The following is a 57,671-nucleotide window of genomic DNA, read 5'->3' on the forward strand; positions in this document are numbered from 1 at the left end:
CGGAATTGGTGAAATGCACAACCCACTCTTCCTCCTTGGGCATGGTCGCGGCCAGCTCTTCGGCCAGATGGGCGGGCGTGGGGTGATAGAACATCGTGGTGCAATGGGTCAGCGTCTGCGCCTGCTCGGTTGCCGCTTTGACCACATCAGGGTGCGAATGGCCCACCGAGATGCACACATTCATACCCAGCAGGTCGATATATTTGCGATCCTCTGCATCCCAGAGGTACTGCATCGACCCGCGCTTAAAGACCATCGGCTCTTTGAAGGGGACGAATTTTGACTGCGAAGCAGCATAATATTGCGCCCTCCGCGCGGCGGTGGCCTCAATCGACCAATCGGTTTTGATCATTGCTTCATCCTTTCATTGCCAGGGTCATAGGGCGCACAGTCCAGAATACGCGCCGCGCGCCTTTGCCCAAGAATTTCCACGCTCAAACCATCTCGCGCCGCGGCATCGCGCAGATAAGCCAGCGCCAGAACCTTGCCGGTGCGGTGCCCATACGCGCCCGAGGTCACGACGCCCACACTGCGCGTGCCCTGCCACAGGCCATGGGCATAAAACGGGTCCACGTCGCCTCCCTCAATCTCAAGCAGGACCATGTCCCAGGGCGCGTTATCCTGCCGTGCCAGCATCGCATCACGGCCCACAAAGTCGCGCCCCGCAGGGCGCACCAGATATCCCAGCCCCGCCTCCAGCGGGCTGCGCTCAGTGGTAAGGTCACTGCCCCAGGCGCGATAACCCTTCTCAAGCCGCATCGCATTGGCGGCATAGGCCCCGTAGAGGCCAATGTCATAGGGCTGACCCGCTGTTTCCAAAGTTTCGAAAACCGCCACCGCTTCATCGCGTGCTACATGCAATTCCCAGCCAAGCTCACCAACATAGGAGACGCGCAGCAGCCGTACAGGCACACCCGCCAAGGCAATCTCCTGCACGGTTAACCACGGCCCAAGGCTCGCGTCCGTCAGCGCTGCTAGAATGTCCCGTGCCCTGGGCCCCATCAGACCAATGACCGCCATTTCTTCGGTGAGGTTGGTGATCTCAACATCCCACCCATCAGAACGCGCGCGGAGCAGATCGAAATCCATCTCTTCTGCCGCCGCCGCCGAGGTCAGATAGGCGCTTGTCTCACTGAGCATGGCCACGGAATACTCAGCCGCAACGCCCCCACCGGGGTCAGGACATGGGTCAGTCCAACGCGTCCGGGTTTGGGCGCGCGGTTGGCCCCAAGCTGATCCACAAAAGCCACCGCATCCGGCCCGGTGACCTCAAACTTGGAAAATACCGACAGGTCGGCCAATGCCACGCGTTCTGCGACGGCCTTGCACTCTTGTCCTACAGGGTCAAACCAGTTGGCCCGGCGGAATGTTTCCTCCGCCACAGCCCCCGGCGCATCCGCAAACCAGTTGGGCCGCTCCCAACCGTAGGCGGCCCCCATTACGGCCCTGCGCTCAACCATCAAACCATGCAGCGGAGATTTGCGAAGATCCCGCCCCGCAGGGCGTTCTTCATGCGGATAGTGCACCCCAAACTGAAGTCCGAAGCACTCCACCGCCTTGGCGATGCGGTAGTCTCGGTTCGCCCATTGCCCAAACCGACGCGGATCCACGGCCAGAGCATCCATCGGCGGCGCACCATGGGTCATCCAATGGGACAGAAACTTGCCCGCGCCGCCGCCTTCCATCACCCCCATGGAGGATCCCGTCAGCAGCCAGGCATTCTCGACCCCATGTGCGGGACCAATCAGAGGATTGGCATCCGGGCTAAAGGTGATCGGCCCGTTGATCACGGTTTTCACACCACCCTCACCCAGCGCAGGGATCCGCGCCATCGCGGCCTCGATGATATGTTCCACCCGGTCCAGATCAGGCGGCATCAGATCGGCGCCGAACTCTTCAGGCACGCCATCGGGCGACCAGACCTGCGCCTCGCGTTCATAGGGCCCCAGGATCAACCCATCCCGTTCCTGCCGCACATACCAGCTTTCTTCAGGGTCGCGGATGATCGGCAACTCTGGCAATCCTTGCGATTGTCGCTCAGCCACAGCCCCCACCGTATCGGTCACCAGATACTGGTGCAGCACCGGTACCGAGGGCACATTGACCCCCATCATCTGGCCAATCTCAAAGCCCCAGGTCCCTGCCGCGTTGACAAGATGTTCAGCTCGAAACTTGCCATTCTCGGTTTCTACAACCCAAAGCCCATCCTCCCGCCGGATCGCGCGCACCGGGCAGAAGCGCTTGATCGTGGCACCACTCTTTGTCGCCACCTGCGCCATTGCATTCGTGGCAAGACTTGGGTCCACATGCCCGTCATCAGGTTCGTAAATCCCACCAATCAGCCCATCAAGCTGTGCCAAAGGGTTAAGCTCAGCAATCCGGTCCGGCGTCAGAATTTCCAACGGATACCCCGTGAAGGCCGACAGACCAGCCACATGACGAAATTCATCCATCCGGTCGGGATTGCGTGTGATGCGCATTGCTCCAGAGGAATGAAAGCCACAGGACTGCCCGGTCTCTTCGGGCAGGATGTCACGGTACAGCCGCACAGACGTGGCGCGTAGCTCCTGAATAGTCGGATTATGGGCGAAATGCGTGCAAAGCCCTGCCGCATGCCATGTCGAGCCATGGGTAAGGTCGTTTTTCTCTAACAAGAGAACATCCCGCCAGCCGTCCTTAACCAGATGGTAGAGGAGCGAACATCCCATAACCCCGCCGCCAATGATGATCACTTGCACGTCACTCATGCCCGCATCCTTGTACCGTCTGGATCAAACGGTGAGCGTTTAAGGCGCTTAGCTGGATAGCGTTGCCCGGCCACCTCAATTTCAACCGGGCCATCGACGGCGGCCTCAATCAAGCCAAAGCAGAGGTCCAGCCCCGTGCGCGGCCCTCTCGCACCTGAACTGGTTAACCCCACAACACGCCCCTCACACCAGATGGGCTCGTCATGCAGTAAAAGCGGCTTTCCCTCGACCTGAAAGAGACACAGACGGCGTTTCACACCTTCGGCCTTTTGCATCTCCAGCGCCGCCTTGCCGATGAAGTCCTTCGACCAATCAATGGTAAACCCAAGCCCCGCCTCAAGCGGCGTAACATCGGGCCCGATATCATGCCCCCAATGTTTGAAGCCTTTTTCAATGCGACAGCCATCCAGCGCGTAGTGCCCCATGGGTTTGGCCCCAGCAACGATGAGGGCGTCGAATACCTGACCTGCTTTGCCGCTTGGGATCGAGAGTTCCCATCCCAACTCGCCCACAAAGCTGAGACGTGTGGCGAGACAGGGCGCGCCCGAGACCAAAACCTCCCGCGCGGTGCCAAACCCAAACCCCTGCCAATCAGCATCTGACACATGGGTAAGCAAGCTCCGAGACCCAGCGCCCATCACGCCAATGACAACTTCGGTTTCGGTTTGATCCGCAATCTGCACTTCCCAGCCCACCGCGCGCGCCCGCAAAAGTGCCATGTCCCGCCACCGCGTCGCAGCACCTGACACCAGCCAGAACCGATCCGCAGCACGCCGCGTGATGGTCACATCCGCCTCTATGCCACCCCCGTCGTTCAGGATGGGCGTATAGACCGCTTTGCCAACGGGCACATCCATCTGCGCCGCGGCGTGCATATTGAGAAAGCCCAAGACGTCGGGGCCTGTGATCTCAACCTTGGTGAAGGGCGACAAATCGAGCAACACCGCGCCCTCTGCCATCTCAGCCGCTTCTCGCGCTGCAATCTCCCACCATGGCTGCGCTCCGACCGAATAGGGTAAGTCACGCTCCGCCTCGGTCTGAGCGTACCAAAGCCCGCGCTCCCATCCGGCGGTCTGACCGAACACAGCGCCCTGCGCAGCCCAACGGTCATGCAACCCCGAACACCGCAGCCCTCGCCCCGCCTCGGGTTGTTTGTAGGGCCAATGAAGCGCAAAGAGATCAGCCACCGCTTCTTCCATCCGTGCCGCCATATGCGCCGCATCCGCCGCCTGTGGATCGACACGCGCCACATCAACCTCCCACGCATCCCACTCCGGCGCGCCTTCTGTCATCCACCCTGCCAAAAGCCGCCCGATGCCAGCCGATGACATCACGCCCACCGAATTCATCCCCGCCGCCACAAAGAGCCCCGCGACCTCTGGCGCAGGCCCGATTAGAGGGCGCGTGTCATGCGTAAAACTCTCGGGCCCATTCATGAAATGCTGAATACCCACCTGTTCCAGTCTCGGCATCAGGTCCAGAGCGGCCTGCATGAATGGCCCAAACTGATCCCAATCCTCTGCCAGTTCCAGAAACGGCCGGTCCCCCTCTGGCCCAAAGGCATCCCAACATTTCGCTTGGGGCTCAAACCCTCCGATCACCAGCTTGCCTGCGTCGCCCTTGACATAAATTCCGGTATCCAGATCCCGCAGCACCGGAAAGGGATCAGGCAGATTGGGCATCGGCTCAGTCACCACATACATATGCTCTACGGCCTGCAGAGGCAGCGCCAGACCAGCATGCGACGCCAACGGCTTGGACCACGCCCCGGCACAGAGCGCCACCTGGGGCGCGGCAATCACAGATCCATCGGCAAGGCGCACGCCTGTGACGCGCCTGGCCTGCGTTTCAATGCGCGTGACATGCGCGCCTTCACGGATGTCCACACCCCGTGCCTTGGCTGCGCGCGCATAGGCCATGCACAAATCCACTGGATTAACATTTCCATCCTCGGGCACAGCCAGCGCACCCACATGATCCCGCAGATCAAGACCAGGCACATCTACCGCCGCAGGGTCGGCAATCTCCGGCGAGAGCCCAACGGTTTGCCCCAGAGCGGCAATCCGGCAAAGCTCATCCATCCGCGCCGGCGCCCGCGCCAACCAATAGCCGCCCGTCCGGCGATAGCCCGTGGCCATCCCCGTCTCATCTTCCAGCGCAGGAAAGAGCGTCAGAGCCTCCATCGCCAGCCGCGTCATGTTGGGCGTTGCCCTGAGTGGGCCAACAATCCCCGCCGCATGCCAGCTGGTCCCCGAAGTGAGGCTGTTGCGCTCCAACAGCACAACATCGCGCATGCCACCCCGAGCCAGATGATAGGCCAAGCTCAGCCCATTGGCCCCACCGCCGACGATCACCACCTCAGCCAATTCACCCGCCTCCCGGCGCTAGAAAATTCAAATTTTCTAGGCAAATTTCTTGCAAGAAATTTCCCCCACCCAAACCCATCAGAAATACGCAGCCTCGCCGATCTCTTCCTTGGTCTTGGCCATATAGGCCTGCAGCTCTTCGTCTACGGACGGGTCAAGCCCGGGGTCGTCATAGGCTTCCAGATGCGCTTTCCAAAGCGCATTTGCCCTTTGGCTGGCATCCAGCTGCCCGGCGTCAGTCCATTGTTCATAAGATGTGTTGTCCGGCGTTTCCGGCCGGAAGAGCGCTGTGAGAAAGTTGGCCTGCGTGTGATCGGAGCCCAGAAAATGCTGCCCCGGCCCAGTCGCGGCAATGGCGCTCATCGCTTGGGCATTTTCGCTCAGGTCAATGCCTTCAAAAAACCGCATCAGCTTGCCACACAGGTCTGCATCCAGCATGGTTTTCTCGAAGCTGGTCACCAGCCCCCCTCCAGCCAGCCCGTGGCGTGGTTAATGAGGTTGGCCCCCGCAAACATCGACATCATCAGGCCCCAGGTCGCCTCTTGCTGGCTTTGTGCATCGGGCAGCTTGGACGCCGAAAGCGTACCCACAGTGTGAAGCGGCACACCCAACCGCCGCGCCAACTGCCCCGCCGCCAGAACCATCTGCCCCGCCTCTGGTGTGCCGAAAGTGGGCGCGCCTGATTGCATGGACATGGTCGCAGCAAACGATCCCATCAGGCAGGGTGCACCAGGGTTAATGAGTTGCACGAGCGCCAGGCCTGCCATCGCCTCGGCCAAAACCTGCGCCAAGGTTCCCGCCACGGTGCAGGGGCTCATCGCGCCGGTCAGCACCCAGGGCGTGCAGGCCACGGGTTGCCCTGCGCGGGCGTATGTCTTCAAAGCGCCCGACATATTGGCATCCATGACCAGCGGCGCGTTGGTGTTGGAGACGCAATAGAGCACAGGCTCTGCCATCATCCGATCCCCAAATACAATCCGTGCCATATCAATTGCATGGCCCGAGCGTTCCGCACCTATGAAGGCCCCCATAAAGGGCCGGTCAGACCAGCGGATATGAGCGTACAGCATATCCAGATGCCGCGTGCTGGCGGGCAGGTCGACCGGTTCACACACCACTCCACCCGAATGATGCAGCCAGGGGATTGTCTGGTGTAGCTTCACCAGCGTGACAAAATCGTCGTAACTCGCATAGCGCCGCCCCAGATCCAGATCATGCACAAAGGGCGGTCCCCAGGACGGGCAAAGCACCGTGGCACGCCCTCCCATCTGCACAGAGTTATCCGGCTTCCTAGCCTGCTGTTGAAAAGTAGCAGGTGCTGTGGCCTGAATGGTTTTGCGACAAAAGCCCGGCGCGAACCGTACACAGGTGCCAACTACATCACAGCCCGCTTCGCGAAAGATCTTGAGGACCTCAGGATCGTCATGAAACTCCATACCAGTCTCAGCCAGAATGCGTTCCGCATTCGTTTCGATCAGCGCAAGCCCCTCTTCGCTCAGCACCGGCAATGGCCCGATCGCGCGCGTCACATAGGGTGCACGCGGTTGAACCGGGCGTTCCGGCCTACGACGTTTCCGCGATGCATTGGACGATCTTGTCACATCACATCCTCCCTCACACAGCCTGCGCTCCGCGGCTCGGATCGGTCAATTGACAGATTACATCATTAGTATTTCTAATACTTTTACCAAGATGGAGCGCATCAATGTCCAAACGCATGTCCACCGACACCAACCTTCTGAAAGCCATGGAGGTTTATGTCGCCCTGGTCGAAACCGGTCAGATGACCGCCGCTGCCCATCTTGTCGGGATGACTCAATCGGCGGCATCACAGCATATCGCCAATCTCGAACGCGCCTATGGTACTACGTTGGTGGACCGCACCACGCGCCCGTTGAAGCCGACGCAAACCGGTGAACTTATGTTCCGCCATGCAGCCCGGGTGCTGAATGCTGTCGCCGATCTTTCCTCAGAAATGCGCCATCAAGGGCCACATCCGATCAGCCGGCTGCGTGTGGGCATGCTGGCCTCCATCGCGACCACTCTGACCGTGCCACTGGTCAAGCTTGCCAAGGACACGTTCGGGGTCGAAGACATGACATTGCGTGCCGGTCAAAGCGGCGACCATGAAACGCTTTTGCGCACCAAACAGGCCGATATCGTGATAAGCTCCAATCCCTTTTACGACATGGACGGGCTGGAACGACACTCTGTGCTACAAGAGGCCTTCCTACTTGTACTGCCCGGAGAATATGCCGGGCCACAGGATCGCCTGGACGACATTCTGAACACGCTTCCTCTTGTGCGCTTTGCAGATACGACAAGCGTCGGGCGCCAGACCGAACAACATCTACGGCGGCTGAAACTGAACATTCCACGCGTTATTCAGGCGGACAGATCCAGCATGGTTACCTCATGTGTAGCCCGGGGGCTTGGCTTTACGCTTCTGACACCGAGCCTCTTGATGGATGGGTTTGTCGAACAAATGCCGCTGCAGGTGCGTCCCCTTCCTGTCGCAGGTCTATCGCGGCGCATCACTGTTGTGGCGCGAGACAAAGAGCTGGGGTCGCTGCCATCCCATTTTGCCAAAACCGCACGGCGCAGCATGGTCGATGTGATCAAGGCGCATATGGGACAGGTCGGTCTTGATGCCGTGACCGCACCTGAACCAGCATGAAAAAGCCCGGGCAAATAGCCCGGGCCCTACATTTTCAGAGTAAAAGGATTTCCCTGCAAGTACTCAGTGCAGCTTGGCCTCGACCTCGGCAATCGCATCATCGATCAGCGATTTTCCTGCGGTGGCGGTCATATTCTTGGCCACGACGTCCTTGGCAACAGATACCGCAACGGAAACAGCCTGGTCACGCACGTCTTTCACAGCGCTGGCCTCAGCCGAGGCAATCTGATCCTCGGCCGCTTTCACACGGCGTACAATAGAGACTTCAAGGTCTTTCTTCGCCTGTTCCGCAGCTTCCGCGGCTTCCGCCTTGGCTTGCGTCACGATCCGGTCAGCCTGTTCCTGCACTTCTTTCTGTTTGCGCTCATAACTCGCCAAAAGGCTCTGCGCCTCTTCGCGCAGGGCGCGGGCTTCATCCAGCTCGGCCTTGATCCCCTCGGCGCGCTTGTCCAGCATACCACCGAGCAGGGATGGCACCTTGAGATAGAGCAGCACTGCGATGAACAACAGGAAGGAAATCAGCACCACGAAATTCGTGTTGCTCAGCGAAAAGAACGGGCCTTTGGCGGCCAACGCAGGGCTGGCGGCGCTCACGGCAATGAGTGTGGCAATCAGCTGTTTCATGGTGATTACCCTTTCAATTTCGCTGTCACAGAGGACGTGATCGACCGCGCATCGGCTTTCACGCCCATGGCAGAAATCAGTTCCTTGGCCGTATCCTTGGCCACGTCCTTAACACTTTCCAGCGCATTGGCGCGGATTTCGGCAATCGCCTTTTCACCTTCGGCTGCCTTTGCGGCAATCTCGGCATCCGCCTTGGCGGTGGCCACGTCGAGCTCGGCTTTGATATCGGCCTTGGTTTCGGCCACGATGTTCTGCGCCTCGGCACGGGCATCCGCCAGCGCCTTGTTATAGGCCTCTTCGGCTTCCTGCGCCTTGACCTTCAGATCTTCGGCTGCGGCCAGGTCATTCGTAATGGTCCCCTGACGCTCGGACAGAACCGCCGCAATCCGCGGCAGCGCAATGCGCGACAGGATGAAAAAGATCACGATGAGCGTAATCACCAGCCAGAAGACCTGATTGCCCATCCATTCGCCGCAGAGCTGCGGCATGCCAATGGCCCCACCACCTGCGTCTACACAGGCGCTGGCTGTACCGGCTGCATCATGCGTTTCGCTCGCCATTGTCGCGTCCTCCTTGGGAACTTCCGATTACTGAGGGTGAAAGGCCCCGCCTTTCACCCCTGCGTAAGGATTAGGTTCCGCTTGGTTTAGACAGCGAACATCAGCAGAAGGGCAACGAGGAACGAGAAGATCCCCAGCGCTTCCGAGAACGCGATACCGATGAACATGGTTGCGGTCTGGCCACCGGCTGCTGACGGGTTACGCAAAGCGCCCGACAGGAAGTTCCCAACAACGTGGCCCACACCCACAGCAGCACCGCCCATGCCTGTACAGGCCAGACCAGCACCGATGTATGCACCCATTTGTACGACGTCACCTTCCATTTGATTTCTCCTTACGATGGAATGTCAGTTGTCTCTTCATGCGGGCGAACCCGCGGTTGTTTCGGTAGGGTGGGCAATCCTGCCCACCATCAATGATGCGGATGAAGCGCGTCCTTCAGATAGACGCAGGTCAGGATCGTAAAGACGTAAGCCTGAATAAAGCTCACCAGCACCTCAAGCGCGTAAATCGCTGTGATTGCGATGATCGACAAGGGCGTGACCACAACACCGATCCAGCCAATCAGGATCATTGGCGCAAAGGCCGCGAACACTTTGATCACCGCGTGACCCGCCATCATGTTGCCCGCCAAACGAATGGAGTGGCTGACGGGGCGCACGAAGTAGGAAATCACCTCAATCAGCGCCAGAACGGGGCGCAACACCAATGGCGCCGAACTGATCCAGAAAACGCCCAGGAACCCGGCTCCGTTCTTGACAAAGCCCAGGATTGTCACCGCCAGGAACACCGCCATCGCCATCACAGCTGTGACCGCGATATGGCTTGTTGTGGTGAAAGACCCTGGAATAAGCCCAAGGAAGTTCGAGAAGACGATGAACATGAACAGCGTCATGATGTAAGGAAAGTATGGCAGAGCATCCTTGCCCGCCACGTCCTCAACCATCTTGCGAATGAACCCATACGCCAGCTCGGCAATCGACTGGATCCGCGTCGGGATCGTGGACCGCCCGGATGTGCCCAGAACCAGAAGCGCAAAGATCGCCAGAACCGTCAGCGCCATCCAGAATGTCACGTTTGTCACTGTGAACAGCCCGACAGGCCCATCCCCAAAAAGAGGTTTTACAATGAACTGATCCATCGGGTGGAATACCAGTTCTGCGCCGCCTTCTTTTGTGTCTTCCGCCATCTTGCGTCCTCTTACTCGTCGCCCTTGCGGGCCGCGTTCGTCTTTGGCGTCTCCGCCTCTTGTGCCTGCTGGATTTCCTGTGCGCTGCGCATCATCGTCTTGATGCCTGCCGCCAAACCCAGCAACGTAAACAGAATGAGAAAGATCGGCAGCGTCCCAAAGAGGTAATCCAGCCCGTATCCCATTCCAAAGCCGATCCCCAGACCAGCCACCAATTCGATCACCATCCGCCAGGCCTGCTGCGCCTGAGAGTAGTGGTTGTCCATGTGGGGCGCGGGCGCGTCTTTTTCCTTCAGCGCCTCGATCCGTCGTTCAAGCTGCTCTAGCTGCTCGCGTCGGTCTGGATCGCTCACTTTATCCCCTCCGGAACCTTGTGCATGTGCTATGCGGCAAGGGGGCATGAGTCAACCCGACCCAGTAGAAGGCTAACTACCTGATTCAAAATTATTATTTTAGTGTGCGTGACTGCGCCGCAGGGGCAACTTCCGGCGATTTCAAGCCAAAGCAATATTCAACCAACTGGTTGATATTCAAAACCACACCGGCTTCTTTCTTGTCTCAAATACCCAGATAAAACCAAACCAAACGCCTAGCGGACAATCTGGTTCACATATCCAGCCAAGTCACCTCAGCCCCCCAATTCTTCAGCAATTTCAACAGATCATCAGGCCGGATCGCCACCGTCCGATCATTGACCAGCGGATGCACATGAACCCATTCAGCGGTCTTTATCGTGGTGTCCATGAAAAGCGTCACACCTTTGTCTGCCCCAGTGACCATCGCCAAGGGGCTGACTGCGCCAGGCCGTACACCCAAATGCTCCATCAAACGATCTGCTGACCCGAACGACAAGCCAGCCGTGCCCATAGCCGCACCCAGCGTCTTGAGGTCCACCGCACGATCCTGCTCCAACACGACAAGATGATTCCGCTTCTTTCGATCCCGCAGATAGAAATTCTTGATGTTCGTACGCCCTGCGCCACCAGGTACAATATGCCCCTGCACTGTCTTGGCATCCTCCACCGTGCGCAGCGGGATGTGTTCATAGAACTCAAAGTCGATCCCTGCCGCCCGCAACTGATCGAGCAAAGCGTCCGAGGTGACAGGCAACGTGTCCTGATAGGCAGAAGAAGCGTCCATGATAAACCCCTGACAGTCCGATGATTGTCTTGCCTCACGATTACGCGGACCACAAGCAAAGGCTCTAGAGGGAATAACAGTCCTGCAAACGCAAACCACGAAGTCAACGAGCGGAACAGAGCAGCTTGGCTTCCGAATGAAACTGGACGATAGAGAAACCTCCGGTTCACGACCCGCCCTCATGCCCAAGGCTTGCCCACAATGCTGCGCATTTTCCTCCTCATCTTCGCTGCGATGAGCCTCATCGTCTTGGGCGACACGGCGGGTAAAACACTCATTGCGATGGGCGTGACCCCGATCACAGTGGCATGGACACGGTTCGGGATCGCGGCGCTTTTGCTCTGGCCGCTCTGTGCACTCACCAAGGATGACCTTCCGGCAATCCGTGACTGGCGGCTTTGGCTGCGCGCCGGGTTCATTGCCGGAGGCATCATCTGCATCCTGACTGCCTTGCGCACTGAGCCCATCGCCGATGTCTTCGGCGTCTTCTTTGTCGGGCCGATGGTTTCCTACCTGCTCTCGGCGGTGTTCCTGAAAGAAGAGATCACGGCCACGCGGACCGCCCTTTTGGGTCTGGGATTTTGCGGTGTTCTGCTGGTGGTCAAGCCGGGCTTCGGCGTCTCTCCTGGCTTACTTTGGGCGCTCTTGGCTGGTGTGTTTTACGGGGCTTATCTGACGGCGACGCGGTGGCTCGCCACGGAGATCCGACCGCGCCTTTTGCTCTTTTCGCAACTTATCATTGGCGCGATCCTTCTCGCACCGATTGGTCTGGCCCAGAGCCTGCCCGCGCTGACACTGCCCCTCTCCGTCCTGATCCTGGCCAGCGCGATGGCGTCGGCGGCGGGCAACTTCATCCTTGTGTCGGTCAACCGCACGACACCGGCCAGTGTGGTGTCGCCGCTTATCTACACCCAGCTCATCGCCGCGACGATTGCGGGTTTCATATTCTTTGATGACCTGCCCGATGCGGTGGCGCTCAGCGGGTTGGGACTGATCCTTTTCTCGGGATTGTTCTCGCTGCGCCTTGCCAAAACCTGAACGCACCGAGCGCAGGGTTCACCTGCCCGTTCTGCCCCACGCGCACCGACGCAATACCGACGCAACACCGATGCTCAAAAGCCCTTGATTTCTTGGCATTAACCATGATTCGCCCACAGTGTTGCGTTCTGCGCTTCCCAAACGCGATAAAACCCTGTAAGCCGCGCGCATCTGAAACGTGACGCTTTAGACCCCGGCGCATGAAATGATGAAAGGGGTCGGTGGCAATGGGGCCACCAATGCAACGGAGGACCCGAGAGGGCTCGGGAGTGCCTCCAGATAGGATGCTTTGATGTTCAACGAAGTGAAAAAATCAATCCAGTGGGGCGAGGAAACGCTGACACTGGAAACGGGCAAGGTTGCCCGCCAGGCCGATGGGTCTGTTATTGCAACGCTGGGTGAAACCTCGGTCATGGCCAACGTGACCTTTGCCAAGCAACCCCGTGAAGGGCAGGATTTCTTTCCTCTGACCGTTCACTACCAAGAGAAATATTATGCCGCCGGTAAAGTGCCCGGTGGCTTCTTCAAACGCGAGGCCCGCCCGACAGAGAAAGAAACTCTGACCGCGCGCCTCATTGACCGCCCGATCCGTCCGCTCTTTGTCAGCGGGTTCAAAAACGAAGTTCTGGTGATGTGCACCGTGCTCAGCCATGATCTCGTCAACGATCCTGACATTGTAGCGATGATCGCGGCCTCTGCGGCTCTGACTATTTCGGGCGCGCCATTCATGGGCCCAATCGCAGGCTGCCGTGTGGGCTATGAGGGTGGCGACTATATCCTGAACCCCGAGGTCGACGATATGCACGACCTGCGTAACAACCCCGAGCAGCGTCTCGATCTGGTTGTGGCGGGCACCAAGAACGCCGTGATGATGGTTGAGTCCGAGGCCTATGAGCTGACCGAAGAGGAAATGCTCGGCGCGGTCACATTCGCGCATGCGCAGATTCAGCCGGTGATCGACCTGATCATTTCGCTAGCCGAAGAAGCCGCGAAGGAACCATTTGACTATCAGGCGCCAGACATCTCAGAGCTTTATGCAGCCGTGAAAGCTGCTGGTGAGGCCAAGCTTGTTGAGGCCTATAAAATTCAGGACAAACAGGATCGCACAACCGCCCAGAACGAGGCGCGCGCGCATATTCTTGAAAGCCTGACGGAAGAGCAGCGCGAGGACATCAACGTTGTCCAGGCGATCAAAAAGCTCGAAGCGTCGATCCTGCGCGGCGACATTGTGAAATCCGGCAAGCGGATTGATGGCCGTGCTCTGGATCAGGTTCGCCCCATCGTGTGCGAAACCGGCCTTCTGCCGCGCACACATGGCTCAGCGCTCTTTACGCGCGGTGAGACACAAGGCCTTGTCGTGACCACGCTTGGTACGGGCGATGATGAGCAATTCATTGACGCGCTGCATGGCAACTTCAAATCCAACTTCCTGCTGCACTACAACTTCCCACCCTATTCGGTTGGCGAAGCGGGCCGTGTGGGCCCTCCAGGACGTCGTGAAATCGGTCACGGCAAGCTGGCATGGCGTGCGCTGCAGGCTGTTTTGCCTGCGGCAACGGACTTCCCTTACACCGTGCGTGTGGTTTCTGAGATCACTGAGTCCAACGGCTCCAGCTCCATGGCATCGGTCTGTGGTGGTTCGCTCAGCATGATGGACGCGGGTGTGCCGCTCAAAGCTCCAGTGGCCGGTGTGGCCATGGGCCTGGTTCTGGAAGAGGATGGTTCCTATGGCATCCTGACCGACATCCTTGGCGACGAGGATCACCTCGGCGACATGGACTTCAAGGTCGCGGGTACAGAGAACGGCATCACGTCTTTGCAGATGGACATCAAGGTCGCGGGCATCACGCCTGAGATCATGGAGAAAGCCCTGGCGCAGGCCAAAGCGGGCCGTCTGCACATCCTGGGCGAGATGGCCAAGGCTCTTACAGAGGCCGGTGACTTCTCAGTCCATGCACCGCGCATCGAGACCATGCAGATCCCAACCGACAAGATCCGTGAAGTGATCGGGTCGGGCGGCAAGGTGATCCGTGAAATCGTTGAAGTGTCCGGCGCCAAGGTCGACATCAATGACGAAGGCACAATCAAGATCGCATCGCCCAATGGCGAGGCCATTCAGAAAGCGTATGACATGATCCATGCGATCGTGGCTGAGCCAGAAGAAGGTGCCATCTACACCGGCACCGTCGTGAAGATCGTCGACTTCGGCGCCTTCGTGAACTTCTTCGGCAAGCGCGACGGCCTTGTGCATGTCAGCCAGATCGAAAACCGCCGCCTGAACCATCCTTCGGACGTTCTGAAGGAAGGTCAGGAAGTCAAAGTCAAACTTCTTGGCTTTGATGATCGCGGCAAGGTGCGCCTGTCGATGAAAGTTGTCGATCAGGAAACCGGCGAAGAAGTCAAACAAGAGAAGAAAGAAAAAGACGACGCTTGAGTGAAGCGATCTTTTTGAACAGAAAACCCCGGCCTCAGAGCCGGGGTTTTTTCTTTGTGACGTAACGTCTCTTTGAAATGTTACTCGCCGAATCTGAACTGAACTGTGTAGGGTAATAAAGTTGATGGTTTGGGGGAGGAATCATGAAGATAATTACTTTGGCCTTGGGCTTGGGATTGACGCTGTCCACATCCGCGTTCGCCACGCCCATTACAGATCCGTTCACAAGCTTTTTCAGTTTTGGCGATAGCCTGACCGATGACGGCAAACTTGGATTGCTTGCGCCGCCAAGCCTTGGCGGACGTTTTAGCAACGGCCCGACCTATGCCGAGATCATCGCCGATGACTTTGAAGCCAATGGACATGATACGGGGAATTTGGCACTTGGTGGTGCGACTGCGGGCGATACCAACCTTAGCCCGATTCCGGGCGCACCGCTCAATACGTTCGGCAGCCAGATTGGCGTTTTTGCAGACGCGCTGGGTCTTGCGGGACCCGGAGACACACCAAATCCGTTGATCACTGGTCTTGCTCCAGCGCCGACTTTCGATACGGCACCGCCAAATACTGGAAGCAATCCGCTATTGTCGGTCTTTTTCGGGGCCAATGATCTGTTTCAAGCGTTCGAGGTCGCTGGCAGTGGCGCAATCGAACCTGCAGATATCCCTTCCTTCCTCACCAATGCCGCCTTCGCTGCGGCGGACGCAGTCGAGACCGGAATTCGGACCCTCAACTCTCTGGATTCGTCATTGTTCGATGACTTTCTTGTTGTCGGATTGCCTGATCTTGGTGTGACACCTGCTTTCCTTGGCAACGCAAGCGCCACGGACGTCACCAATGCTTTCAACTTCCGCCTGACGCAAAACCTAATGTCGCTGAGCGATGATGACATCAAAGTCATCGGCTACGACCCCAATGTTGCGCTAAATGCGATTATTGACGATGCCAACTTCAACAATGGGGATGTTTTTGGCATCACAAACGTGAGCACACCATGCACAGCCAGTTTCTCTGCGGCCTTGCTCGTGCCACCTTCACAGGTTTCCCAAATTCCAAGCTGTCTTGACGATGGCATTGACCCAAACACATTGCTCTTTGGAGATAGCGTGCATCCCAACGCCGTCGCTCAGGCTCTTTTGGCGTCCGAGCTTCGTGGTCAGATCGACATTGCTCCGGTTCCGCTGCCTGCGTCTTTGCCGCTTCTTCTATTTGGAATTGCCGGCATCGGATTCGTTGCTCGCCGTCGGCGCGCCTAAGAAACTCCTCTAATTCGAAAGAAAACCCCGGCCCGACTCGCCGGGGTTTTTGCTGCAAAGGAAGTAACGCTACGTCACAAACGCAATACAGGGCCAAAAGGTAAGGTTTTCCTTACGGGACAAAACACGCGGTTTTTCCCATGTACGCGCAACACGGTGATTTCTTATAAAACGCACACCCAGATCGAAATCCAGCTTCGCTGTCACTCACGGACTATGGCGAGCAGGGTGGGAGGCCCCGGGCACACACACCGGGGTCTCTCGTTTTTCCAATCACCCGCATCAGTTCAAACCGGCAATGCCGTGGTCTGCAGAACCGTGCGCAGTGCAAAGCTTGACTGCATTTTGGCGACACCAGGCAGACGTGTGAGATACTGTCGGTGGATGCGTGCGAAATCTTCGGTGTCTTCTGTCACAAGCTTGAGGATGTAATCCGCCGTCCCCGCCGTTAGATGACATTCAAGCACATCGGGTATCCGCGCCACAGCCTGTTCAAAAGCCTCCAGGATTTCTTCGGCTTGTGTGGTCAGCGTGATCTCAACAAAGACGGTTGTCGGCACACCCATCTTGCGCCGGTTCAACAGTGCCACGTAGCCTTTAATGTACCCATCCGTCTCAAGTCGCTGGACGCGCCTGTGACAGGCAGAGGCCGAAAGGCTAACAGCTTCGGCAAGCTCGGCATTAGAGATTCGACCTTGTTTCTGTAGCACCGACAGAAGACGACGATCCATCGCATCTAGAGACATTTTGGAAAGAACCTTTCAATATATGAATTAATTATCGAAGGATGTTCGGAAAAGATGACATAGGGCGCGTATAATTTCAATCACCTTGCGCATAAAACGCGCGATTGTGGGGCCAATGGAGAAGGAGACCCCGCAATGAAAATCGGATGCCCAACCGAGATTAAACCTCAGGAATTCCGCGTCGGAATGACACCGAACGCGGCACAAGAAGCTGTCGCACACGGACATGACGTCGTGATCCAGGCTGGTGCCGGTAAGGGCGCTGGCTTTGAGGATGCCGACTACACGGCGGCCGGTGCCGAGATCGTCGACACCGCCGAGGAAATTTTTGCCACCGCCGACATGATCGTGAAGGTCAAAGAGCCGCAAGCCGTAGAGCGCAAGATGCTGCGCGAAGGTCAGCTTCTGTTCACTTACCTGCATCTCGCACCCGATCCGGATCAAACACATGATCTGCTGGAAAGTGGCTGTACGGCTATTGCCTATGAAACCGTAACAGATGATCGCGGCGGCCTTCCGCTTCTGGCGCCGATGTCCGAAGTCGCCGGGCGTCTGGCCCCGCAAGTCGGCGCCTGGACCCTGCAAAAGGCCAATGGCGGACGCGGTGTTCTGATGGGTGGTGTGCCCGGTGTGGGACCTGCCCGCGTGCTCGTGATCGGCGGTGGTGTGGTTGGCACACACGCAGCTAAAATCGCGGCTGGCATGGGGGCGGACGTCACCGTTCTGGATCGTTCGCTGCCTCGCTTGCGCTACCTGGATGACGTCTTTGGCAATCAGTTCCGCACCGGCTATTCCTCTGCCGGTCTGCTGGCCGAGCATTTGGGTCAGGCCGATATGGTCATTGGCGCGGTTCTAATCCCCGGCGCGGAAGCGCCCAAGCTGGTGCGCCGCGCACAATTCGCCGATATGAAACCCGGCTCCGTGCTGGTGGATGTGGCGATTGACCAGGGTGGATGCTTTGAGACATCCAAAGCCACCACACATGCCGATCCGATCTACGATGTGGACGGCATCATGCATTACTGCGTGGCCAACATGCCAGGAGCCGTGGCACGCACGTCAACCATTGCTCTGGGCAATGCGACCATGCCCTTCATGCTGGCCCTGGCGGACAAAGGCTGGAAACAGGCCTGCGCTGATGATGAGCACCTGCTGAACGGCCTGAACGTGCATGCAGGTCAGCTGACATACTATGCCGTTGGCAAGGCGCTCGGCATCGATGTGGTGTCGCCGCAACTGGTGGTGAAAGGATGAATTGTGCACCCCGGACCATCACGGATGGTTCGGGGGTATGATAGTGTTTGGGTAGTGCTTGTCGCATGGCCGCTTGGAGCCCAAAGCAGAAGGGATCCAAGAGCGGCGCGATGGCCAGACCGCGGGATGGCGACCCTCTGCAAATTCTGGGCACTTTATGTAAACCAAGTCTGCATGTCCTAGGATCGACGCGCTTACGTTAGCCGATCTCCAGCCCGATGGGGCGGTGTCGTCCATTGGGCTCGAACCAATGGCGCCTCAATGAACGACCGATCGCGCGGCGGACCTGCGGCCCTTGATTCCGCGCGAGGGTGCTCAACGCCGGCTTCCTCCGCAAGGCAGACCAGCATCGCCCCTCTTAACGGCTTTCACCGCTCAATATTCGCGCCACCCTCTTCGGTGCGTTTCGCTATAAAGGCGTCTATGGCATCTATTCGGGCCGGGTCCATCGGGGGCGACTCATGGGCTTCGACCTTATCAAAGAAAATCTGATTGGCGCGCTGCGTGGCGTCCACTGATCCACGGTCGCGGTAGTTCTCAAAATTGGACCAATCCGACAACAGCGGGGAATAGAACGCCGTCTCGAACCGGTCCAACGTATGCTGCGTGCCAAAGAAATGGCCGCCATGGCCGACATCGGCGATGGCCTCAAGTCCGAGCGTCGCCTCTGTCACTTCCAGAGGTTTAAACAGTTCTGCAAACATTTGCAGGACTTCGACATCAATGATGAATTTCTCAGCCGATATGGTCAGTCCACCTTCCAGCCAACCAGCCCCATGCAGAACCAGGTTCGCGCCCCCCATCAACGCCCCCCAGAGCGACATCTGGCTTTCATACGCGGCCTGTGCATCCGGCGCATTCGACGCGGTGGGCGCAGAGGACCGCAGCGGCAGGTTGTACCGCCGCGCCAGTTGCCCAGACGCAAAAGCCGCTTTGACGTATTCCGGCGTACCAAACGCGGGCGCGCCGGTTCGCATGTCCACGTTAGAGGTAAAGCTGCCGTAACACACCGGCGCACCGGGCCGGACAATCTGAGACAAGCAAAGCCCGGCCAGCGCCTCGGCATTCTGCATGACCAGTGCACCGGGAATGGTCACGGGGGCCATGGCACCGGCCAGCGTGAATGGTGTGAGGATCATCATCTGACCGCCATGTGCCGCGTCAATTATACCCCGGCACATCAGCTCATCCAGCTGAAGTGGGGAATTCGAATTGGCCACCGAATAGCTGACAGGGGTGTTCACAAAGTCTTCCCGACTTAGCCCATGCGCCAGGCGCAGGATTTCATAGCTGTCGGCAATCGCCTCACGACCTCGAAAATAGACAAACGGGATTTTCTCGGTCAGCGCGGCGATGGACCGGGTCATATGCAAATGACGCAGACCCATTGCGAGGTCCTGTGGCTCAACCACCGGCCCGATGAAATGGATCACATCAAACGCCTGCGCCACTTTGCAGAAGTTGTCATAGTCTTGAAGCGTGCCGGGCCTGCGCCCCCTTGAAGATCGGAACAGTTGGGCGACCCTGCGGACGTCGTTATACCCACCTGCCGTCCACCAATCGTCACGGTACGCGCAGGATTGTGACTATGAAGAGTTACCTCAGGTGGCGCATGCGCCATCAATTCCATCAAGACATCAGGATCAAAGTGAATGACGTGATCTTCGCCCTCGCGCATTCCAGCTTTCACATAAAACGCCCGCGCCTCATCGTTCAGCACCTTGATCCCAGTGTCACGCAACACCTTGAGTGACGCGTTGTGGATGGCTTCGATTTCATCCGCGCTGAACTGTTCAATGGGTGCATAGGGGTTCTTCCACTGCCGCCAGGCGGCATCAAAAGCCCGTTCTGCCGCATTTGCCCGTTTTGCCGCGCGTGCGCGACGCCCGCCACTTCGTCGCGTGTTCATGAGTCTGGTTCCTCTCGGGCGAGAATGTTGCGGTATGCGGTAACGGTGTCAGGCTGGATATCGCGGCCTGTAAAGCTTCGAAAGTACGCCTCAAGATAGCCAAGGCGCTCCTCATGGGTTTCGTCCTGCGCGACATCCAGAGCATAGTATGTGATCTGCGTAAAACAGATCACACGCGCACGGATGAACGCCTCGGGTTGTGGATACCCGAAACGCTCAAAAAACGCCGACACCGCCTGAACGCGGGCGGCGTCCTCTGCCTTCACCTTTTCCCGCAGGGCGTCATCGTATCGTGCCCAGTCGCGTATCGCCTGATCAAGATCCGGGTCAAAACGGCGGTGATCCGTCCAAACGGCAAAAAGGGCCAGAATGCCATCATCCAAGGTTTCGGCATCGGCCACCGTTTCGACCATCACATTGGTGTTGCGGGTGCGCCAACGGTGGATGAGCGCGTCAAGAAGCGCCTCACGACTTTCGAAATGCCAATAGAAACTGCCCCGCGTGACGCCAAGGGCGCGGGCCAAAACCGTAATCTGGACAGCTTCGACGCCACTGTCGATCAACATAGTCTGCGCCGCTTCGATCCAGTCGTCACGGGTTAGTCTGGAGTTTCGATCAGTTGAGTCGCTATCGAGCATACGTGATTTCCATACAGGGTTGCATGGATAGATACAGCCCTGTATGGTTTGCGTCAATCGAAAGGATCCTGCGATGCCCGAAAAAGCCCCGGCCAAAGTCACAAGGTTTGCCGATCTGTCCTTCACGCCACGCTTTGAATATGGCGAGATGGCACAAGTGACCGAGGTGACGTCGAACACAATGGGCACGCGGCTGGGCTCGGGGTTTGGGCGCTTCACCAACGCGAAAATCCCCTGGACTGTGCAATATGATGAGGTTCTTCTTGTACTGGAAGGGTCGCTGACCGTGCGCACCAAAGAAGGCGATCTGACCGCTGGGCCGAAGGACACCATATGGCTGCCGACTGGCACAGAGCTCACCTATGCCGCAGAGAGCGCATTGGTGTTTTATGCGATTGAACCCTCAAACTGGGCTGAGGAAAGCTAAGCTTATGAAGATCAACCGCTTACCACAGGATGACAAGACCAATGGGTGGAGCGCGATCTTGCCGGATCGTCAGGCACATGATGCGCTCAAAGGCGATATCAAGGCTGATTGGGTTGTGCTGGGCGCAGGATATGCCGGGCTGGCGGCAGCACGGCGTTTGGCCGAGAACTGTCCGGATGAGAAGATCGTGGTTATAGAAGCTGGCGAGGCGGGTGAAAACGCGTCGGGGCGCAACTCGGGATTTGCGATTGACCTTCCCCACAACGTCGGCTCCTCGCTGGACGAGCTGGACGGCAGCCACCGCTTTATGCGGCTGGCGCGTATGGCGATCGACCACCTCGAAGACGTCGTCACGACACACGGGGTGGACTGCGACTGGTCCCGTGCCGGTAAGTACCACACTGCGGTCAGCCCTAAAGGCACCAGGGATGTCTTGGAGCCATTCAAGGCAGAGCTTGAGGCGCTGGGCGAGCCATATGAGTGGATCGAAGGGGATGATCTGCGCACGCGTCTCGGCAGTCCGCATTTCACCGCCGCTGTCTACACCCCAGGATGTGTTTTGATGAATCCAGCGGGCCTGACGCGGGGATTGGCGGACACGTTGCCGTCCAATGTAACGGTGCATGAAAACTCGCCTGTGATTGAGGCGGAATTTCAAAACGGCGTTACACTAAAGACGCCACAAGGCTCGGTGCGCGCGCCCAAGATGATCATGGCCGCGAATGGGTTCAGTGAGCAGTTCGGCTTTCACAAGCAGAAGTTCCTGCATCTCGTCGCCCATGCCAGCCTCAGCCGACCGTTAACCGAAGAAGAGCGCGCGATCTACGGGGTGGGCGAGGCCTGGGGCCTGACTCCGGTCAACGCCTTTGCCGGGATCACCATGCGCTACACTGCGGATCACCGCATCCTGATCCGGCATGGATTGAGCTATCGCCCCAGTCAACGTTTGAAACCCGGCGAACATGAACAGGTCAAGCGCACGCACAAGCGGCTCTTTGACCAGCGTTTCCCCGGACTTGGGGCCGTTGAGATGGAGCATACATGGTCAGGTTTCGTGTGCCTGTCACGCAATGGCGCGCCTGCTTTTGGGCAAATCGGGCCGAATATCTGGTCCGCGGTGTGCCAAAATGCGGTCGGCGTGACGAAAGGGACCTTTGGCGGCATTCTGGCGGCGGATTTGGCCACCGGACGGGACAACCCACTTATCGCAGATATGCAGACGCTGGGCGAACCCGACCCGCTTCCGCCCCGTCCTTTCTTGGACCTTGGTGTACGCGCGCGATTCCAGTGGGAGCTGTTTGCCAACCGGCACGAGGCATAGACCGCTAGCCGCCAATCTGTGTGTGCAGTTCAAAGCCCGGCGCATATCTCAGCGTCACATAGGTGACAGGGTCATCGTGATCCCAGGTGGTCCGCTCCACTGTGAAAACAGGCGCTCCGGGAGCGAGGCGCAGCGTGTCAGCACCTTCTTCAGACGCAGCTTGCGCACTTAGACTGACGTCAATTTTCGTGTAGGGCACTGTGTGCAAAAGCCATTCATTTGCGCTCAGCGTATCAAAAGACTGCTCAGCCGCGTGTGGGACGGTTTTCAAATTGATCCAACGGTCCTCAAGTACAAAAGGCGCATCATCTGCAAGATGCACGGCACGCACATGAAGTGCCGTGGTGTTGCCGCCCAATTTTTGCGCGCAGACCAGATCAGGCATCATGATGGATTGCTCCAGTAAGCGATAGCCGTAGACGTGCCCGCGCTCTTCGATGTCCTGCCGCAGAACAGGGATATCCAGCACCGCACGTCCCACAGGATACATAGCAACACGCGTGCCTGCCTTGCGCCTGCGCTCCAGAATTCCGGCGTCGGCCAAGGCCTGAAGGGCGCGGTTGACGGTGGCACGGGCGCACCCAAATTCAGCCGCGAGATCCACCTCTCCGGGAATGATATGTCCCGGAGGCCATTCTCTTGCATGAACGCGGCGCAAGACTTCGGCCTGTATACCTTGCCACCCGGTGGGTTGTGGGGTGGTCATATCAAATCCCGAAGCTCAGCCGTCGCAGCGGCGTAAGCTCTCACAATACGATCTCGGTTGATGTGCCGCCCTGCCTGCACAACATGCCGACCTGCACTCCAGACGCCATCCACCATGGCGTTTGAACCTGCAAAGATGAAACTGTCGAGCGCTGTGTCGTCATCCAGTCCAACGAGATCGACGTGCTCCATATCCAAGGCGAGCAGGTCCGCCCAAGCGCCGTTTTCTATACGTCCGGTCTGGCGCCCTGCGGCCTTCGCACCGCCCTGGAAAATGGCGTCAAACATCGCCCGACCCGTCGAGTGCGCGCCTGTCGCAAGCGCGGCTCGGGACCGGTCGCGTAAACGTTGAGAGTACTCCAGCTGACGCAGTTCCTCGCAAAGCGATATTCGGATGTTCGAATCCGATCCAACCGCCATCTGTCCACCCGCCTGAACCCAGCGCACTCCATCGAATATCCCGTCCCCAAGACTGGCTTCGGTGATCGGACAAAGGCCAGCCACAGCACCGGTCTTGGCCATTCGTGTGGTTTCATCGGGCTGCATTTGCGTGCAATGGATAAGGCACCAGCGCTCCGAGAGGTCAGCATTGTCCAAGAGCCATTCCACCGGACGCGCGCCATAGGCGGCCTCTACCTCTTCCACTTCCGCAACCTGCTCGGCGAGGTGCATATGAACCGGTCCGGCTGGAAAAAGGTCGGCGGCACGCAATACGTCTTCCCGCGAAACGGCGCGCAAGCTGTGCGGCGCGACCCCCAGCGCGGTGTCTGCTGGCAGGGTTTTGACTATCGCATGGCAGTCCTCCACCAGACGCGCATAGCGATCAGCATCATTTCCAAAACGAACCTGCCCGGGTCCAAGCGGACGGCCATCGCAGCCCCCAAACTGATAGTGCACCGGTAAAAGCGTCAACCCGGTACCGGTTGCCTCCGCTGCGGCGGCAATACGTTCCGCCATTTCGCTCAAGCGTGCATAAGGCGTGCCATCGGGTGCGTGGTGCAGATAATGAAACTCAACATTCGTGGCATAGCCCGCCTCCAGCATTTCCATCTGCACCAGGGCGGCTATGGCCTCGACATGGTCCGGCGTCAGGCGATCGAGAAACCGATACATCAATCGTCGCCAGGTCCAGAAGCTATCAGTTCCATCTGGACCACGCCGCTCAGTCAATCCGGCCATGGCACGCTGAAACGCATGGGAATGGGCATTGACTGGCGCAGGAAGCAAAAGGCCCATGCGCTGGCCCTGCGGCTCAGATGAGGGCGTAACCGACTCAATACGTCCCTCGGCATCAATGTGAATGGACACATCTTTCGCCCATCCATCCGGCAAAAGCGCCTGCTGAGCCCAGACAATTGTCATACTTGCATCCTTCATTATTATGTCTATACATAATAACAACGCCAAGTTCAGATCAAGAAAGAAATGCTGTCATGCTGCTGCGCAATGCGACATTGGCGGGCACCGCCGCAAACACGCCCTACGGGTTGATGACCCAAGCCGCGATCTGGGTGGAAGAGGGCGTGATCAGGTGGGTTGGCCCTGACGCAGACATGCCGCGAGAGGCGGCAAATATACCCTCAGAGGATACTGAAGGCCGACTGATCACACCCGGTCTGATCGACTGCCACACGCATGTTGTTTTTGGCGGGCACCGAGCGGGTGAGTTCGAGATGCGCCTCAACGGGGCGACCTATGAAGAGGTGGCAAAGGCCGGGGGCGGCATCGTCTCGACTGTCACGGCCACGCGGACTGCATCGGAAGAGACACTCTTGGTCGATGCCCTGAAACGTGTCGACACTTTGATTGCCGAAGGCGTGTGCGCGATTGAGATCAAGTCCGGTTATGGGCTTGATGTTGAGACCGAACTTAAAATGCTGCGTGTTGCGCGACAGATTGGTCAGCAGCGTCCGGTCCGGGTGAAGACCACGTTCCTGGGCGCACATGCTGTGCCGCCCGAGTACAAGGGCAGGTCTGTGAACTACATTTCAGAGATGTGTCTTCCCGCGCTTGAGCAAGCGCACCAGCAAGGTCTTGTCGATGCGGTTGACGGGTTTTGTGAAGGCATCGCTTTCACAGCGGAAGAGCTGAAGCCGGTGTTTGAACGTGCGAAGGCCCTCGATTTGCCCGTCAAACTTCATGCCGAGCAACTGTCCAACATCGGCGGCACGCAACTCGCAGCGAAATATGGAGCACTCTCTTCCGATCACGTGGAATATGCGACCGAGGAAGACGCCAAAGCTATGGCTGGGTCCGGCAGTGTCGCTGTTCTCTTGCCCGGAGCCTTCTACACATTGAAGGAAACACAAAAGCCCCCTGTCGAGGCGTTCCGCAAGCATGACGTGCCGATGGCGTTGGCCACCGATTGCAACCCGGGCTCTTCCCCCATGACCTCTCTGCTTTTGACCATGAACATGGGCTGCACATTCTTCGGCCTGACGCCGGAAGAAGCGTTTCTTGGGGTCACATCGCATGCCGCCCAAGCGCTCGGACTGACCGACTGCGGCGCATTGCGGCCCGGTCTGCGCGCAGATCTCGCGGTCTGGGATATCGAGCACCCTGCCGAGCTTGCCTATCGGATTGGTTTCAATCCCTTGGTCCAGCGCATTTTTGGAGGGAACGCATGATACAAGTGCTTCACCCCGGAGCCGTGAGCTTAGCCCAACTGGAAAGCATTTGGCGTGAAGGTCTCGACGCACGCCTCGATACGTCATGCCGTGAACCTGTGGATGCTGCGGCAGCGGTAGTGCGCAAGGCAGCCGAAGGCGAAGAGGCGGTCTACGGTGTGAACACCGGTTTTGGCAAACTGGCCAGCGTGAAGATTCCCACAGACCAAACTGCGCAGCTTCAGCGCAACCTGATCCTGTCGCATTGCTGTGGTGTTGGAGAGGCGCTTGATGTCGATACGACGCGGCTGATGATGGTGCTCAAGCTGATCTCGCTGGGGCGTGGGGCATCCGGCGTGCGATGGGACATCATCCAACTGATCGAAGACATGCTGGCGCAAAAAGTGACGCCTGTTGTGCCGGTGAAAGGCTCTGTCGGCGCCTCCGGTGATCTGGCGCCACTCGCCCATATGGCGGCAGTCATGATTGGTGAAGGTGAGGCCGTATATCAGGGCAACGTCATGTCAGGGAACGCCGCGCTGCAAGCCGCAGGTCTGTCGCCTGTGATCCTTGGCCCAAAGGAAGGTCTGGCGCTGATCAACGGCACGCAATTCTCGACCGCCTGTGCCTTGGTCGGGCTGTGGAATGCCTGGACAAATCTGCAATCCGCCGTAGTCACCGGGGCGCTGTCGACGGATGCCATTATGGGCTCAACCGCACCCTTGGTGGCCGACATTCACACCCTGCGAGGCCATGCCGGGCAGATCGAGGTGGCGCAGGCACAACGCGCCTTGATGGACGGCTCGGAAATCCGCGAAAGCCATCGCGAAGGCGACATGCGGGTGCAAGACCCATATTGTATCCGCTGCCAACCACAAGTGACCGGCGCCGCCATGGACCTGCTGCGTTTTGCCGGGCGCACGCTGGAGGTCGAGGCCAACGCCGTGACCGACAACCCGCTGGTGCTGGTTGCGGAAAACCGCATCGTCTCAGGCGGGAACTTCCACGCGGAACCCGTGGGGTTTGCTGCCGACCAGATCGCCGTTGCCATCGCCGAAATCGGGGCCATCGCCCAGCGCCGCGTGGCCTTGATGGTGGACCCGACACTGAGTTTTGATCTGCCACCTTTCCTGACACCCGAACCTGGATTGAATTCCGGCCTGATGATTGCCGAGGTCACCACGGCAGCGTTGATGAGCGAGAACAAGCATCTCGCCAATCCCTGCACCACCGACAGCACGCCAACATCCGCAAATCAGGAGGACCATGTGAGCATGGCCGCCCACGCCGCGCGACGTTTGGGAACGATGAACGACAACCTTTCAATGATCCTCGGGGTTGAGGCGCTCTGTGGCGCCCAAGGCATTGCATTTCGCGCGCCTTTGACCACAAGTGTGCCTTTGCAGCATGCAATACGCCGCCTGCGAGAAACCGTTCCCGCGTTGGAAGCTGACCGCTATCTCGCCCCCGACCTGCAATCCGCCGCCGAATTGATCCAAAACGGGACCTTGGTCAAAGCGGCGGGTCTCTCTCTGCCCTTGGAGTGCGCATCATGACCGATCCCCGCCACAATACCCGAGACATCTTTCCGCCCACAGGCGACCAGATCACGGCCAAATCCTGGACCACCGAGGCACCCATGCGGATGCTGATGAATAACCTGCATCCTGATGTGGCTGAAAACCCGCATGAGTTGGTTGTCTATGGCGGCATTGGCCGTGCGGCGCGCACCTGGGAGGATTTTGACCGGATCGTTGAAGGCCTGAAGGACTTGGAAGAGGACGAGACTCTCCTGGTTCAATCGGGCAAACCGGTGGGTATTTTTAAAACGCACTCTGACGCACCCCGTGTCCTCATCGCCAATTCCAATCTCGTGCCGCATTGGGCCAATTGGGATCATTTCAGCGAACTCGATCGCAAGGGTCTCATGATGTACGGCCAGATGACCGCCGGGTCCTGGATCTACATCGGAACCCAAGGCATCGTGCAAGGAACCTATGAAACCTTCGCCGAGGCCGGTCGTCAGCACTATGACGGGAACCTGACAGGTCGCTGGATTCTGACCGGAGGTTTGGGTGGCATGGGTGGTGCGCAGCCTCTGGCGGCGGTCTTTGCCGGAGCGTGCTGTCTGGCCGTGGAATGCGACGAAACCCGTGTCGATTTCCGTATACGCACCAAATATCTTGATTCCAAAGCCCATACGCTTGATGAGGCACTCGCGATGATCAACCGCTGGACCAAAGCGGGAGAGGCCAAATCTGTGGGGCTCATTGGCAACGCGGCCGATATCTTCCCCGAGCTTGTTCGACGCGGGATCCACCCCGATATCGTCACAGACCAGACAAGTGCCCACGACCCAGTGCATGGATATCTGCCCCAGGGATGGTCCGTGGCCGAGTGGCGCGCCAAACAGGAAAGCGATCCCAAAGCAGTTGAAAAGGCCGCACGCGCCTCGATGAAAACCCATGTAAAGGCAATGGTGGATTTCTGGAACGCAGGCGTGCCCACGCTGGACTATGGCAACAACATCCGGCAGGTGGCGCTTGAGGAAGGGCTGGAAAATGCCTTTGCCTTCCCCGGGTTTGTCCCCGCCTACATCCGACCACTCTTTTGCAAAGGCATAGGTCCGTTCCGTTGGTGCGCGCTCTCGGGTGACCCGGAGGACATCTACAAAGCCGATGCCAAGATGAAGGAACTGTTTCCCGAGAACGCTCACCTGCATCAATGGCTCGACATGGCGCAAGATCGGATTGCCTTTCAGGGCTTGCCCGCGCGGATCTGCTGGATTGGCTTGGGTGACCGACACAAAGCCGGGCTTGCCTTCAACGAGATGGTTCGAACCGGCGAGTTGAAAGCACCTATCGTCATTGGCCGCGACCATCTTGATTCAGGTTCCGTTGCCTCCCCAAACCGCGAAACCGAAGCCATGAAAGACGGCTCAGATGCTGTGAGCGACTGGCCCTTGCTAAACGCTTTGCTCAACACGGCCAGCGGCGCGACATGGGTATCGCTGCATCACGGCGGTGGGGTTGGCATGGGATTCAGTCAGCATTCCGGCATGGTCATTTGCTGTGATGGGTCAAAGGACGCGGACCGCCGTTTGGCACGGGTGTTGTGGAACGACCCTGCAACAGGCGTGATGCGCCATGCGGATGCGGGGTATGATACTGCACTAGAATGCGCACAGGAGCACGGCTTGCGCTTGCCGGGTATTCTCTGAAAGGGTAGAGCGCTCAAAGGGCGGCTTACTGCCGGCAGGTCTGCTGTGAGCCCGACTTGACCAATTGATTTTCACTAACTGGGGTCGCTTGCATCCTCCAAATCACAAAAAAATGGCGAGAGGTTCTCGTCAATCAAAGTCTGAACTCTTCCTTTTTTCATAACCAGTGCTTGAAACTGATTTTCCCGCCCGTTTTTGTCTTCGTCGTCGTGAAAGTGAAGAATTCCATATGACCCAGGTGCAATCTTCGATACCAGTTGCACGAGTTCAGTAACCTCCGTCCAGCGACTGTCTCGATGATTGAAGTTTCCGTTTATCAAAAGGCTATAGCATCCGTTCTGCTGCATTAACTTTGCAGCCAGATTGAAATTGCTCAACTTGCTGATCGCCTTCTCAATTTGAAAAATTGCAGAAGACAGCACTTCATCGGATTCATCTTCTTCGCGAAACGCTTCTCGGATTGTAAACCAACCATGCAGTTCTACCATGCCGAACTCAGCTCACGGGCTGCCCTCAATTCATTTTCCCAATGCTAGTCACTTATTGGGGCTGGAGGAAGGTCTGTTTCGTCCCCAGCTGCTCGTTGCTAGCACAAAAAAGGCCCGCGCAATGGGCGGGCCTTCTGTCTAGATGAGGTTGCGATTACTTCTTCAACGCATCGCGGATTTCCATCAGGACATCCAGCTCGCTTGGGCCGGGGTCTTCCTCTTCCGCTGGTTCTTCTTTGACGGCGGCGTCTTTCACCTTGTTCACGTAACGCACCAGCATGAACACCACGAACGCGATGATCAGGAAGTTGATGATGGCCATGATGAACGCACCGTAAGCGAACACAGCAGCACCGCCTTCTCGGGCCGCTTCCAGCGACGCGCCTTCTGCCACATCACCCGACAGAACAGCGTAGTTATTGGTAAAGTCGATCCCGCCCATGAACAGACCGATGATCGGGTTGATCAGGTCGCCGACGAGCGATGTCACGATCGCTGTGAACGCCGCACCAATGATGATACCAACGGCCATGTCCATGACATTGCCCTTGGCGATGAAGTCTCTGAATTCCGAAAGCATTCTTGTGTCCTCTCTGTATACCCACGGCACGTAACCCTGGCCGCTTGCGGCAAGTATCTAGCACAAGATACGCTGCTGTATTGAGGAAAGACGGGGGAAAGCTGCCACACAGCTCCCCGCGTGGCGTCTGCGCATCACTCATTGCGAACTTGATGTTTGCCGCATTGTCCATACAAACATGCAATTCCCCAAAATCATTGACTTTTCCACGGCATTATCAAACGCTCAGTCACGAACCAAAATTGGAAAAAACATGGTGGACCGCGAAAGTGAATTGATCGCTGGTATCGACGTAGGCGGTACGTTCACAGATCTCGTGCAGCTTGATCAAACAACCGGTCAGGTACGGTTGGCGAAGGTTCCCACGACATCTGACAATCAAGCACTGGGAGTGATGACCGCACTGAACGCGGCGGAGTGTGATCTGGCGTCCCTCAGTCTCATCATCCACGGCACCACGACCACCACCAATGCGGTGCTTGAGCGCAAACTCAGCCGTACCGGGCTGATCACGACCCGCGGCTTTCGCGATGTACTTGAACTTGGCCGCCGCACGCGACCACAGGCCTATGGAATGACAGGGCATTTCACCCCGATTATTCCGCGTGATCTTCGGCTGGAAGTGCCCGAACGTGTGGACGCGACAGGTCAGGTCCTTGTTCCACTTGACGAAGAGGCCGTTAGACAGGCAGGTGAAGCACTTTTGCAGGCAGGCTGCGAGTCTGTGGTTGTGCATTTCCTGCATGCCTATGCCAATCCCGACCATGAAACCCGCGCTGCCGAAGTCTTGGCCGAGGTTTGGCCAAACCCACATATCACCATGGGGCATTCAATCTTACAGGAATCGCGCGAGTATGAGCGTGGCGTGACGGCCGCGGTTAATGCCAGTGTGCAGCCTATTCTTGAACGCTACCTCGGGCGGTTGACGCAAGACGCCGCAGATGCGGGATATCCCGGCGAGATACTGGTGATGAATGGCAATGGCGGCATGGCCTCGGCCCGCACGGTGGCCAAGGAGGCCGCCAAGACAGTCATGTCTGGCCCGGCCTCTGGCGTCATGGCGGCGGCCTATACGGCGCGCCTCACCGGTCACGAAAACCTCATCACCTATGACATGGGGGGCACATCCACTGACGTGGCCCTGGTGCGGTCTTCAGAACCCGCAGTTTCGAACGAGATTGAGATCGAATACGCGATGCCCATCCACGTGCCGATGGTCGATGTCCGCACCGTGGGTGCAGGCGGCGGATCAATAGCGCGTGTCACCTCTTCTGGCCTCTTGGAGATCGGCCCGGAAAGTGCGGGCGCTGATCCTGGGCCGATTTGCTATGGCAAGGGCGGCAAAGAGCCCACGATTTCAGACGCAAACCTCATTCTTGGACGCCTCAACCCGCACAGCGTTGTGAAATCCGGTGGAACGGCAACGGATATTGTAGCGCGTATATTTGCGGAGAAGCTGGCTGAGCCATTAGGCCTCGATGTCACCGACGCAGCACTGGCCGTGATACAAATGGCCAACACCAAGATGGCCGGGGCCATTCGCATGGTGTCACTGTCTTTAGGTGCCGATCCGCGCGATTTTGCACTTTTCGCATTTGGCGGCGCCGGCCCGCTTCATGCCAGCGCCCTTGCCAGAGAACTTGGAATCCCAAAAGTATTGGTGCCAGCGCGACCGGGGATCACCAATGCAATTGGCTGCGTCACCGCAGATTTGCGTCATGATTTTGTGCAGACAATCAACCGGCCAGTGGATGCTCTTGGAGACACTGAACTTGCCTCGGTTTTTGCCGGTCAAGTGCGGGAGGGAGACGCGCTAATTGGCAAGGAGCGCCTACCTGTCAAAGCCATCCGCCACTTGTATAGTGTGGACATGCAATTCGTGGGTCAAACCCATCTTTTGCGGGTGCCCTTGGAGTCCCCCGATATAAGCCCTCACGCGCTTCATGATCTCTTTGCGCAGGCCTATTTCAACCGCTTCCGTGTCGAGCTGGAGGAAATCCGTGCACAGGTGGTGAATGTAAATTGCTCAGTCATAGCAGAGCGCCCGCCGCTTGATCTATCGAAGCTCATTGACCCCGAAGGGCGTAAGCCTTGCTTGATTGAGGCACAAACAGGCACGCGACGTATTTGTTTTCATGGCACCTGGCATGACACGCCGGTCTATTGGCGCGATCATCTGCCTCTCGACTTTTCCTGCGAAGGTCCGGCCGTGATCGAACAGATGGACACGACCGTTCTGATTGAGCCTCAGGATCACGCAAAAGGCGACGCCCAGGGCAATATCGAGATTGAGATTGGGGTTCAGATGACCGTTGATCCAATCACGTTATCGGTCATTCAAGCCGGATTGCAACAGGTCTGCGATGAAATGGACCTCGCCTTTTCCCGCGCGGCCTTCTCGCCCGTTATTGCCGAGGCCAATGACCGCTCCGATGGGATTTATGACGCCAAGGACGGCTCCCTCATCGCGCAGGGCGCAGGCGGTCTGCCGGTCTTTGTCGGGACGATGCAGTATTCAACGCGCACGCTTATCGAAATGACCGCGGATGGACGTGCAGGCGCACCTGAACCGGGTGATATCTATATTGTCAACGACCCCTATCTGGGCGGTACGCATCTTATGGATGTCCGGTTCGCGCGGCCCTTCTACCGCGGTGACGTGCTCTTTTGCTGGCTATCAAACACCGGGCATTGGCCAGATACGGGCGGTGCTGTGCCCGGTGGGTTTTCCGCCTCTGCGACCGCTGTGGAGCAGGAAGGCTTGCGCCTGCCTCCCGTGAAGCTCTTCAAACGGGGAGAGATGGATGCGGAGATTTACGCCATTATCTGTTCAAACATCCGCGTTGCCGAACAACGCATTGGCGACGTCAAGGCACAAGCCGCGGCACTCGACCTTGGCGCAGAGCGCCTGGGCGCTTTGATGGATCGGTACGGCGATGATGTCGTGGCCGAGGCCATTGCCGAACTGCGGCACCGCGCCGCCAGCCAGATGCGCGCCTCGATCAGGGCCATTCCCAAAGGCACGCATCATTCCGTGGCCTGGGTCGATAGTGACGGCGTGGTCAATGAGCCGTTGGAAATCAGGCTCGCAGTCACCCGTGACACGGATGAACTCACATTCGACTTCTCCGGCTCGTCACCGCCTTGTCTTGGGCCCATGAACTCCGTACGCGCCACCACGCTCAGCTCGGTCTACCTTGCCATGCGGCATATCTTTCCCGAAGTGCCGATCAGCGCAGGCGCGTTTGAGCCTCTTCACGTCACCGGAATCGAAGGCACGTTTCTTGATGCGCAATATCCACGCCCCGTCTCGGGCTGTGCCGCCGAGGTGAGCCAGCGCATCGCCGAGGCCGTCTTTGCCGCTCTGGTTGAGGCGCTACCGGACCGCGTCACTGCCGCACCTGCGGGCACAAGTGGTAACTTTGCACTCGGCGGACACGACCCGGATCGCAACAGAGACTTCGTGATGTATCAGCTATCCGGCGGCGGTTACGGCGGCTGGTCCGGTGGGGATGGGATCAGCAACGGCTGTTCCACCATTGGCATTTCCAAGGCCCCACCGGTTGAAATCATGGAACAGGCTTTTCCCGTGCTTTATCACCATTACGCCCTGCACGAAGGATCAGGTGGCGCGGGTTTGCAGCGCGGGGGGTTTGGGCTCGACTACGAACTTGAGTTGCGGCGGGGACAGGCCAAGGCCAGCTTTGTGATGGACCACGGCCGTTATGGGCCACAGGGCGCTTTGGGTGGCCAAGACGGTGCGCCGAACACCGTCACAGTCTGGCGCAATGGAGAGGCCTACACGCCGGAACACTTGTCAAAAGAACAGGACATTCCGCTCACTGCCGGAGATCGCGTGCGCGTGCAGACACCCGGTGGCGGTGGCTATGGGGACCCCTTTGAGAGAGATCCAGACCTCGTCGCGGAGGATGTGCGTCTAGGGCGTTACAGCGCTGCGCAAGCCGAAGAGTTTTTTGGCGTCGTGATGCGCAACGGGCGACCCGATCTGGCCGCCACGGCTCATCTTCGTCTGCAAAAACCCTGACACATCAGCCGCGTGCGCCCTGCCCGCGGGCATAGACATCTTCGTAGCGCACAATGTCATCTTCACCCAAATAGCTGCCGGTCTGCACCTCGATCATCGTCACCGGAACTTTGCCGGGATTTTCCAGCCGGTGTTTTTCACCAAGAGGCACGTAGACTGATTGGTTTTCCGCCACGAGCTTGACGTTTTCACCGATGGTGACCTGTGCCGTTCCTTCAACAACGATCCAGTGTTCGGCACGGTGGACATGGCTTTGTAGCGAGAGCCGCCCGCCGGGTTTCACCACGATGCGCTTCACCTGAAACCGGCCAGCCAGAGCAAGCGTTTCGAAATAGCCCCAGGGTCGGTGATCGCGGGCAAATTCCTCGGCTTGCGACACACCCTTTGTCTTCAATTCTTTGACGACGCGGCCCACATCCTGCGCGCGATCCTTATCCGCCACCAGAACCGCATCCGGCATCGCCACAACCATGATGTTTTCCAACCCGATACCGACAAGCTCAAGCCCTTCACTTTCTGAACGCAGCAGCACGTCTTTACAGTCAATCGCCGTCGCAGGGCCACACAAGGCGACACCGTTCTCATCTTGATCGCTTTCGTCCAGCACGGCTTTCCAGCTGCCAAGATCAGACCAATGCGATGAATAAGGTACGACAGAGAGGTTCCCGGCCTTTTCCATCACTGCATAGTCCACCGACAGGTCTTCGCATTTCTCCCACGGTTCGGCGGCAAGGCGTAGAAACCCAAGATCAGCTTCGGCATCTTCAATTGCTGCTTTCACCAACGCGAGCATGTCAGGCGCATGAGCTTCATAGGCGGCCAGAATGACCTTGGCGGAAAACAGGAATATCCCTGCGTTCCAAAGAAACGTTCCGCTTTTGACCATGCCTTCGGCGGTCGCAAGATCGGGCTTTTCCACAAACCGACGCAGGTCGATGGGATCACCGGATCCGTCCGGTTTGTTTTCAAGCTCCAGATAACCATAACCCGTCTCGGGATAGCCCGGCGTGATGCCAAAGGTCACGATCTGACCGGCCTCTGCCGCAACACGCCCGGCCTCAACTGCTGCGCCGAACGCTTTGGCATCTGCAATGACGTGATCCGAGGGGACCACCAAAACAAGCGCATCTTCATCGTCCTGCATCGCATAAAGCGCCGCGGCCAGAACCGCAGGCGCGGTGTTCCGCGGCGCTGGCTCAATCAGAACAGCACCAGGATCAATGCCCACCGACATCAACTGCTCCGTCACGATGAATCGAAAATCGGAATTGGTCAGCACCAAAGGCGCATCCATTCCAGCGTCCTTCAAACGGCGTGCGCAAGCCTGAAAAAGGCTTTCGCCACCCACGATATCGGAAAACTGTTTTGGAAAGCTTTTACGCGACAGCGGCCAGAGACGTGTGCCCGTCCCGCCGCAAAGTACTGCGGGTTTAATGCGACCCATGGACACCATAATCCTTCTACGTCTAACAATGCGCTCGGTATATCACGCTCCGATTCCGTGACAACCACCACAGATTTTGACTATAAATTGCGTCATGACTATGAAGATTTGCGCCTTACTTCAGGCAGTTTGTGGGCGTATTGCACCATTTAAGAGGTTTGAATGTTAACAGTTACCGAAACCGCCTTAGCGGGCGTACTACTGCTAGAGCCGCGCCGGTTTGGTGATCACCGAGGGTTTTTTTGCGAAAGCTGGAATAAGTCGCGCATGGCCGAGCACGGAATTGATACCGAGTTTGTTCAGGACAACCACTCGCTTTCGAAAGAGGCAGGAACCGTACGAGGGCTACATTTTCAGTCGCCCCCTCACGCGCAGGCCAAGCTGGTGCGCTGCGGACGCGGTGCTCTTTTTGACGTGGCCGTGGATATTCGCAAGGGAAGCCCGACATACGGTAAATGGGTGGGCTACGAGCTGAGCTTCGAAAACGGCAAACAGCTTCTTATCCCCGAAGGTTTCCTGCATGGGTTTGCTGCCCTGACACCCGAAACCGAAATCATTTACAAGTGCTCGGACTATTATGCGCCGGAATGTGATGGCGCCGTGCGGTTTGACGACCCTGATATCGGTATCGACTGGGGACTTGATAGAGACCCTATTCTATCCGAAAAAGATGCCGCTGCGCCCCTCTTGCGCGATTTTGACACGCCCTTTTCTTACGTGGACTGAAGATCATGAAAATCCTTGTCACCGGTGGCGCCGGTTTTATCGGATCAGCGGTTGTACGTCTTGCCGTGGCGCGTGGGCATGAGGTGGTCAACCTCGACGCGCTGACCTATGCCGCTTGCCTCGACAATGTGGCCGATGCCGCTCTAAGCAACCTCTACAGTTTCGAGCATGCCGATATCCGTGACCGTGCCGCACTTGACCGTATTTTTTCGACCCACCAACCAGATGCCGTGATGCACTTGGCCGCCGAAAGTCACGTGGACCGTTCCATTGACGGTCCACGTGATTTCATCGAAACCAACATCACCGGCACCTACAACATGTTAGAGGCCGCGCGCGCATATTGGGTGCAAGCGGGTAAACCCGATACCTTCCGGTTTCATCATATTTCGACAGACGAAGTATATGGCTCATTGCCAGATAACCCATCCGCGCAGTTCACGGAATCCACACCCTATGACCCGCGCAGCCCCTATTCCGCGTCCAAGGCCGCGTCCGACCATCTGGTCCGTGCCTGGCAGGAAACCTATGGTCTGCCGGTTGTTCTGACCAACTGCTCAAACAACTACGGCCCCTACCACTTCCCGGAAAAGCTGATCCCGGTCACGATCCTTAATGCGCTTGGCGGTAAGCCGCTCCCGATCTATGGCGATGGCTCAAACATCCGGGACTGGCTCTATGTTGAAGACCACGCTGATGCGCTTTTGTTGGTGCTGGAGAAAGGTAAACTTGGTCGGTCCTATAACATCGGCGGAGAGAACGAGCGCACCAACCTGGAATTGGTTAAAACGCTCTGCAGTATCCTTGATGACTTGCGCCCGCGCAGCGATGGCAAACTCTACGCAGACCAGATTGAATTCGTGACCGACCGGCCGGGGCACGATGCCCGCTATGCCATCGACCCTAGCCGCATCCGTGACGAGCTGGGTTGGCGGCCTTCTGTGACGGTCGAGGAAGGCCTTAGAAAAACTGTGAAATGGTATCTCGACAACGAAGCCTGGTGGCAGGCTCTCCTCAACCGTGATGGCGTTGGAAAACGACTCGGCACCGGCTGAATCAATAAGGACCAAACAGAAATGACCCTTCTCGTTTTCGGCAAAACCGGACAGGTCTCAACCGAACTGGGGCAGCTGTCGGAAGCCATCTGCCTTGGCAGGGCAGAGGCTGATCTGAGTGACCCCGCAGCCTGCGCTAAGGCCATCAAAGCGGCCAACCCACGCGTCGTAATCAATGCCGCGGCTTACACCGCGGTGGACCGGGCCGAAGAGGAAGAAGACCTCGCCACGATTATCAATGGCGACACGCCTGGTGCAATGGCAGCGGCCTGCGCCGAATTGGGTGTTCCTTTCGTGCATATCTCAACCGACTACGTGTTCGACGGTCAGGGCGAGGCACCTTTTTTGCCACATGCCGAAACCAACCCATTGGGCGCTTATGGGCGCAGCAAACTCAAAGGTGAGGCGCTTGTCCGCGCAAGCGGAGCAACTCACGCCATCTTGCGCACGTCCTGGGTCTTCTCAGCGCACGGCAACAATTTCGTCAAAACCATGCTGCGTGTCTCCGAGACGCGGAATGAGCTAAAGGTCGTTGATGACCAGATCGGCGGACCGACCTCTGCACGGTCAATTGCAAGGGCCTGTTTGAGCTTTGCAGATCAGCTTGGCAAAGCGCCTGACAAGTCCGGCACCTACCATTTCTCCGGTGCACCCGACATAAGCTGGCATGGTTTCGCCACCGAAATATTTTCTCAAGTCGGCAAGCCAATGACCATCCATGCCATCTCGACCTCGGAATATCCAACACCAGCTGCACGACCTGGTAACTCCCGTATGGACTGCAACAGCACGCAGCAGAATTTCGGAATCGCTCAGCCCGAATGGCAAGCCGACCTTGCCGAGGTGCTGGAAGAATTGGACGCTTTAGGCTAAGCAATCGCCGGGGGCGGCAAAGGAACAGGCAATGACAACTCGCAAGGGCATTATCCTCGCCGGCGGATCCGGAACCCGGCTCTATCCGATCACTATTGGTGTGTCGAAACAGATCCTGCCAATCTATGACAAACCGATGATCTACTATCCGCTGAGCGTTCTAATGCTCGCCGGGATCCGCGACATCGCGGTGATCACCACGCCGCAGGATCAGGACCAGTTCAAGCGCACGCTTGATGATGGCAGCCAATGGGGTCTGAACCTGACTTATATCGAACAGCCTTCACCAGACGGTCTGGCACAAGCCTACTTACTGGCTGATGATTTCCTAGGTGGTGCCCCTTCAGCAATGGTTCTGGGGGACAACATCTTCTTTGGACACGGGCTGACCAAGCTCTTGCAGGAAGCCGACCAAGTCACAAAAGGTGGCACGGTCTTTGGCTATAATGTAGCTGATCCAGAGCGCTATGGTGTGGTGGGATTTGATGCTGATGGCCATGTCACGCAAATCATCGAAAAACCCACTAAGCCACCGTCGAACTATGCGGTTACAGGGCTCTATTTCCTTGATGGCAATGCACCAGAGCGCGCACGCAAGGTCAAACCATCAGACCGCGGCGAGCTGGAAATTACCACGCTATTGGAAAGCTATCTGCAAGACGGGCTACTGGATGTGAAACGCATGGGGCGTGGTTATGCCTGGCTCGATACAGGCACGCATGGATCTCTTCTTGACGCGGGAAATTTCGTAAGAACCCTGGAAGAGCGACAGGGGTTGCAAACCGGCTCTCCCGACGAAATCGCCTTTGAACAAGGTTGGATCAGCGCTTCTGAACTGCGCGACCGGGCGGAGAAATTCCAAAAAAATGATTATGGTCAGTATCTTCTGGGACGCCTCGGTGAGAGCTAGACATGTCTAGAACCAACGCCCAATCGCGAGAACTCGCAGATCGACGCTCTCGCCGCTGCCAAAGCTGGCTCCGGCCAATGTGTTAACGTTGAGTGTGACATTCGTTGAGCCGAGACCCGAAACGGTCAACCCGGTCACCCCTGCCACCGTGACGGAAGGCGCGGTCAAGGCAAGGCTGTCGCTATCAAGCGTACCCTGCACATTCGGCATACTGCCGCTGGCAAAGATCATTGGATAGCTCCACGCGGCCGAACACAGCCCGGCGCTGATATAGGCGAGAGTGGCGTTGAATTGGCACATCTGCGTGCCATCCGCGAACCGGATGTAATCGCCATTGGCCGTGCTGCCGCGTTCGATCACGGCACCGGTGGGAATGCCTGCATTTTCAGAAACCACACCAAGGACGTTGCCCGGACCATACCCGTAGTCAGTGCGCATCAAGCGTCCGGGGGTTACATCAGCCGGGCCGCTCTGAACAGCCTCACCACTGGCAAACCCAGAGGCGGGATCAAAGCTAAGCGCGGTGTTCCAAACCGCACCATCAGCGCTCACCTTGATCGCAAATGCATCGTCTCCCGCGGTTCCCATTTCGGCGCGCCCGGACCAACCGGTTTGGAACAAAAGGCTGGCGGTGTCGGTCGCTACGGATTTGTTGATTTTGAGCTGGTGCCCCGCCCCTGCATGGCTGAGCAAACTGGCTTCGGCGGCGACAGCCAAACGGTTGGTACTATCTGAATTCGTACCAATCCCAACACCGCTGAGATTTTGCAGTGAGGTGGCCTCCCCTGCCCAAGCGGTGCCGTCCCAAATGACGGTTTGCAAGTCGCTCAGAACATAGACCCTCCAGCCGGGACGCGCTGTCAGAAACTGCCAGGCTGTGCCGTCGAAATAGGCCAAGGCATGATCCTGGCCTGACCAGGTTCCAACCGCAGCACTTGGTACGATATGGCATTCTCCGGCAACGGGATCGGCAGGCGGAGATGTGCTATCGCGGGTGAGCACGACGGCCTGCACCAGGGCATCAAGCCGCATCAGCGCTTCGTTATGGGTGACGTGTTTTTGAGCCTGGGATGGTTGGATCAGCGGCAGAGACAAAGCCGGAGTTTGTTCGGACATGGCGCACCTGTGAGGACAAGATGGGCAAAGGCTGATGCTAGAGATTAAAAAAGTCGTAAGCTTTGCGTGCGTTGCTTTGTTGTCAAACTTTCTAAAATGAAAACAAATAGTTAGATAGCTCATCCATATCAGAATAGTTGAGCAGTGTCAGGCGATCGCCATCTCCGAAGTCGAGAAAAAGGGAACCATTTCCCACTGTTGCATAGTTTGTGACGATCTCCTGCGCGGTCAAACCATCCACCGCCGGTACAAATGCGCGCTCAATCGCGATCTTATCAGCGTGGGCAAGATTGAAGTCTTCGACGACGTCTGCTCCGCCATTGAACACAAAGGTATCGCTGTGCGTTCCTCCACGCATCACGTCATTGCCTGCCCCACCGTCAAGCCTGTCTGAATGTGCCCCTCCGTTCAGATAATCGTCTCCCGCCCGACCATAGAGCCGGTCCGCACCTTCGCGCCCGAAAAGCCGGTTAACCCCGGCATCGCCAAACAGGTCATCGCCAAAGACCGACCCGGCCAGATCTTCGATGTCGACAAATATGTCTCCTGTGGCTTCACCTGTGTTCACAGACGGATTCATCAGATCAACTGTAACTGCGGTGAGGCTTTCTGAGTATTGCGCCCGATCTCGGTTTGGCCCACCATCCAACACATCGCCATCCACCCCGCCGAAAAGAACATCATCGCCGATACCCCCCATAAGCGTGTCCTCCCCGCGCCGGCCATAAAGATAGTCAACATTCCGCATCCCTTGCAGAAGATTGTCATCCAAAGTGCCACGCAAGTTGTCTTGTCCTTGACTGCCAATAACGTTCTCGATGCTGACGTAACTGTCCCCGGCTGCAATATTTGTGTTTACCGAAGCAAACATCAGATCCACGCGTAACGACCCCAACGAGCCTGTGTAATCTGCGGTGTCTATCCCATCACCACCGTTCAAGATATCTGCACCCGCGCCTCCATTGAGGGTATCATTCCCGCCGCCACCTGAAAGGATGTCTGCTCCTCCAAGGCCGGATAGTGCATCGCCAGCAAGGTTGCCGTTGTAGACATCATCCCCCTCCGTGCCCTGCCAGATTTCAGACTCAACCCAAAGCCCGACATCAACATGCCCCAAACCAAGCAAATCAGTATCGCTCAGCATGTCCTCGGTGATCGTCGTGAAGGCGGAAGAGATGACATCCAGACGTTCGTCGCCAAAGGTGATCCGGATACCATTGCTGAGCTCCTGAAACTGAAGAGACGACTTTGAGTAAATGCGCCCCCAGCTGGTAAGATCGATCCGATCGAGCCCCACTTCGAAACCATTTATTCGATCCCGGACGCCGTCGGCACTCAGGATAAAAATATCCTCTCCCGCACCTCCTGTAAGGGTATCAAATCCACCGCCATCATAAAGGATATCGCGGCCGATACTGCCATTGAGGTGATCCGCGCTGTCAGACCCGACCAGAATGTCGTTCTGAGATGAACCTGTAAGGGTGCCGCCAGTTGATGGAGCGTGGGACACCAAACCGGGATCAACATTCACCGTCCAGGCATCAATCGCACTGGCCGCTTCGGATGTGGTGTAGAGGTGCAGGATTCCATCTTCATAAAGCGCTGTCAGGGATGTCAGGTCATCAATTGGCGCATCTTGAGTGCCCTCTCGACTTTCGAGATGGACCAACCGACCACCTGGCAAAAGGGTAAAGAGGCTGACGCCGTCATCCTGTCCGCTTGCGAGGACAAAGACCTGCGTTCCGGCGCTTACGATCTCAAGCTCGCTAGTCCCAGCAAAGCGACTGTTGAGATCGTCAATCACCTGATCGCGCGCCTCGATCATCCCCGTGGCCGAGATGTTCAATACTGATATCGAGCTCGTCCCTGAAGCCGCGACAATGGCGTATGTCTCACCTTGGAATTCTATGACTTCAATCGCCGAAGGCGCTGCCACGCCAAAGCCATTCTGCGACCCGATTGTGTCGCGAAGAACGAGGCCGTTCAGAGAGTCTTTTGCATAGCTGTTGATCGTGCTGCTGGCACTCGAAACGGACAGTATGAACAGGTTGCTGCCAATCTGCGCTTGCGCCAACAGAAGATTGTCGAACCCTGATGGGCTTTGGGCTGTCGGGAGATTTTGCCACAAGGTGATACCAGCGCCTGTGCGTTGCCAAATGTCAATTTCACCTCGCTCCCGCGTCGTTGTGTAAATCAGGTCTTGGGGTCCGGAGATATCGTGAACCAGAGACAGAATGGCACCTTGCCCGAGGCCACCGTTGAGTACCGGATCAAGTCCGCCGCTTTGATTTACTGTATACGCTGTGAACCCTTGATCATTTGAACCAAATGACCAAAGCACGTCCTGCCCATCAAGCGACCCGCTTTGAAGCGCGCGTTGTGTAGACAAACCCGGCCCACCGGCAACATCCGTGGTTTGCATTTGTGACGTTGTATCCGAGACTTGCCAGCTGAAAATTTCGTCCGCATCCGCAGAGGACGCACTCAGCCATTGCTGGCCGTTGTGCAGAATGATCTGCGCATCCGAGAAACCCGCCACGGCCTGATCGGATGACGGGAACACCCGCCGCTCATGATTGATGTACAAAACCGAAACCTCACCCGAACCATATGCATCCAACAGAATGCTTCAAAAGCTGTGCATTTAAGCGCTCGGATCACGGCGGATTCTTGACGAATAGAGCGAATTTTAATTTGGCTTTGGCAATGTTGGCCGTGGGTTTTCGTTAGAAAAATCAATTCTTGAGGCCATAATTTGTCGCGATCTAATCCACATATCACAATTGCGCTTTGCACGTACAATGGTGCGGCATATCTCCAAGAACAGCTGCAGTCATTCTTGAACCAAACTCACAAGAATTGGTCCCTCTGGATCAGTGATGATGGCTCAACCGACGACACCTGGAAAATTCTGCAAGAGTTTCAAGCTCGGCATGGCTGTGCACACGACATCCGCCTGCTGCACGGACCCGGAAATGGAGTATGCCAGAATTTTCTGTCGCTTTTGTGCCACCCTGATTTTCCGGATAGCTATGTGGCATTTGCTGATCAGGATGACATTTGGCTTAAGGGTAAGCTTAGTCGTGCTCTGAGAGTCATGCGTGATGATCAGCAAGAGCCCGTTCTTTATGGTGCGCAGAGCTTTCATGTCTCACAGGATCTGCAGCCGCTTGGAAGGTCCAAGATGCCAAAACAAAAACCATCCTTCGAAAACGCCATCGTGCAAAATGTGATGAGCGGTCACAGCATGGTCTTATCTCCGGGTGCGCGGCGTCTTCTGCGCAGTTTTGGATGCCCGCGTGAAGTGCCGTTCCATGACTGGTGGATCTACCAAGTTGTGAGTGCTGCTGGTGGCCGCGTGGTGTTGGATACACGCCCGGTTCTCCTCTACCGTCAGCATGAAACGAACGTGCTAGGTGCCTCTCGGGGTCTGGCAGCTTTTGTCATGCGTCTGAAGGCTATCGGGACGCAGACCTATAAAGCCTGGGTTTCCAAGAATTTGGACGCCCTTTGGCACTGTCGTTGCCATCTTACGCACGATGCTCGGGAGAAAATCAGACAATACAGAGAGGCGCATGTATCGCGCGGCGCAGGCCGTGCCGCCTTGCTGCGAGGATTGGGCATTAAACGCCAGGCAGCGCTTGGGACGGCCGGGCTTTACCTGGCGGGTGCCATGGGTTGGGTGTGACAGCTATGTTTCACACCTGCGCTGCCATGTTGGATTGATGATGCGCAATCGCATCTTCCACATCATCATAGTAGTATAGCTGACCGTTTTCGAGCACAGCACCAGCATCACACAACGCGCGCAGTTGCCCCACACCGTGAGAAACCATAATTGCACCTGCTGTTTTCATTCGTTCGGCGAAAACGATGGCACTCTTTTCGCGAAACGCCGTATCGCCAACGGACGTGACCTCATCAACTAGGTAAGTCTCAAAAGGCACACCCATGGACACACCAAAGGCCAGGCGGGACTTCATGCCCGCCGAATATGTGCGGAAGGGCTGATTGAAATGTGCGCCCAACTCGGCAAATTCCTCGACGAATGCAACCAGTTCTTCAGTGTCCACACCATAGATCCTTGCCACAAACCGCGCGTTCTGCGCCCCGGTCAAATCTCCATGGAACGACCCGGCAAACCCGACCGGCCATGACACACCACCTTTGGTGATGACACGCCCGCTGGAAGGGTCCATTGTTCCAGCGATCATTTTGAGCAAGGATGTTTTTCCGGCTCCATTCCGTCCAAGCAGTGCGACCGCGCGCCTTGGTGGGAAAACAGCGTTGACGTGATCCGCAATGACTTTCTTCCCGTAGCGAAAGCGGAACACTTTGGTCAGATCTTGCAAAACAATCATCGCCGGTCTTTGAGAGAGAATGCGACCAGAACGCTGATCGACCAGATCAGCACAAGAAAAAGCGATGTTAGCCCAAGCAACATGATCCGGCGCGGGTAAAGCGCTTGTTCGGCCAAAGTGGGCTCGATATGCGCCGCCAGATACCGGCTCTTGCGCCCGGCCTCAGCCTGAGCCGCATCAAACGCGCTTAGCGCAGAGATATAAGTCTGCTCTGCAAATTCCCGGTCCACCACCAATCGCTCATATTCGCCAAAAACTGTGGCCAAAGCGTCTGTTTCTCGGATGTCTCCTCCGGATATTCCCAGCTTGGACTTCTCACTTTCAATACGCCCCTTGATCACATCAACCTTGCGCCGCGCCTGATCTAAGCGCGGGTCATTGTCCCGCGTCGTCTCAGACAGAAGGTCCAACGAAATCAGCGCCTCGGCCAGTTGCGTCTGAAGATTTCCCAAAAGCCCCGCTTGTGTTTCCATATCTACACTCGGATCGACAATCTGATGCTCATTGCGAAACCGCGTTACGGCTTCGCGTGCCGATTTCAATCTTTCGACAGACGTCACAAGTTCGTCGCGCGCATAACGCACGGAATCTTCACGCGCGATCGCACTGAGACGGTTGATCATCTCAGTACTTTCTTCAAATATCGCCTGCGCAATCGCCTGGGCATCCAGCGGTGCAAAGGCGAGCACTTTGATTTCCAAAAGTTTCGAAGAGCTATCGTAGGACACGCGGACCATGCGTTGCCAATGGTCCACCAAATCTTCAATTTTTCCATCGGGATCAAAGGCGAAGACCGGATCATACTGAGGTTTCGACCAAATCGCCCTTAGATCAAGATTTGAGTCGATAGACGTCACAATTTTCTGACCGCTTAGAAACTGGAAGAGAATGTCCGTGTCCGAAGAGCTTGACCCGGACAGATCTGTGATGCCGCCAAATAGCTCAACGGCTGAGTTAACCTCTTCGCGACGCACCGAAAATCCGACGGTCGACGCAAATTGATCCTCGGCCACCTCCCAAAGGTAATAGGCCACCGCGGCCATGGGCAGGAGGACAAAGACCACAAAGCTGAGCAAGACCATTTTATGCCGGCGCCTGGGTCTGGCAGGCTTCGCCAAGGGTGGCACAACCGGCATCACAGCCCGCTGTTGCGGGGCCGTAGCGACAAGGTGTGTGGGGTTTATTTTCGCAAGCGTCACAACACTTCCTCAAGACATTCCGAGGATAGTGCTAGGCACGAAACCTAAAGTAATCGTTGAATTTGCGAAAAACTGCTCCAGATGGCGCCAACTGACACTGCATTTCCAAGCAAACGCCGACTGGCCAGCGCACGGTCAGTAACTGCACTTGTACTAAGAGAAATGGCCACGACCTATGGGCGCTCGCCCGGGGGTACCTCTGGGCGGTGCTTGAGCCAGTAGCCGGCATCGCGCTTTTGACGTTGATTTTCTCCACCGGGTTTCAATCCCCATCTTTGGGGGTCAACTTCCCAATTTTCTATGCAACCGGACTTATTCCGTTCCTGCTCTTTAGCGATGTATCGGGCAAAGTCGCCTTGTCCTTGCACTTTTCCAGACCGCTTCTGGCGTATCCGGCGATCACGTTTATCGACGCGCTTCTGGCGCGGTTCCTGGTCAATTTATTTGCGCAGCTCTTCGTGGCCTTTGCTGTCCTTTTGGGCATTATGGTTCTGTTCGACACACGTCTTGTACCTGATATTGCCATTGTTGCGGAGGCCATGGGCTATGCTGCCTTGCTTGCTTTTGGCGTCGGGACAATCAATGCATTTGCTTTTTGCCGTTTCCCGATGTGGCAAAGGGCCTGGTCGGTTCTGACCCGGCCCTTGTTCATTATTTCGGGTATCTTTTTTACGTTTGAAACCATTCCAAGCCCCTACGACAACTACTTGTGGTTCAACCCCCTTATCCATCTGGTAGGATTGGTGCGACAAGGGTTCTATGCCGGATACGAGGCCGAGTATGTGTCTCGGACGTACCTTGTGCTCTTACCCCTTTGTCTGATGGCGTTCGGGTTGATTTTCCTAAGGCGTTTCCATCGCGACATTATCAACGACGGTTGACGATGCGCTCGGAAATGCACTTTCCATAAGCGCCTGATCGAGCGTGGCGAACGCCTCGATCCGCGCAATACTCTGGTCCTTTTCAAATCGTGCACACAGTTTGGGCCAGCGATCCTCGTTCTTCGGATGACCCCCGGTATTGAAGTAGTTGCCAGCGACATGGATTGAGACGCCGTAACGGGACGCGATCTCTTCTTCGAGCTGTTCCAATCGATCAATTGAATAGACGGCGGACAAGGACCGCAATCCTCGCAGCGCACGCGTCAGTTGGTCTTTGGATGAAAGGGGTCGCATAGCACCCCATCCGTCCATGCGCCGGGTCGCAAAGTAAGAGCAATAGAAATTGTCGTACATGCTGCGCACGAACTGATGCCACTCATCTGTACCGCCAAAAAAGTAGTCATCGGCAGTGAGACTGAGCGCCATGCGTTTGCCGGTATTCTCAGGTAAACTCAGGTCATGCCCGGCGGTCTGCTGCGCCATTTTGCGCATGTAGAGATAAAAGGAGGCAATGCGCTCTTTGGGGTCGCGCAGAACGGTGAACACAAATCTGTCCTTTGGCAAAAGCTCCAACTCAGTCCAATCAATGTGACCTGAGTAAAGCCGATACCCATCGGGCATCTGCCGCCCCTTGACGGCCTGAGTGGTGACACGCACAGGAGAGGTAAATTTCGCCCCGCCAACCGCACGTACCAGTTCATTGTGCACGGTCTGTCCTGCAGTCTTTGGCACATGAAGAAAGACAATCGGACTCATGGCAACTCTTCGCAAAGATCAACACAACTTGGAGCGAAAGGGGCAACATCGGCCATCGCATCAAGGCCTCTAAGAAAGCAAGGCACATCAGCGATATCAAGATGTGACAATTGCCAGGGTGCAAACCGCCACCAACGGCTGTTTTGAAGTGCCTCTATCATGTCTTTGGGAATGCGAAACTTCTTGGGCACGGCCGGGTTACCAGCAACAACGGCGTAGGGCGGCACGTCTTTTGCGACACTGGCACCGGCGGCGACGATCGCACCGTTGCCGATAGTGACACCCGCCGCAATCATCGCCCCATGTCCGATCCAGACATCATGCCCGATCACTGTTTTACGGATCTTGGTCGGCGGTTGAGAATTCTTGAACGTGTAGCTTTCGTAATCCTTCGCCCCCGAAAACCCGTCTCCAACCTCAAACAATCGATCCTTGAGATAAAAGGCCGGGCTGGTTGAGGCCCAGCTCAAAGGGTGGTTTTGCCGCCCGATCTGAACGTTTTCTCCAAAGGAACAGTATCTGCCGATCTCGGCAGCGGCACAGTAGCCCGATACTTGATAGGAAAACGCACCAAGAGACAAGGACAGCTCATACTGCGTCCACTTGAGGCTGGCCGGGGCCTCGATCCAGGTTTGTTTTGGCAGGTGAATCACACGTCCCGAAGGGCGCGGCAGCACCTCAACGCCTTTTGCGGCGAGCGCGCTTATGCGGACTGCGATTGTGGACATTGGACGGTCTTGTGAGGAGACAATAAGGTTGAAAGGATAAGTGCAGGATTGGTTGCCTCGTGATCAAGCGGAAGGCAACCGCCCTGACCAGACTGAACAGAAGCTCGCCTGATCGCATCGGCCTGAGCGCCAAGATCAAAGCTCCAAACCGGCAGACCCGTCGCCAAAGCCTCGTGGGTCGTGTAGGAAAACGTCTCGGGCCAGATCGACGGAATGAACCAGCAGCTAACCCCATAGCGTTTGGCGAGAGCAGGCACGTCACGCACTTCGTATGGGCCATGAACATGCGCCGTGCCCGCCAAGGGATAGGCCGGATCCATGTATCCGATAAGGACAAGACGTGCCTCGCGACTTTGATCAAGCGCATGGCTCAGCTCTTGCAAAACCTTTGCGCCTTTTTGGACCCCGATGGCCCCAAGCACGCCAATCACCGGCTTTCCATCAGTGTCAACACCGGGAACCATGCGACGCTGTTTCAAAGCCACGGCATGCGGCGTGACCATGATCTTGGCGCTGGAGTCCGGAAACACCTCTGCAACAATCTTGCGACTACTGTCGGAAAAGACGATGAGCCGATCTGCATGCAGCAGCGCCTTACCCCAGGTCCTGCGCCAGTCCGCCAAAGACACAACCCGCCCATCGGGACAACAATAGGTATGCGCGCTGTCCCGGATGTCATGCGTCAGCGCATAGCGCCCATCACTGTCAAGCAGCGTGTAAGACGGGCTGAGCGGGAGATAGTCGTGAAAGAGGATGTCCAGCTCTGACGCTGAGCCTGCGGCCAGATCAATCAAAAGATCTGGCAGCTCAGTGAGGTCCTCCGCTCCGACGCCGCAGGAATAAACCACCCTGCGCCGTGGTAAAAGGCCGACCAGCCTACGCAAAAACCGGGTTGAGGTTGTCACCCCGCGCGTCATGCCATGAGCCGTATGTAGCTCCACCTGCCATGCACCTTTGGCCCCAGCCCGCAAAACAAGCGCAACACCACCCTGCTGCAGATCCTGGTCCACTCGGCGCTTGAGATAAAACTCCGCTCCACCCCCCAAGGTGTGACCAAGATACACAGGAACAGGGCCCTCGCACTGCTCTGCCACCCAGGCCAAAGCCAAGGCCAGCCGCGGTGCCGCCAATGGATCATGTTCGATGAAATCCTGCACCGATTGATCGTAGTAGGGATATCGACGGGACACGATCTGGTTGTGGGCCGCTACAAGTTTCGCCTTCTTGCTGGAGCCAAACGATGTTCCGCTGCGATGCTCCACAAAGACACCGCCATGCCCCAGATGACGCCAGCCTTTCTTTGCGACCTTTTGACACCAATCAACCTCCTCACCGTATCCCGGAGCAAACACCTGGTCGAAGGAAGGCACAGCACGCAGCGCATCCTTATGCATCGCCATGCAGAAGCCCACACCGGTCGGCGCATCAGCGAGCGCCGCATCGGGGACAAACCGTCTCGCAACTGCGTCAACACGATCTATCACCCCTTCCTTAAGAGGGGCGCCACAGCAAATGACCGGTGCATTGAAAATCTCTGCGTCGTTGGACATTGGAGTTACACTGGCAACCCTGAGATGCTCGATCAGAGGGCGCACAAGTCGGCTGGCCCAATCCTTTGGCACAAAGGCGTCTGAATTGAGTAAAATCACATGATGACCCAGCTTGAGCGCATGTTTGAAAGCCCGGTTGACCGAGCCGATAAAGCCCAAGTTGGTGTCGTTTTCGAGCAAATGTATGTGGCTTTGGACTGCGGGCGCGCACCCTTTATACCAGTTACGCAGATAGGGCCGGACCTTGGGGTCAGTCGAACAATCCTCAATTAAGATAAGCTCGAAGGGCAAGTCAGTGTGACACAGCACACGGGTCAAAACCTCGGGTAAAAGATCAAGAGCATTGAAGACTGGTACAATAATCGTGACCTGTTCCTTGCCGAGGTCCGCTGTCGGTGTGTCACCCGCGCTTGCATCGGCCGCAAAAAGAAATGGTGTCATATAGCTATTGGGGGTTTCATGTCCCAATCCGAGTTGTTTCTTAACGTCAGCCCGGTCTTCGGGATTTTGGCGCAAACGCCAACGCAAATAGGCCGGCACAGATCGCACACAAGCGATCAGGAAGGGCATGAACAATCCCCGTCGCATCCGAGCCAGAGTTTGATCGGTAAACCCTTCCAGTTTCACACTGAGTTCTTGCGTATCTGTCGAACAAACCAAAAAGCACGCCTGACTGTCGAAAGGCAGATCCAGCAAGAAGCCAGGCGTCGGGCCAACAGCGTCCCCATAGGCTTGCACGACATCCGGTCGGTGAATGTCCGGCGCTTTGGCGCAGAGCTCAGCGCCACATACTAAAGACACATGGCTGGCATCAACCCAGCCTTCAACTTCGATCCTCCCTCTTCGCAAGGCGATCCGATCGACATGCCCTACGGTTTGGCCACGCGGATTGACCAGCGCGTGCCCTTGCCTTTGCAAAGACCCGTGTTCGTGTGAGTAGCGTATAAAAGCCTGGCGCAAACTACGCAGCATGGGATCCCCGGATGCAGGTTTCTGACAGCCACGTTCGGCCCACAAAGCGGAAAAGGCGCGAGATACAAAAGACGCAGCAGTCAGATCGACTGCACTGAAACTAAGCGCAGAAATCCTTCCAAAAGATTAAAAATCGAAATGGATTTTATGGGTCAGGCCGTGGCGTCTTTTACAGCACCCACGACATTGTCGAGCACGGCTTTGAGCATCGCTTCGTCGGTACATTCACCCATCACGCGGATCAAAGGCTCGGTGCCGGATTTGCGGATCAGAAGACGCCCATTTGATCCCAGCTTTTTTCTCCATCGGCAATTGCCTGCTGCACCTGATCCGTCTCAAGTGGTGTTTGCCCATCGCTAAACCGCACATTGATCAGCGATTGCGGGACTGGGGAAAAAACGCGTGCCAGCTCACTGGCTGTGTTGTCGGTTTCAACCATGCTGGCCAGAAACTGTAACGCTCCGATAAGACCGTCACCCGTGGTCGCATAGTCGGTCATAACGATATGGCCGGACTGTTCCCCGCCAAGATTGTGCCCATCGGCGCGCATGGTCTCAACAACATAACGGTCTCCAACCGCGGTGCGCTTAAGCTCGATGCCCTGGTCTGCAAGATGTCGTTCCAACCCCAGGTTGGACATAACGGTCGCCACCAGTGCATTGCCCTGCAGCCGCCCTTCGCGCGCCCAGCGCGTGGCGATCAGACCCATGATCTGATCCCCGTCTGCGACCTGGCCCTTTTCATCCACGAGAACAAGGCGGTCTGCGTCGCCGTCTAAGCAAATACCCAGATGTGCGCCACTTTCTAAAACCTTCTTTGCTGCCATTTCCGGATGCGTAGATCCACATGCCGCGTTGATGTTGCTTCCATTAGGATCCACGCCGATAGGGATTACTTCGGCCCCAAGTTCCCACAAGACGGCGGGCGCGGTGCGATAAGCTGCACCATTTGCGCAGTCTACCACGATCTTGAGACCATCCAACCGGCGTCCGGCCGGGAAAGTCGTCTTTGCGTATTCCACATACCGCCCGCGCGCGTCTTCAAAGCGCGTCGCCCGGCCAATATTCTCAGGAGCCGCCAATTTAACGCCGTCAGTCATCAGCTTTTCAATTCCGGCCTCGGCTTGATCCGAAAGCTTGAATCCATCAGGCCCAAAGAGCTTGATGCCGTTGTCTTCGGCTGGGTTGTGACTGGCGGAAATCATGACGCCCACATCCGCGCGCAAGCTGTGTGTGAGATACCCAACTGCGGGTGTCGGCACAGGGCCAAGCAGAAACACATTCATACCGGTAGAGGCAAATCCAGCCGTCAGCGCATATTCGATCATGTATCCAGAGAGGCGTGTGTCTTTGCCGATCACAACCCGGTGGTCCTGCGCATCTCGTCGGAAATAGCGACCAGCCGCCGTGCCAAGCTTCAAAGCAAGCTCAGCGGTCATGGGCCACGTATTGGCCCGTCCGCGAACCCCGTCTGTACCAAACAAATCTTTGCTCATCTGCTCACCTTCACGCTTGTTCAGTCTCGCGCAGTTTTATGTTTCTTAACGGCCGAATATCGGCATGTCCAATCTATCCCGCATCAGCCAAAAGCCTTTTGGAGTCCATTGAATGGCCTCAATTTTTTCCGTCTCGTTGACTAAAACACCCTTGCGGCTCATAAGATGAACTGCAATTTGCTGTGCGGGAAGACTTTATGAAGATTGCAATGATTGGAACAGGTTACGTTGGATTGGTCTCGGGAATCTGTCTGTCAGATTTTGGCCATGACGTCGTTTGTGTTGATAAAGATTCTTCGAAAGTCGAACGACTCCAGCGCGGCGAAGTGCCGATTTACGAACCAGGTCTCGATCAGCTCATGGAGAAAAATGTCTCAGCAGGACGGCTCTCCTTCACCATAGACCTGACAGAAGCGTTAGACGATGCCGAAGCCGTTTTCATTGCCGTCGGCACCCCCACCCGGCGGGGTGATGGCCATGCAGACCTTAGTTTCGTTATGGCGGCTGCTGAAGAAATCGCAAAAACCGCAAAGAATTACATTGTCATTGTCACCAAATCCACCGTCCCGGTAGGCACCAATCGGCAGGTCAAGCAGACAGTGCGCAAAGCAAACCCTGATCTGGAATTTGATGTCGCCTCGAACCCGGAATTCCTTCGGGAGGGGGCCGCGATTGAAGATTTTATGAAGCCGGATCGAGTGGTCGTAGGTGTGCAAACTGAACGCGCGGCGGAAGTGATGCAGGAAATCTACCGTCCGCTTTACCTGCGGGAGTTTCCGATCCTGACAACGGATCTGGAATCGGCGGAAATGATAAAATACGCCGCGAATGCATTCCTTGCGACCAAAATCACCTTTATCAACGAAATCGCCGCGCTCTGTGAACGTACCGGGGCTGATGTGAAACAGGTCAGCCGCGGCATGGGTCTTGACGGTCGGATCGGCAATAAGTTCCTTCATGCCGGACCGGGCTATGGCGGAAGCTGTTTTCCGAAAGACACCCGTGCTTTGGCACGGACCGGGCAAGAGCATGGTTTGCCGCTTCAAATTACCGAGGCGGTTATCGCAGTGAACGAAGAGATCAAGCGTCGTATGATCGATAAACTCGTTGATATGTGCGACGGATCCTTCAACGGCAAAACCGTGGCAGTCCTCGGCGCGACGTTCAAACCGAACACGGACGACATGCGAGAAGCCCCCTCCCTGACCATTGTTCCTGCGTTGGTCGGTGGCGGAGCCAAGGTACGTGTGTGTGACCCGCAAGGTCAGCGCGAAGGGGAAGAGCGTCTTCCGGGTGTGCAATGGGTGGATGATCCATATAAATGCGTCTCCAAAGCGCATCTTGTGGTGCTGTTGACGGAATGGAACGAGTTCCGCGCGCTGGATCTCAAACGCATTGCCCGCAAGATGGAAACACCGCGTTTGGCCGACCTTCGCAATATCTATTCTGTCAAGGATGCGAAACGCGCAGGGTTTGATGCCTATGAAAGCGTCGGGCGCGTCGGGTTCTTGCGCCAGACGGCAAAAGAGACCGCTGCGGAATAGACCATTTTCACTTTGAAGGTTTTGTCTTACCACTCTGTCTCTACTATTGTTAGAGCACATGGAGACAGAACGTGAAGACGGCACTTGTCACAGGCGCGGCACGTGGGATTGGGCTGGCGACCACAAAAGAGTTTCTGAGCAAGGGCTGGCATGTGGTCATGGTGGATCGAGATGAAGAGGCGCTGACGTCTGAAGCTTCGCAGCTGCAGGATGTCACCGAAATACTTTGCGATGTTTCGGTTCCTGGTCAGGTGGCTGACATTGCCAAAAAGTTTGACCATCTCAATGCGCTGGTCAACAATGCAGGGGTGGCTGATTTCGGGCCTATTGAGGAAACCGACCTGTCCCGATGGCGCACGGTTATGGAGACCAACCTCGATGGTGTCTTCATGATGACCCAAGCTTTGACACCTGCTCTAGCAGCGGCCAAAGGTGCAATTGTGAACATCGCGTCTATCTCTGGTTTGCGCGCATCAACGCTGCGGGTCGCCTATGGAACCTCCAAAGCCGGCGTCATGGCTCTAACCCAGCAGCAAGCTGTGGAGTTGGGCGAAAAAGGCATTCGGGCGAATTGTGTCTGTCCCGGGCCTGTGCGCACCAAGCTTGCCATGGCGGTGCACACACAGGACATCATTGACGCCTATCATGATGCGATTCCGCTTAACCGCTACGGGAGCGAAGATGAGATCGCCAATGTGATCACCTTCCTCTGCTCTGAAGAGGCCAGTTTTGTGACCGGTCAGATCATATCTGTGGATGGCGGTTTTGAGGCGACGGGTATAGGCCTGCCAGCGCTTCGCACATAGACTCCGGCAAAGAAAAAGGTGGCTCCGATTTCTCGCAGCCACCCTGTCGGGCGAACCCCCCAATACTTAAAAAGGCTTACTTCAAAATTCAGAGTTCCGACAGCACTCAGATACAGGCAAAATCGTTAAACACCTGCCTTGAAACAGTGATGGACTTGGTCACCGGCTTTGACACCGGCTGTTCAACCGACTTTTGGCTGAGCTTTGATCCATCTTTTTCAGATGTGGCAGAAATAGATTTGGTCATCGGTCTTCTCCACTTGTTAACGTGGCAAACCGGACAGTTAGCACCGACCGGCGCCCACACTCTTAAATCTGCTGGGATACCGGCCCTCAGATCGGCTGAAAACGCGCCGCCTGATGCGATTGGGACAGGATCCCGGCATTAGAAGTCTGCCAAAAATGTTAATATTGGTCTATCCCGTGGTTGGAAAAAGTTTGTCTCCAATTTGGAAGAAATATGTCCAGAATGTGGCGAAAATGCACAAAACCCACAATTTGTGCGACTCCTGTGCCAGGATTCAACAATATAGAGTAGCGCACCCTAGAGGTCACCAAGTGATCTGTTTGCCTTCTGAGACGACAAAAAGCTCGTGCCCATCCCCTCTTTTCCAGGCAAATCCGCCTTCTGTTTCCAAAACCGTGTATGCCGTCCAGCCGGTTTGCTCCCACCAACTCTCATATTGCTCAGTCTCAGAATTCACCCGCCAGCGTCCAACATCAGGGCGGCGATTTTCTTCAAGATAGACGGTCTGACCATCTTCACCAAAGTACTGCGTGTAGGTCGAACCGGACCAAGTGCCTTCAATCGTGTTGCCTCGCAGCAGCAGGTCGATTTCCGAAGCACTCAGCACTTTGGCGCTGTCCTCAGCCAGCGCACCAGCGGCCAAACACACAGTAACAGACAAAGCTGCAGTCGGTTTTGTGAGTGATATGACCATCACAATAAGCTCGTTGGCTGGATCAAGCAGGCCCGGAAATCATTGACATTGGTCAGGGTTGGTCCCGGAACAACCTGATCACCGATTTTTGCGAAGAACCCATGCGCATCATTCGTGTCCAAAGCGGCCTGCGGATCGATTTGTTTGTCTTTCGCTTTGGTAAGCGTCGCTGGGCTGATGATCGCCCCTGCCACCTCGGCGGCACCGTCAACACCATCCGTGTCACAGGCAATCGCATCGATGCCGTCCACGCCTTCTAACGCCACCGCCATCGCCAATGCGTATTCTGCATTTGGCCCGCCAATGCCGTTGCCTCGTTTGGTGACGGTAAGCTCACCGCCCGACAAAAGCAGGGTTGGCGCACTGCCGGCTTTCATGTCCTTCTGAATATCCAAAGCCAATGCAGCATGAGCGACCGCAACCTCTCGTGCCTCACCTTCCAGCGCATCACCCAAGAGACGGACATCACACCCCTCTGCGCGCGCGATCTCTGCCGCCGCTTCGAGGGATTGTGAGGGAGCCGCATAGATCACATTGGTGACACGGCTGAGGCGCACATCGTCAGGCGCCAGGGGCGCACCGCCAGACTCCAGAAATCTGGCAATCGAGTCAGAGGGCGTAACACCCCATTGTTTCAACAGGGCAATTGCACGTGCCGCATCGCCAGGGTCTCCGACGGTGGGGCCACTGGCAATATCACCTGGATTGTCACCGGGCACGTCCGAAATCATCAATGCCAGCATTTGCGCCGGATATGCCGCCGCAGCCAGCTTGCCGCCTTTGACCGCCGAAATCTGTTTTCGGATACCATTGATGTCGCCAATCGGCGCGCCAGATGCCAAAAGATCGTCTGTTAACGCCTGCTTTTCAGCCAAGGTGATCCCATCGACCGGGGCCGTCAAAAGCGCTGAGCCACCTCCCGAGATCAAGGCCAGAACCGTGTCGCCTTCACCGCACCCGTCTAACAGATCCAGCATCCGTTTCGTCGCCGCCTCTCCTGCGGCATCGGGCACGGGATGCGCTGCCTCGACGATCTCTATGCCTTTGCAGGGCCGGGCATATCCATACCGTGTGATGACCAATCCTTCGCAGGGCCCATACGCGGCCTCAACGGCTTCGGCCATACGCGCACTGGCTTTGCCCGCGCCGATAACAATCAGGCGGCCCTTTGGCTTGGGCGGCAGGTGCGCCGCCAGACTTTGCATGGGGTCGGCCACTTCAACGGCGCGATCAAAAAGGGCGCGTAGGAACAGCGCAGGGTCTTGCATGGGGCACTCCGGACAATGTCGCGGCACACTATTGCGATTTATGTTAGCGCTGCAACTCTATCGCTGCACGCTGGCAAACTTGACAAAGGACAGACCACGCGCGACAGACGCGGCCATGGTGATGACCTTACTTCAGGTGGGATTGGGCGGGGCCATCGGCTCTATGCTGCGCTTTGGCGTTGGGATGGCTGTTGTGCGCTCAACAGGTGCCAGCTTTCCATTGGCCATCCTGCCGGTGAACGTGATTGGGTCCTTCCTCATGGGCCTTGTTGTGGTCTACACATTTCAACGCGACCTGACAGCTCTGAACCCGTTTCTGATGACAGGTATCCTCGGCGGTTTCACAACCTTTTCGGCCTTTTCCCTAGAGGCTTTTACACTCTATGAGCGCGGTGAGATTGGCCAGGCGGCAATCTATGTCGCGTTGTCAGTGGTGCTGTCGATCCTTGGGCTTGCCATGGGTGTTTGGCTGGCAAGGTCACTTTGGGCATGACTAAGGTTCAAACCCTAACCGTTGCCGAAGGGAAGGTGATCAGCGACTGGATCGCTGGTTTCGGCGGCGTTTTCCGCATGTCTCGCAAGGGCGGATTGAAAAGATGTGCCGCAAAGGGGAGCTGCGCGTTGATGGTGGGCGCGCCAAGGCCAACACGCGGATTGAAGAAGGTCAGCAGGTGCGCGTGCCGCCCTTACCAGACCCCGCACAGGCCACACCTGCGCGGCCAAAAGTATCAGACCGCGACGCGGAGATGATTCGCAATACTGTGATTTACAGGGACGACCACATTCTGGCGTTGAACAAACCTCCGGGACTACCCGTACAGGGTGGAAGCAAGCTGACACGCCACGTGGATGAAATGTCAGATGCCCTTCGCTTTGAACTGGATGAGACCCCGAGACTTGTTCACCGGCTCGACAAGGATACATCCGGCGTTTTGCTTATGGCCCGAAGCCGTGCCGTCGCCGCCCGTCTGACGGCAGCATTCCGGGATCGCGACACGCGCAAGATTTACTGGGCGGTGGTGGCCGGGGTGCCAGCCCCGCGCATGGGCACCATCCGTTTCGGGTTGGTCAAAGCG

General features: G+C 56.9%; 46 protein-coding genes and 5 pseudogenes (2 of these 51 only partly in view). 21 read left to right on the top strand and 30 right to left on the bottom strand.

The genetic code is table 11. From position 1 onward, the window contains the following. The 5 genes and pseudogenes from RZS32_RS06360 to RZS32_RS06385 form a co-directional block, all read right to left on the bottom strand. Positions 1-352, bottom strand: the 5' portion of a protein-coding gene (locus RZS32_RS06360; RefSeq protein WP_317056179.1) for an aspartate aminotransferase family protein. The gene continues 956 nt to the left of window position 1, outside the view; only the first 352 of its 1,308 coding nucleotides appear in the window; it begins with the start codon at positions 350-352; the stop codon falls past the left edge of the window. After that, positions 349-759, bottom strand: a complete 411-nt coding sequence (locus RZS32_RS18980; protein ID WP_422395959.1) for a glycine cleavage T C-terminal barrel domain-containing protein — start codon at positions 757-759, stop codon at positions 349-351. Before RZS32_RS18980 ends, RZS32_RS06360 begins: the two co-directional genes overlap by 4 nt. Continuing rightward, a pseudogene (locus tag RZS32_RS06370) lies at positions 739-2,747 on the bottom strand (GcvT family protein); the annotation flags it as partial. The pseudogene RZS32_RS06370 and the gene RZS32_RS18980, both read right to left, overlap by 21 nt. Beyond that, complete coding sequence (locus RZS32_RS06375; RefSeq protein ID WP_317057851.1) at positions 2,744-5,104, bottom strand: GcvT family protein; 2,361 nt, start codon at positions 5,102-5,104, stop codon at positions 2,744-2,746. The gene RZS32_RS06375 and the pseudogene RZS32_RS06370, both read right to left, overlap by 4 nt. An 87-nt stretch (positions 5,105-5,191) precedes the next feature. Then, a pseudogene (locus RZS32_RS06385) lies at positions 5,192-6,714 on the bottom strand (trimethylamine methyltransferase family protein). A 104-nt stretch (positions 6,715-6,818) separates the two neighbouring features. On the opposite strand from RZS32_RS06385, the gene RZS32_RS06390 reads away from it, so the two are divergent. Continuing rightward, complete coding sequence (locus RZS32_RS06390) at positions 6,819-7,790, top strand: LysR family transcriptional regulator (protein WP_317056183.1); 972 nt, start codon at positions 6,819-6,821, stop codon at positions 7,788-7,790. A gap of 63 nt (positions 7,791-7,853) precedes the next feature. Here the strand turns inward: RZS32_RS06390 and RZS32_RS06395 are convergent, their stop codons facing one another. The 6 genes from RZS32_RS06395 to RZS32_RS06420 all read right to left on the bottom strand — a co-directional run bounded on the left by RZS32_RS06395 (position 7,854) and on the right by RZS32_RS06420 (position 11,303). Next, positions 7,854-8,414 (bottom strand): F0F1 ATP synthase subunit B, encoded by a 561-nt coding sequence (locus RZS32_RS06395; RefSeq protein ID WP_317056184.1) that lies wholly within the window; start codon positions 8,412-8,414, stop codon positions 7,854-7,856. Between the two features lie 5 nt (positions 8,415-8,419). Then, a complete protein-coding gene (locus RZS32_RS06400; RefSeq protein WP_317056185.1) occupies positions 8,420-8,974 on the bottom strand; it encodes a F0F1 ATP synthase subunit B' in 555 nt (184 codons plus the stop codon). 86 nt (positions 8,975-9,060) lie between these two features. Then, complete coding sequence (locus RZS32_RS06405; protein ID WP_085799500.1) at positions 9,061-9,297, bottom strand: F0F1 ATP synthase subunit C; 237 nt, start codon at positions 9,295-9,297, stop codon at positions 9,061-9,063. Between the two features lie 89 nt (positions 9,298-9,386). After that, entirely contained in the window at positions 9,387-10,163 is a 777-nt protein-coding gene (locus RZS32_RS06410) for a F0F1 ATP synthase subunit A (protein ID WP_317056186.1), read from the bottom strand. Between the two features lie 11 nt (positions 10,164-10,174). Next, on the bottom strand, positions 10,175-10,516 hold the full coding sequence (locus RZS32_RS06415) for an AtpZ/AtpI family protein (RefSeq protein WP_317056187.1): 342 nt from the start codon (positions 10,514-10,516) through the stop codon (positions 10,175-10,177). Between the two features lie 253 nt (positions 10,517-10,769). Continuing rightward, positions 10,770-11,303: a prolyl-tRNA synthetase associated domain-containing protein gene (locus tag RZS32_RS06420; protein WP_317056188.1), complete on the bottom strand. Its 534-nt coding sequence runs from the start codon at positions 11,301-11,303 to the stop codon at positions 10,770-10,772. A gap of 201 nt (positions 11,304-11,504) precedes the next feature. Here RZS32_RS06420 and RZS32_RS06425 point away from each other — a divergent pair, with 201 nt between their 5' ends. From RZS32_RS06425 to RZS32_RS06435, 3 genes are all read left to right on the top strand, one after another. Beyond that, on the top strand, positions 11,505-12,341 hold the full coding sequence (locus RZS32_RS06425; RefSeq protein ID WP_317056189.1) for a DMT family transporter: 837 nt from the start codon (positions 11,505-11,507) through the stop codon (positions 12,339-12,341). Between the two features lie 292 nt (positions 12,342-12,633). Continuing rightward, the gene (pnp, locus tag RZS32_RS06430; protein WP_317056190.1) at positions 12,634-14,775 is read left to right on the top strand and encodes a polyribonucleotide nucleotidyltransferase; all 2,142 of its coding nucleotides are present in this window, start codon (positions 12,634-12,636) and stop codon (positions 14,773-14,775) included. 143 nt (positions 14,776-14,918) lie between these two features. Next, the gene (locus tag RZS32_RS06435; protein ID WP_317056191.1) at positions 14,919-16,031 is read left to right on the top strand and encodes an SGNH/GDSL hydrolase family protein; all 1,113 of its coding nucleotides are present in this window, start codon (positions 14,919-14,921) and stop codon (positions 16,029-16,031) included. A gap of 287 nt (positions 16,032-16,318) precedes the next feature. On the opposite strand, the gene RZS32_RS06440 is transcribed toward RZS32_RS06435, so the two are convergent. Beyond that, positions 16,319-16,777 carry an Lrp/AsnC family transcriptional regulator gene (locus RZS32_RS06440; protein ID WP_317056192.1) on the bottom strand — a complete coding sequence of 153 codons (459 nt, stop codon included), beginning with the start codon at positions 16,775-16,777 and terminating at the stop codon, positions 16,319-16,321. Positions 16,778-16,912: 135 nt separating this feature from the next. Here RZS32_RS06440 and ald point away from each other — a divergent pair, with 135 nt between their 5' ends. Beyond that, a complete protein-coding gene (gene ald, locus RZS32_RS06445) occupies positions 16,913-18,031 on the top strand; it encodes an alanine dehydrogenase (RefSeq protein WP_317056193.1) in 1,119 nt (372 codons plus the stop codon). A 368-nt stretch (positions 18,032-18,399) separates the two neighbouring features. Here the strand turns inward: ald and RZS32_RS06450 are convergent. Further along, positions 18,400-19,940: pseudogene (locus tag RZS32_RS06450) on the bottom strand (trimethylamine methyltransferase family protein). Beyond that, complete coding sequence (locus RZS32_RS06460; protein ID WP_317056195.1) at positions 19,937-20,578, bottom strand: TetR/AcrR family transcriptional regulator; 642 nt, start codon at positions 20,576-20,578, stop codon at positions 19,937-19,939. Before RZS32_RS06460 ends, RZS32_RS06450 begins: the two are co-directional and overlap by 4 nt. 73 nt (positions 20,579-20,651) lie before the next feature. On the opposite strand from RZS32_RS06460, the gene RZS32_RS06465 reads away from it, so the two are divergent. Continuing rightward, positions 20,652-21,005, top strand: coding sequence for an ethanolamine utilization protein EutQ (locus RZS32_RS06465; protein ID WP_317056196.1), 354 nt, complete (start codon positions 20,652-20,654; stop codon positions 21,003-21,005). Positions 21,006-21,009: 4 nt separating this feature from the next. Next, a complete protein-coding gene (locus tag RZS32_RS06470) occupies positions 21,010-22,326 on the top strand; it encodes an NAD(P)/FAD-dependent oxidoreductase (protein ID WP_317056197.1) in 1,317 nt (438 codons plus the stop codon). Positions 22,327-22,330: 4 nt separating this feature from the next. Here the strand turns inward: RZS32_RS06470 and RZS32_RS06475 are convergent, their stop codons facing one another. Next, positions 22,331-23,032, bottom strand: a complete 702-nt coding sequence (locus RZS32_RS06475; RefSeq protein ID WP_317056198.1) for a UTRA domain-containing protein — start codon at positions 23,030-23,032, stop codon at positions 22,331-22,333. Beyond that, on the bottom strand, positions 23,029-24,393 hold the full coding sequence (locus RZS32_RS06480) for a formimidoylglutamate deiminase (protein WP_317056199.1): 1,365 nt from the start codon (positions 24,391-24,393) through the stop codon (positions 23,029-23,031). The genes RZS32_RS06475 and RZS32_RS06480 overlap by 4 nt, the downstream gene beginning before the upstream one ends. A 71-nt stretch (positions 24,394-24,464) precedes the next feature. Here RZS32_RS06480 and hutI point away from each other — a divergent pair, with 71 nt between their 5' ends. From hutI to hutU, 3 genes are read left to right on the top strand one after another with little or no spacing between them, the layout of a single operon-like run. After that, a complete protein-coding gene (gene hutI, locus RZS32_RS06485) occupies positions 24,465-25,658 on the top strand; it encodes an imidazolonepropionase (protein ID WP_317056200.1) in 1,194 nt (397 codons plus the stop codon). Then, positions 25,655-27,193, top strand: a complete 1,539-nt coding sequence (gene hutH / locus RZS32_RS06490; RefSeq protein WP_317056201.1) for a histidine ammonia-lyase — start codon at positions 25,655-25,657, stop codon at positions 27,191-27,193. The genes hutI and hutH overlap by 4 nt, the downstream gene beginning before the upstream one ends. After that, a complete protein-coding gene (gene hutU, locus RZS32_RS06495) occupies positions 27,190-28,857 on the top strand; it encodes a urocanate hydratase (RefSeq protein ID WP_317056202.1) in 1,668 nt (555 codons plus the stop codon). The genes hutH and hutU overlap by 4 nt, the downstream gene beginning before the upstream one ends. A 74-nt stretch (positions 28,858-28,931) precedes the next feature. Here hutU and RZS32_RS06500 read toward each other — a convergent pair whose 3' ends face one another. Both RZS32_RS06500 and mscL read right to left on the bottom strand, forming a co-directional pair. Beyond that, on the bottom strand, positions 28,932-29,345 hold the full coding sequence (locus tag RZS32_RS06500; RefSeq protein WP_317056203.1) for an Imm7 family immunity protein: 414 nt from the start codon (positions 29,343-29,345) through the stop codon (positions 28,932-28,934). A gap of 154 nt (positions 29,346-29,499) precedes the next feature. Then, the gene (gene mscL, locus RZS32_RS06505; RefSeq protein ID WP_317056204.1) at positions 29,500-29,925 is read right to left on the bottom strand and encodes a large conductance mechanosensitive channel protein MscL; all 426 of its coding nucleotides are present in this window, start codon (positions 29,923-29,925) and stop codon (positions 29,500-29,502) included. Between the two features lie 253 nt (positions 29,926-30,178). Between mscL and RZS32_RS06510 the strand changes: the two genes are divergently transcribed. Then, complete coding sequence (locus RZS32_RS06510) at positions 30,179-33,970, top strand: hydantoinase B/oxoprolinase family protein (protein ID WP_339106850.1); 3,792 nt, start codon at positions 30,179-30,181, stop codon at positions 33,968-33,970. A gap of 4 nt (positions 33,971-33,974) precedes the next feature. Here RZS32_RS06510 and RZS32_RS06515 read toward each other — a convergent pair whose 3' ends face one another. Continuing rightward, positions 33,975-35,414 carry a mannose-1-phosphate guanylyltransferase/mannose-6-phosphate isomerase gene (locus RZS32_RS06515; RefSeq protein ID WP_317056207.1) on the bottom strand — a complete coding sequence of 480 codons (1,440 nt, stop codon included), beginning with the start codon at positions 35,412-35,414 and terminating at the stop codon, positions 33,975-33,977. 162 nt (positions 35,415-35,576) lie between these two features. Between RZS32_RS06515 and rfbC the strand changes: the two genes are divergently transcribed. The 4 genes from rfbC to rfbA are packed head-to-tail and all read left to right on the top strand — an operon-like array spanning position 35,577 to position 38,978. Further along, positions 35,577-36,140 (top strand): dTDP-4-dehydrorhamnose 3,5-epimerase, encoded by a 564-nt coding sequence (gene rfbC, locus RZS32_RS06520; protein WP_317056208.1) that lies wholly within the window; start codon positions 35,577-35,579, stop codon positions 36,138-36,140. A 5-nt stretch (positions 36,141-36,145) separates the two neighbouring features. Next, positions 36,146-37,195 (top strand): dTDP-glucose 4,6-dehydratase, encoded by a 1,050-nt coding sequence (rfbB, locus tag RZS32_RS06525; RefSeq protein ID WP_317056209.1) that lies wholly within the window; start codon positions 36,146-36,148, stop codon positions 37,193-37,195. A gap of 21 nt (positions 37,196-37,216) precedes the next feature. Further along, positions 37,217-38,068, top strand: a complete 852-nt coding sequence (gene rfbD, locus RZS32_RS06530; RefSeq protein ID WP_317056210.1) for a dTDP-4-dehydrorhamnose reductase — start codon at positions 37,217-37,219, stop codon at positions 38,066-38,068. Positions 38,069-38,099: 31 nt separating this feature from the next. Next, the gene (gene rfbA, locus RZS32_RS06535) at positions 38,100-38,978 is read left to right on the top strand and encodes a glucose-1-phosphate thymidylyltransferase RfbA (RefSeq protein WP_317056211.1); all 879 of its coding nucleotides are present in this window, start codon (positions 38,100-38,102) and stop codon (positions 38,976-38,978) included. 6 nt (positions 38,979-38,984) lie between these two features. Here rfbA and RZS32_RS06540 read toward each other — a convergent pair whose 3' ends face one another. Then, complete coding sequence (locus RZS32_RS06540) at positions 38,985-40,094, bottom strand: DUF2793 domain-containing protein (RefSeq protein WP_317056212.1); 1,110 nt, start codon at positions 40,092-40,094, stop codon at positions 38,985-38,987. A 91-nt stretch (positions 40,095-40,185) separates the two neighbouring features. Continuing rightward, complete coding sequence (locus tag RZS32_RS06545) at positions 40,186-42,714, bottom strand: calcium-binding protein (RefSeq protein ID WP_317056213.1); 2,529 nt, start codon at positions 42,712-42,714, stop codon at positions 40,186-40,188. Positions 42,715-42,849: 135 nt separating this feature from the next. On the opposite strand from RZS32_RS06545, the gene RZS32_RS06550 reads away from it, so the two are divergent. Next, entirely contained in the window at positions 42,850-43,782 is a 933-nt protein-coding gene (locus RZS32_RS06550) for a glycosyltransferase family 2 protein (protein WP_317056214.1), read from the top strand. 10 nt (positions 43,783-43,792) lie between these two features. Here RZS32_RS06550 and RZS32_RS06555 read toward each other — a convergent pair whose 3' ends face one another. Next, positions 43,793-44,455, bottom strand: coding sequence for an ABC transporter ATP-binding protein (locus tag RZS32_RS06555; RefSeq protein ID WP_317056215.1), 663 nt, complete (start codon positions 44,453-44,455; stop codon positions 43,793-43,795). Continuing rightward, entirely contained in the window at positions 44,452-45,537 is a 1,086-nt protein-coding gene (locus RZS32_RS06560; protein WP_317056216.1) for a hypothetical protein, read from the bottom strand. Before RZS32_RS06560 ends, RZS32_RS06555 begins: the two co-directional genes overlap by 4 nt. Before the next feature lie 218 nt (positions 45,538-45,755). On the opposite strand from RZS32_RS06560, the gene RZS32_RS06565 reads away from it, so the two are divergent. After that, the gene (locus tag RZS32_RS06565) at positions 45,756-46,535 is read left to right on the top strand and encodes an ABC transporter permease (RefSeq protein ID WP_336623558.1); all 780 of its coding nucleotides are present in this window, start codon (positions 45,756-45,758) and stop codon (positions 46,533-46,535) included. Here RZS32_RS06565 and RZS32_RS06570 read toward each other — a convergent pair. The 4 genes and pseudogenes from RZS32_RS06570 to glmM all read right to left on the bottom strand — a co-directional run bounded on the left by RZS32_RS06570 (position 46,497) and on the right by glmM (position 52,036). Then, positions 46,497-47,291: a sulfotransferase family 2 domain-containing protein gene (locus RZS32_RS06570; RefSeq protein WP_317056218.1), complete on the bottom strand. Its 795-nt coding sequence runs from the start codon at positions 47,289-47,291 to the stop codon at positions 46,497-46,499. The genes RZS32_RS06565 and RZS32_RS06570 overlap by 39 nt on opposite strands. Beyond that, entirely contained in the window at positions 47,288-48,019 is a 732-nt protein-coding gene (locus RZS32_RS06575) for a CatB-related O-acetyltransferase (RefSeq protein ID WP_317056219.1), read from the bottom strand. Before RZS32_RS06575 ends, RZS32_RS06570 begins: the two co-directional genes overlap by 4 nt. Continuing rightward, complete coding sequence (locus RZS32_RS06580; protein WP_317056220.1) at positions 47,995-50,541, bottom strand: glycosyltransferase; 2,547 nt, start codon at positions 50,539-50,541, stop codon at positions 47,995-47,997. Before RZS32_RS06580 ends, RZS32_RS06575 begins: the two co-directional genes overlap by 25 nt. A gap of 152 nt (positions 50,542-50,693) precedes the next feature. Continuing rightward, a pseudogene (gene glmM / locus RZS32_RS06585) lies at positions 50,694-52,036 on the bottom strand (phosphoglucosamine mutase). A 197-nt stretch (positions 52,037-52,233) separates the two neighbouring features. On the opposite strand from glmM, the gene RZS32_RS06590 reads away from it, so the two are divergent. Together RZS32_RS06590 and RZS32_RS06595 are read left to right on the top strand one after the other, a co-directional pair. Then, positions 52,234-53,580: a UDP-glucose dehydrogenase family protein gene (locus RZS32_RS06590; protein ID WP_317056221.1), complete on the top strand. Its 1,347-nt coding sequence runs from the start codon at positions 52,234-52,236 to the stop codon at positions 53,578-53,580. 71 nt (positions 53,581-53,651) lie between these two features. Next, entirely contained in the window at positions 53,652-54,386 is a 735-nt protein-coding gene (locus RZS32_RS06595) for an SDR family NAD(P)-dependent oxidoreductase (protein WP_317056222.1), read from the top strand. A gap of 106 nt (positions 54,387-54,492) precedes the next feature. On the opposite strand, the gene RZS32_RS06600 is transcribed toward RZS32_RS06595, so the two are convergent. The 3 genes from RZS32_RS06600 to RZS32_RS06610 all read right to left on the bottom strand — a co-directional run bounded on the left by RZS32_RS06600 (position 54,493) and on the right by RZS32_RS06610 (position 56,595). Then, positions 54,493-54,633 carry a hypothetical protein gene (locus RZS32_RS06600; protein ID WP_317056223.1) on the bottom strand — a complete coding sequence of 47 codons (141 nt, stop codon included), beginning with the start codon at positions 54,631-54,633 and terminating at the stop codon, positions 54,493-54,495. A 304-nt stretch (positions 54,634-54,937) separates the two neighbouring features. Further along, on the bottom strand, positions 54,938-55,327 hold the full coding sequence (locus RZS32_RS06605; protein ID WP_317056224.1) for a hypothetical protein: 390 nt from the start codon (positions 55,325-55,327) through the stop codon (positions 54,938-54,940). Continuing rightward, a complete protein-coding gene (locus RZS32_RS06610) occupies positions 55,327-56,595 on the bottom strand; it encodes a glycerate kinase type-2 family protein (RefSeq protein WP_317056225.1) in 1,269 nt (422 codons plus the stop codon). The genes RZS32_RS06605 and RZS32_RS06610 overlap by 1 nt, the downstream gene beginning before the upstream one ends. A gap of 115 nt (positions 56,596-56,710) precedes the next feature. Between RZS32_RS06610 and crcB the strand changes: the two genes are divergently transcribed. Together crcB and RZS32_RS06620 are read left to right on the top strand one after the other, a co-directional pair. Next, complete coding sequence (crcB, locus tag RZS32_RS06615) at positions 56,711-57,088, top strand: fluoride efflux transporter CrcB (protein ID WP_317057852.1); 378 nt, start codon at positions 56,711-56,713, stop codon at positions 57,086-57,088. Further along, a pseudogene (locus tag RZS32_RS06620) lies at positions 57,085-57,671 on the top strand (RluA family pseudouridine synthase) (it continues 453 nt past the right edge of the window). The gene crcB and the pseudogene RZS32_RS06620 overlap by 4 nt, the downstream one beginning before the upstream one ends.

This window comes from Roseovarius sp. W115 (assembly GCF_032842945.2).
Taxonomy (GTDB): Bacteria; Pseudomonadota; Alphaproteobacteria; order Rhodobacterales; family Rhodobacteraceae; genus Roseovarius; species Roseovarius rhodophyticola.

Coding starts and splice junctions, on each gene's coding strand:
- RZS32_RS18980 (WP_422395959.1), bottom strand. CDS start 759: ATGCGGCTTGAGAAGGGTTATCGCGCCTGGGGCAGTGACCTTACCACT.
- RZS32_RS06390 (WP_317056183.1), top strand. CDS start 6,819: ATGTCCAAACGCATGTCCACCGACACCAACCTTCTGAAAGCCATGGAG.
- RZS32_RS06395 (WP_317056184.1), bottom strand. CDS start 8,414: ATGAAACAGCTGATTGCCACACTCATTGCCGTGAGCGCCGCCAGCCCT.
- RZS32_RS06400 (WP_317056185.1), bottom strand. CDS start 8,974: ATGGCGAGCGAAACGCATGATGCAGCCGGTACAGCCAGCGCCTGTGTA.
- RZS32_RS06405 (WP_085799500.1), bottom strand. CDS start 9,297: ATGGAAGGTGACGTCGTACAAATGGGTGCATACATCGGTGCTGGTCTG.
- RZS32_RS06410 (WP_317056186.1), bottom strand. CDS start 10,163: ATGGCGGAAGACACAAAAGAAGGCGGCGCAGAACTGGTATTCCACCCG.
- RZS32_RS06420 (WP_317056188.1), bottom strand. CDS start 11,303: ATGGACGCTTCTTCTGCCTATCAGGACACGTTGCCTGTCACCTCGGAC.
- RZS32_RS06425 (WP_317056189.1), top strand. CDS start 11,505: ATGCTGCGCATTTTCCTCCTCATCTTCGCTGCGATGAGCCTCATCGTC.
- pnp (WP_317056190.1), top strand. CDS start 12,634: ATGTTCAACGAAGTGAAAAAATCAATCCAGTGGGGCGAGGAAACGCTG.
- RZS32_RS06435 (WP_317056191.1), top strand. CDS start 14,919: ATGAAGATAATTACTTTGGCCTTGGGCTTGGGATTGACGCTGTCCACA.
- RZS32_RS06440 (WP_317056192.1), bottom strand. CDS start 16,777: ATGTCTCTAGATGCGATGGATCGTCGTCTTCTGTCGGTGCTACAGAAA.
- ald (WP_317056193.1), top strand. CDS start 16,913: ATGAAAATCGGATGCCCAACCGAGATTAAACCTCAGGAATTCCGCGTC.
- RZS32_RS06460 (WP_317056195.1), bottom strand. CDS start 20,578: ATGCTCGATAGCGACTCAACTGATCGAAACTCCAGACTAACCCGTGAC.
- RZS32_RS06465 (WP_317056196.1), top strand. CDS start 20,652: ATGCCCGAAAAAGCCCCGGCCAAAGTCACAAGGTTTGCCGATCTGTCC.
- RZS32_RS06470 (WP_317056197.1), top strand. CDS start 21,010: ATGAAGATCAACCGCTTACCACAGGATGACAAGACCAATGGGTGGAGC.
- RZS32_RS06475 (WP_317056198.1), bottom strand. CDS start 23,032: ATGACCACCCCACAACCCACCGGGTGGCAAGGTATACAGGCCGAAGTC.
- RZS32_RS06480 (WP_317056199.1), bottom strand. CDS start 24,393: ATGACAATTGTCTGGGCTCAGCAGGCGCTTTTGCCGGATGGATGGGCG.
- hutI (WP_317056200.1), top strand. CDS start 24,465: ATGCTGCTGCGCAATGCGACATTGGCGGGCACCGCCGCAAACACGCCC.
- hutH (WP_317056201.1), top strand. CDS start 25,655: ATGATACAAGTGCTTCACCCCGGAGCCGTGAGCTTAGCCCAACTGGAA.
- hutU (WP_317056202.1), top strand. CDS start 27,190: ATGACCGATCCCCGCCACAATACCCGAGACATCTTTCCGCCCACAGGC.
- RZS32_RS06500 (WP_317056203.1), bottom strand. CDS start 29,345: ATGGTAGAACTGCATGGTTGGTTTACAATCCGAGAAGCGTTTCGCGAA.
- mscL (WP_317056204.1), bottom strand. CDS start 29,925: ATGCTTTCGGAATTCAGAGACTTCATCGCCAAGGGCAATGTCATGGAC.
- RZS32_RS06510 (WP_339106850.1), top strand. CDS start 30,179: ATGGTGGACCGCGAAAGTGAATTGATCGCTGGTATCGACGTAGGCGGT.
- RZS32_RS06515 (WP_317056207.1), bottom strand. CDS start 35,414: ATGGGTCGCATTAAACCCGCAGTACTTTGCGGCGGGACGGGCACACGT.
- rfbC (WP_317056208.1), top strand. CDS start 35,577: ATGTTAACAGTTACCGAAACCGCCTTAGCGGGCGTACTACTGCTAGAG.
- rfbB (WP_317056209.1), top strand. CDS start 36,146: ATGAAAATCCTTGTCACCGGTGGCGCCGGTTTTATCGGATCAGCGGTT.
- rfbD (WP_317056210.1), top strand. CDS start 37,217: ATGACCCTTCTCGTTTTCGGCAAAACCGGACAGGTCTCAACCGAACTG.
- rfbA (WP_317056211.1), top strand. CDS start 38,100: ATGACAACTCGCAAGGGCATTATCCTCGCCGGCGGATCCGGAACCCGG.
- RZS32_RS06540 (WP_317056212.1), bottom strand. CDS start 40,094: ATGTCCGAACAAACTCCGGCTTTGTCTCTGCCGCTGATCCAACCATCC.
- RZS32_RS06555 (WP_317056215.1), bottom strand. CDS start 44,455: ATGATTGTTTTGCAAGATCTGACCAAAGTGTTCCGCTTTCGCTACGGG.
- RZS32_RS06560 (WP_317056216.1), bottom strand. CDS start 45,537: ATGGTCTTGCTCAGCTTTGTGGTCTTTGTCCTCCTGCCCATGGCCGCG.
- RZS32_RS06570 (WP_317056218.1), bottom strand. CDS start 47,291: ATGAGTCCGATTGTCTTTCTTCATGTGCCAAAGACTGCAGGACAGACC.
- RZS32_RS06575 (WP_317056219.1), bottom strand. CDS start 48,019: ATGTCCACAATCGCAGTCCGCATAAGCGCGCTCGCCGCAAAAGGCGTT.
- RZS32_RS06580 (WP_317056220.1), bottom strand. CDS start 50,541: ATGCTGCGTAGTTTGCGCCAGGCTTTTATACGCTACTCACACGAACAC.
- RZS32_RS06590 (WP_317056221.1), top strand. CDS start 52,234: ATGAAGATTGCAATGATTGGAACAGGTTACGTTGGATTGGTCTCGGGA.
- RZS32_RS06600 (WP_317056223.1), bottom strand. CDS start 54,633: ATGACCAAATCTATTTCTGCCACATCTGAAAAAGATGGATCAAAGCTC.
- RZS32_RS06605 (WP_317056224.1), bottom strand. CDS start 55,327: ATGGTCATATCACTCACAAAACCGACTGCAGCTTTGTCTGTTACTGTG.
- RZS32_RS06610 (WP_317056225.1), bottom strand. CDS start 56,595: ATGCAAGACCCTGCGCTGTTCCTACGCGCCCTTTTTGATCGCGCCGTT.
- crcB (WP_317057852.1), top strand. CDS start 56,711: ATGGTGATGACCTTACTTCAGGTGGGATTGGGCGGGGCCATCGGCTCT.